The sequence below is a fragment of the Pseudomonas brassicacearum genome (assembly GCF_918698105.1).
In the GTDB taxonomy this organism is placed as follows: domain Bacteria; phylum Pseudomonadota; class Gammaproteobacteria; order Pseudomonadales; family Pseudomonadaceae; genus Aquipseudomonas; species Aquipseudomonas brassicacearum_F.
Genome location: NZ_CAKKMI010000057.1, coordinates 1 through 44,906, shown reverse-complemented (window position 1 = coordinate 44,906; position 44,906 = coordinate 1). Strand labels below are relative to the sequence as shown.

General features: G+C 63.5%; 46 protein-coding genes. 24 read left to right on the top strand and 22 right to left on the bottom strand.

Annotated elements, in window-relative coordinates; genetic code table 11:
• Nucleotides 1-84: 84 nt before the first annotated feature.
• Entirely contained in the window at nt 85-807 is a 723-nt protein-coding gene (gene mtgA / locus LQ215_RS20805; protein ID WP_230152376.1) for a monofunctional biosynthetic peptidoglycan transglycosylase, read from the bottom strand.
• Nucleotides 808-880: 73 nt separating this feature from the next.
• Between mtgA and LQ215_RS20800 the strand changes: the two genes are divergently transcribed.
• Nucleotides 881-1,252 carry a DUF423 domain-containing protein gene (locus tag LQ215_RS20800; protein ID WP_230152375.1) on the top strand — a complete coding sequence of 124 codons (372 nt, stop codon included), beginning with the start codon at nt 881-883 and terminating at the stop codon, nt 1,250-1,252.
• Nucleotides 1,253-1,261: 9 nt separating this feature from the next.
• Here the strand turns inward: LQ215_RS20800 and LQ215_RS20795 are convergent, their stop codons facing one another.
• On the bottom strand, nt 1,262-3,253 hold the full coding sequence (locus LQ215_RS20795) for an acyltransferase family protein (protein ID WP_230152374.1): 1,992 nt from the start codon (nt 3,251-3,253) through the stop codon (nt 1,262-1,264).
• Between the two features lie 218 nt (nt 3,254-3,471).
• Here LQ215_RS20795 and thiS point away from each other — a divergent pair, with 218 nt between their 5' ends.
• From thiS to trmB, 3 genes are read left to right on the top strand one after another with little or no spacing between them, the layout of a single operon-like run.
• Entirely contained in the window at nt 3,472-3,672 is a 201-nt protein-coding gene (gene thiS, locus LQ215_RS20790) for a sulfur carrier protein ThiS (protein WP_018609493.1), read from the top strand.
• 54 nt (nt 3,673-3,726) lie between these two features.
• Complete coding sequence (locus tag LQ215_RS20785) at nt 3,727-4,521, top strand: thiazole synthase (protein ID WP_003177480.1); 795 nt, start codon at nt 3,727-3,729, stop codon at nt 4,519-4,521.
• Between the two features lie 9 nt (nt 4,522-4,530).
• Nucleotides 4,531-5,256: a tRNA (guanosine(46)-N7)-methyltransferase TrmB gene (gene trmB / locus LQ215_RS20780; RefSeq protein WP_230152373.1), complete on the top strand. Its 726-nt coding sequence runs from the start codon at nt 4,531-4,533 to the stop codon at nt 5,254-5,256.
• A 132-nt stretch (nt 5,257-5,388) separates the two neighbouring features.
• Here trmB and LQ215_RS20775 read toward each other — a convergent pair whose 3' ends face one another.
• From LQ215_RS20775 to LQ215_RS20735, 9 genes are all read right to left on the bottom strand, one after another.
• Nucleotides 5,389-5,712: a DUF3392 domain-containing protein gene (locus LQ215_RS20775; protein WP_003177482.1), complete on the bottom strand. Its 324-nt coding sequence runs from the start codon at nt 5,710-5,712 to the stop codon at nt 5,389-5,391.
• 18 nt (nt 5,713-5,730) lie between these two features.
• Nucleotides 5,731-6,930 carry a radical SAM family heme chaperone HemW gene (gene hemW / locus LQ215_RS20770; protein ID WP_230152372.1) on the bottom strand — a complete coding sequence of 400 codons (1,200 nt, stop codon included), beginning with the start codon at nt 6,928-6,930 and terminating at the stop codon, nt 5,731-5,733.
• The gene (gene rdgB, locus LQ215_RS20765; RefSeq protein WP_230152371.1) at nt 6,927-7,523 is read right to left on the bottom strand and encodes an RdgB/HAM1 family non-canonical purine NTP pyrophosphatase; all 597 of its coding nucleotides are present in this window, start codon (nt 7,521-7,523) and stop codon (nt 6,927-6,929) included. Before rdgB ends, hemW begins: the two co-directional genes overlap by 4 nt.
• Nucleotides 7,520-7,954, bottom strand: a complete 435-nt coding sequence (locus LQ215_RS20760) for a DUF4426 domain-containing protein (protein ID WP_230152370.1) — start codon at nt 7,952-7,954, stop codon at nt 7,520-7,522. Before LQ215_RS20760 ends, rdgB begins: the two co-directional genes overlap by 4 nt.
• Nucleotides 7,955-7,980: 26 nt before the next feature.
• Complete coding sequence (metW, locus tag LQ215_RS20755; RefSeq protein WP_230152369.1) at nt 7,981-8,601, bottom strand: methionine biosynthesis protein MetW; 621 nt, start codon at nt 8,599-8,601, stop codon at nt 7,981-7,983.
• A 7-nt stretch (nt 8,602-8,608) separates the two neighbouring features.
• Nucleotides 8,609-9,748 carry a homoserine O-succinyltransferase MetX gene (gene metX, locus LQ215_RS20750; RefSeq protein WP_230152368.1) on the bottom strand — a complete coding sequence of 380 codons (1,140 nt, stop codon included), beginning with the start codon at nt 9,746-9,748 and terminating at the stop codon, nt 8,609-8,611.
• A 324-nt stretch (nt 9,749-10,072) separates the two neighbouring features.
• Complete coding sequence (locus tag LQ215_RS20745; RefSeq protein WP_210641784.1) at nt 10,073-10,663, bottom strand: YggT family protein; 591 nt, start codon at nt 10,661-10,663, stop codon at nt 10,073-10,075.
• A 10-nt stretch (nt 10,664-10,673) separates the two neighbouring features.
• On the bottom strand, nt 10,674-11,492 hold the full coding sequence (proC, locus tag LQ215_RS20740) for a pyrroline-5-carboxylate reductase (RefSeq protein ID WP_230152367.1): 819 nt from the start codon (nt 11,490-11,492) through the stop codon (nt 10,674-10,676).
• Nucleotides 11,493-11,527: 35 nt separating this feature from the next.
• A complete protein-coding gene (locus tag LQ215_RS20735; RefSeq protein ID WP_230152366.1) occupies nt 11,528-12,214 on the bottom strand; it encodes a YggS family pyridoxal phosphate-dependent enzyme in 687 nt (228 codons plus the stop codon).
• Between the two features lie 53 nt (nt 12,215-12,267).
• On the opposite strand from LQ215_RS20735, the gene LQ215_RS20730 reads away from it, so the two are divergent.
• Entirely contained in the window at nt 12,268-13,302 is a 1,035-nt protein-coding gene (locus tag LQ215_RS20730; protein ID WP_230152365.1) for a type IV pilus twitching motility protein PilT, read from the top strand.
• A 128-nt stretch (nt 13,303-13,430) separates the two neighbouring features.
• Here LQ215_RS20730 and LQ215_RS20725 read toward each other — a convergent pair whose 3' ends face one another.
• Nucleotides 13,431-14,042 carry a C40 family peptidase gene (locus LQ215_RS20725; RefSeq protein WP_230152364.1) on the bottom strand — a complete coding sequence of 204 codons (612 nt, stop codon included), beginning with the start codon at nt 14,040-14,042 and terminating at the stop codon, nt 13,431-13,433.
• 249 nt (nt 14,043-14,291) lie between these two features.
• On the opposite strand from LQ215_RS20725, the gene LQ215_RS20720 reads away from it, so the two are divergent.
• Nucleotides 14,292-14,720, top strand: a complete 429-nt coding sequence (locus LQ215_RS20720; RefSeq protein ID WP_003206477.1) for an NINE protein — start codon at nt 14,292-14,294, stop codon at nt 14,718-14,720.
• Between the two features lie 123 nt (nt 14,721-14,843).
• Here LQ215_RS20720 and LQ215_RS20715 read toward each other — a convergent pair whose 3' ends face one another.
• The 7 genes from LQ215_RS20715 to gshB form a co-directional block, all read right to left on the bottom strand.
• Nucleotides 14,844-16,115 carry a dihydroorotase gene (locus tag LQ215_RS20715; protein ID WP_230152363.1) on the bottom strand — a complete coding sequence of 424 codons (1,272 nt, stop codon included), beginning with the start codon at nt 16,113-16,115 and terminating at the stop codon, nt 14,844-14,846.
• Nucleotides 16,112-17,116, bottom strand: coding sequence for an aspartate carbamoyltransferase catalytic subunit (locus tag LQ215_RS20710; RefSeq protein WP_003177495.1), 1,005 nt, complete (start codon nt 17,114-17,116; stop codon nt 16,112-16,114). Before LQ215_RS20710 ends, LQ215_RS20715 begins: the two co-directional genes overlap by 4 nt.
• 24 nt (nt 17,117-17,140) lie before the next feature.
• Nucleotides 17,141-17,647, bottom strand: a complete 507-nt coding sequence (gene pyrR, locus LQ215_RS20705; RefSeq protein ID WP_058545933.1) for a bifunctional pyr operon transcriptional regulator/uracil phosphoribosyltransferase PyrR — start codon at nt 17,645-17,647, stop codon at nt 17,141-17,143.
• Between the two features lie 85 nt (nt 17,648-17,732).
• Nucleotides 17,733-18,170 (bottom strand): Holliday junction resolvase RuvX, encoded by a 438-nt coding sequence (gene ruvX, locus LQ215_RS20700; RefSeq protein ID WP_003177497.1) that lies wholly within the window; start codon nt 18,168-18,170, stop codon nt 17,733-17,735.
• Nucleotides 18,170-18,739 (bottom strand): YqgE/AlgH family protein, encoded by a 570-nt coding sequence (locus LQ215_RS20695; RefSeq protein WP_230152362.1) that lies wholly within the window; start codon nt 18,737-18,739, stop codon nt 18,170-18,172. The genes ruvX and LQ215_RS20695 overlap by 1 nt, the downstream gene beginning before the upstream one ends.
• Before the next feature lie 227 nt (nt 18,740-18,966).
• Nucleotides 18,967-19,863 (bottom strand): energy transducer TonB, encoded by an 897-nt coding sequence (locus tag LQ215_RS20690; protein ID WP_230152361.1) that lies wholly within the window; start codon nt 19,861-19,863, stop codon nt 18,967-18,969.
• A gap of 76 nt (nt 19,864-19,939) precedes the next feature.
• Nucleotides 19,940-20,893 carry a glutathione synthase gene (gshB, locus tag LQ215_RS20685; protein ID WP_230152360.1) on the bottom strand — a complete coding sequence of 318 codons (954 nt, stop codon included), beginning with the start codon at nt 20,891-20,893 and terminating at the stop codon, nt 19,940-19,942.
• Nucleotides 20,894-21,117: 224 nt separating this feature from the next.
• Between gshB and LQ215_RS20680 the strand changes: the two genes are divergently transcribed.
• From LQ215_RS20680 to LQ215_RS20655, 6 genes are all read left to right on the top strand, one after another.
• Entirely contained in the window at nt 21,118-21,546 is a 429-nt protein-coding gene (locus LQ215_RS20680) for a response regulator (protein WP_003206467.1), read from the top strand.
• A 48-nt stretch (nt 21,547-21,594) separates the two neighbouring features.
• Complete coding sequence (gene pilH / locus LQ215_RS20675) at nt 21,595-21,960, top strand: twitching motility response regulator PilH (protein WP_018609535.1); 366 nt, start codon at nt 21,595-21,597, stop codon at nt 21,958-21,960.
• A gap of 10 nt (nt 21,961-21,970) precedes the next feature.
• Nucleotides 21,971-22,510 carry a chemotaxis protein CheW gene (locus LQ215_RS20670; protein WP_003206464.1) on the top strand — a complete coding sequence of 180 codons (540 nt, stop codon included), beginning with the start codon at nt 21,971-21,973 and terminating at the stop codon, nt 22,508-22,510.
• 158 nt (nt 22,511-22,668) lie between these two features.
• Entirely contained in the window at nt 22,669-24,729 is a 2,061-nt protein-coding gene (locus LQ215_RS20665) for a methyl-accepting chemotaxis protein (protein WP_230152359.1), read from the top strand.
• A gap of 182 nt (nt 24,730-24,911) precedes the next feature.
• Nucleotides 24,912-30,839 (top strand): Hpt domain-containing protein, encoded by a 5,928-nt coding sequence (locus LQ215_RS20660; protein WP_230152358.1) that lies wholly within the window; start codon nt 24,912-24,914, stop codon nt 30,837-30,839.
• A complete protein-coding gene (locus LQ215_RS20655) occupies nt 30,832-31,305 on the top strand; it encodes a chemotaxis protein CheW (protein ID WP_230152357.1) in 474 nt (157 codons plus the stop codon). Before LQ215_RS20660 ends, LQ215_RS20655 begins: the two co-directional genes overlap by 8 nt.
• Nucleotides 31,306-31,509: 204 nt before the next feature.
• Here the strand turns inward: LQ215_RS20655 and LQ215_RS20650 are convergent, their stop codons facing one another.
• Complete coding sequence (locus tag LQ215_RS20650; RefSeq protein ID WP_230152356.1) at nt 31,510-32,025, bottom strand: hypothetical protein; 516 nt, start codon at nt 32,023-32,025, stop codon at nt 31,510-31,512.
• Nucleotides 32,026-32,418: 393 nt separating this feature from the next.
• Here LQ215_RS20650 and mdcA point away from each other — a divergent pair, with 393 nt between their 5' ends.
• From mdcA to madM, 9 genes are all read left to right on the top strand, one after another.
• Nucleotides 32,419-34,089, top strand: coding sequence for a malonate decarboxylase subunit alpha (gene mdcA / locus LQ215_RS20645; protein WP_230152355.1), 1,671 nt, complete (start codon nt 32,419-32,421; stop codon nt 34,087-34,089).
• The gene (locus tag LQ215_RS20640; RefSeq protein WP_230152354.1) at nt 34,090-34,965 is read left to right on the top strand and encodes a triphosphoribosyl-dephospho-CoA synthase; all 876 of its coding nucleotides are present in this window, start codon (nt 34,090-34,092) and stop codon (nt 34,963-34,965) included.
• The gene (locus tag LQ215_RS20635; protein ID WP_003206454.1) at nt 34,965-35,264 is read left to right on the top strand and encodes a malonate decarboxylase subunit delta; all 300 of its coding nucleotides are present in this window, start codon (nt 34,965-34,967) and stop codon (nt 35,262-35,264) included. Before LQ215_RS20640 ends, LQ215_RS20635 begins: the two co-directional genes overlap by 1 nt.
• Complete coding sequence (locus tag LQ215_RS20630; RefSeq protein WP_230152353.1) at nt 35,257-36,108, top strand: biotin-independent malonate decarboxylase subunit beta; 852 nt, start codon at nt 35,257-35,259, stop codon at nt 36,106-36,108. Before LQ215_RS20635 ends, LQ215_RS20630 begins: the two co-directional genes overlap by 8 nt.
• Complete coding sequence (gene mdcE / locus LQ215_RS20625; RefSeq protein ID WP_230152352.1) at nt 36,105-36,908, top strand: biotin-independent malonate decarboxylase subunit gamma; 804 nt, start codon at nt 36,105-36,107, stop codon at nt 36,906-36,908. Before LQ215_RS20630 ends, mdcE begins: the two co-directional genes overlap by 4 nt.
• On the top strand, nt 36,902-37,525 hold the full coding sequence (locus LQ215_RS20620) for a malonate decarboxylase holo-ACP synthase (protein WP_290369154.1): 624 nt from the start codon (nt 36,902-36,904) through the stop codon (nt 37,523-37,525). The genes mdcE and LQ215_RS20620 overlap by 7 nt, the downstream gene beginning before the upstream one ends.
• Nucleotides 37,522-38,442, top strand: a complete 921-nt coding sequence (mdcH, locus tag LQ215_RS20615; RefSeq protein ID WP_230152350.1) for a malonate decarboxylase subunit epsilon — start codon at nt 37,522-37,524, stop codon at nt 38,440-38,442. The genes LQ215_RS20620 and mdcH overlap by 4 nt, the downstream gene beginning before the upstream one ends.
• Before the next feature lie 67 nt (nt 38,443-38,509).
• Entirely contained in the window at nt 38,510-38,902 is a 393-nt protein-coding gene (gene madL / locus LQ215_RS20610) for a malonate transporter subunit MadL (RefSeq protein WP_230152349.1), read from the top strand.
• 5 nt (nt 38,903-38,907) lie between these two features.
• Complete coding sequence (madM, locus tag LQ215_RS20605) at nt 38,908-39,672, top strand: malonate transporter subunit MadM (RefSeq protein ID WP_230152348.1); 765 nt, start codon at nt 38,908-38,910, stop codon at nt 39,670-39,672.
• Between the two features lie 119 nt (nt 39,673-39,791).
• Here madM and LQ215_RS20600 read toward each other — a convergent pair whose 3' ends face one another.
• Entirely contained in the window at nt 39,792-40,706 is a 915-nt protein-coding gene (locus LQ215_RS20600; protein ID WP_230152347.1) for a LysR family transcriptional regulator, read from the bottom strand.
• 300 nt (nt 40,707-41,006) lie between these two features.
• Here LQ215_RS20600 and trhA point away from each other — a divergent pair, with 300 nt between their 5' ends.
• Complete coding sequence (gene trhA, locus LQ215_RS20595; RefSeq protein WP_230152346.1) at nt 41,007-41,624, top strand: PAQR family membrane homeostasis protein TrhA; 618 nt, start codon at nt 41,007-41,009, stop codon at nt 41,622-41,624.
• On the opposite strand, the gene LQ215_RS20590 is transcribed toward trhA, so the two are convergent.
• On the bottom strand, nt 41,621-42,544 hold the full coding sequence (locus LQ215_RS20590; protein WP_230152345.1) for a LysR family transcriptional regulator: 924 nt from the start codon (nt 42,542-42,544) through the stop codon (nt 41,621-41,623). The genes trhA and LQ215_RS20590 overlap by 4 nt on opposite strands.
• Before the next feature lie 105 nt (nt 42,545-42,649).
• On the opposite strand from LQ215_RS20590, the gene LQ215_RS20585 reads away from it, so the two are divergent.
• On the top strand, nt 42,650-43,891 hold the full coding sequence (locus LQ215_RS20585; protein ID WP_230152344.1) for a D-amino acid dehydrogenase: 1,242 nt from the start codon (nt 42,650-42,652) through the stop codon (nt 43,889-43,891).
• Nucleotides 43,892-43,912: 21 nt separating this feature from the next.
• Nucleotides 43,913-44,815: a transporter substrate-binding domain-containing protein gene (locus LQ215_RS20580; RefSeq protein ID WP_230152343.1), complete on the top strand. Its 903-nt coding sequence runs from the start codon at nt 43,913-43,915 to the stop codon at nt 44,813-44,815.
• Nucleotides 44,816-44,906: the final 91 nt, after the last annotated feature.

Below are 44,906 nucleotides of genomic sequence, written 5' to 3'. Positions count from 1 at the left end.
CGGTAGATCAGCCAACTTCAATGTGGCTGACCCGCCGCTATCGCGAGCAAGCTCGCTCCCACAGGTGGGGCTTCAGTGTTGCAGCTACTGAGCCCAAGGCGCTCGCCGCGAATTATTGAGTTCCAGCAAATAACTGTCGCCCCCCAACTGGCTCATCTGCTGGCGAATCCAGCCCGCCCGCCGCAGCACATAGGGGCTCGGCCGGCCGGCGCTCCATTTGCGCGGGTTGGGCAATACCGCCGCCAGCAGGCTGGCCTGTTGCCGGGACAAGGCGTCGGCGCCTACGCGAAAATGATGTCGTGCGGCCGCTTCGGCCCCGAACACACCGTCATCCCACTCGACGCTGTTGAGGTACACCTCGAGGATCCGCTGCTTGGGCCAGAACACCTCGATCAGTGCGGTGAACCAGGCCTCCAGCCCCTTGCGCAGCCAGCTGCGGCCCGACCACAGGAACAGGTTCTTGGACACTTGCTGGCTGAGGGTGCTGGCGCCGCGAATCGAGCCGCCACGCCCATTGTGGGCGAACGCGGCTTGGATCGCGCCGATGTCGAAACCCCAGTGCTCGGGGAATTTCTGGTCTTCGCCAGCAATCACCGCCACTTTCAGGCTATCGGAGATCTGGTCCCAAGGCTGCCAGGAGCGTTGCAGGTCGATGGGTTCGCCGCCGAACCAGGATTCAACCTTGCGTTCGATCATCAGCGCCGTGAACGGCGGCGGTACCACCCGAAACAACAGCACGAGCACGACGCTGCCAACGGCGAACCAGAGCAGGGCTTTAAGGAATCGTCGAAAAAATAAACGCAGCATAGAGATGGCTTGGCCGAACCCGTCGAGCGGGCCATTATACAGACCCTGTCCACCGAGTCTGACTGGAGTTCCCATGTTGCGTAGCTTTCTGATGCTGGCGGCTTTTTTCGGTTTCACAGGCGTGGCGCTGGGGGCATTCGCCGCCCATGGACTGAAAAATCGCCTGAGCGCCGATTACCTGGCGATTTTCCACACCGGCGTCACCTACCAACTGGTGCACACCCTGGCGTTGCTGGGCGTTGCGCTGCTGGCCACGCATATTCCCGGCCGCATCGTTACCTGGGCCGGGGTTTCATTTGTGGTCGGTATCCTGTTGTTCTCCGGCAGCCTGTACCTGCTGACCCTCACGGGCATCAGCAAGCTGGGCATCATTACGCCGTTGGGTGGCGTGGCCTTCCTGGTCGGCTGGTTGTGCCTGGGCATCGCCGCCTGGCGCCTGGGTTGACGACGGGGATCAGCCAGCGCTCTTCCAGCCACTGAGCAGCGTTTGTGTGAAGGACGGCGCCAGGACACGGTTGCCGTGCCCACTCAGGTGGTCGGCATCGCGGAACAGTGGTTTGTCGTCGTCGTAGGCTGAACAGGTGGCGCCAGGGCACAGCAGGGGCAGCGGGTCCCAGACAAGCAGCATTGGATACTGACTCGTCAAGTGGTCGAGCAGGGCCATTTGCGCTGTGCGCAGTTGCTCGATGTGTTCCCGCGCGATGGTGAATCCGGGGGTGCAGATCGGATTCATCCGGTTGAACCAGTCCGAACAGCGATAGGGCGGCGCCTTGAACAGGGGCATGGGCGCACTGATCAGTACCTGCACCTGGGTGGCCTTCAAGCGTGTCAACACCGCCTCGGCGGCGATCCGCGCGCCTTCAGTCTGTTCGGACGTCAGCTCGGAAAGGGCCTCCCCCAACGCTTGCTCTTCGCTGCGAGCCCAGTCGCGCCCGGCCAGCTCCGGCATTCGCAGCGACGCCAGGAACACAATGTCACCGGGTTGCGCCCGTGCCTCGATGTCACTCAGGGCCTTTTCCCGGGCCCGGGTGCAGGCACCTTGCGGATCGGGCGCCATGAGGCTGACCACCGCGCAGCCGCCGCGCTCATATTCCCGAACCCTGAAGCCGAGTTGCCGTGATGCGAGGCTGAGCATGGTGCGATAGGCCGCCGCGTGCGAATCGCCGATTACGAACAGCTGGCGGCCCTGCAATGACGGGTTCTGGCCGGGTGCATCGACGGAGCGTTGCGGCAGTCGCCGGGAGAACCAGGTGTAGGTATCACGGGTCTGGCTCAGTGAAAGGACCTGGGGATTTTCACTGACCCAGCGTGCGCCGGACCAGCCCAGGCCGATGGCCGCCAGGCAAGAGCCGATCGTGATCCAGGCGCGGCGCTGGAACAGCGAGTGGCCCTCGCGCAAAGGTTTCTCCACCCAATGGTAGGACGCCGCGGCGAGCGCCACGACGATCAGCGGGTAGGCCAACTGTACCGCCAGTTGCTCCAGGCCCGTGGTCCAGCGCAGGAACACCAGCACCGGCCAGTGCCAGAGATACAGTGAGTAGGACAGTTTGCCGATATAGACGACGGGCGCCGATTGCAGCAGGCGCAGGGGCAGGAAGTGATCGTCGGTTTTGCGGGCCAGGGCGGTGATGATCAGCAAGGTGCCGCAAACCGTTAGCAGGGCCCAAGGGAAGGGAAACTGGTTTTTATCGGCGAAGAACAGTCCGCTGGTGATCAAGGCGAAACCGCTGAGCAGCGCGGCTCGGCTTGCGGCCGTCGAGTGCAGCGTGAAGCGCCCCGTTGCCATCAATTGGAAAAGCATCGCGCCGGCGGCCAGTTCCCAGAATCGACTGGGCAACAGGTAGAACGCCTCAAGGGGATTTTCCCGTGTCTGCAGGGCGCCGAACGCCAGCGATGCCAGCGCCAGCAGGGGCAGCAAGGCCCAGGCGAGCCGGCTGTATTGCCGGTAGCGCAACCAGATGAAATAGATCAGTGGAAAGACCAGGTAGAACTGCTCTTCCACGGCCAAGGTCCAGGTGTGGGTATAGGGGTTGAGCAGGGTCGACGGGGCGAAGTAGGTGTCGGTGTTCCAGGCCAGCACAAAATTGCTCAGGCCGAAAAAGGCGGCCAGCCCGGTGCGGTCATTCTGCTGGCTGAGCCAGGCTTGGGGCACGAACATCGCCGAAAGCAGGCTGCAAGCCATGAGCATCAGGAGTAGTGCGGGCACGATACGCAGGAACCGGCGGCGATAAAAATCCGTCAGGAAGGCTGGAAAGCTGCGGTGGGCGCGAGTGGACAGCGACTGGCTGATCACGTAGCCGGAAATAACGAAGAAGATATCGACGCCGGTAAACCCACCGGGCAGGGCGTTCAGGAAGTCGGCGTGGAAAACGATCACGCTCAGGACGGCGACGGCGCGCAGGCCGTCGATGGCAGGGATATTCGGCGTTGGATGAAGGCTGGGCACAGGCTCCTCTCATGCGTTATTCGATCAGGTTTAGCGCGAGACAACGAATATAGGAGGCTTGGACGAGGGCTTGAACCCTGGAGTTGTTTCAGGAGTGTTCCGGGCTTGCCGCCCGGCGGCTGGGCTGACCGGGCGGTCCATTTCATGACGAATGGCTTGGGTCACCCAGGCCGATCGGGCTAGAATGCCAGCCCCTAAAAATGATGGCGGCATCCGGCATGCGCATTCAGTTGAACGGCGAACCCCTTGATCTGCCCGACGGTGAAACCGTCGCGGCCCTGCTGACCCGTCTGGAACTCACCGGACGCCGCGTCGCGGTGGAGCTCAATCTGGATATCGTCCCGCGCAGCCAGCACGCCGAAACCACGTTGAACGACGGCGACAGCGTCGAAGTGGTTCATGCCATCGGCGGCGGCTAGTCGCCTCGGTTTCGCGGTATTTCGCAAGAACCTCACCCCAACAGAGGATTTCCCATGAGCATCGTTCGTAGCGACAAGCCCTTCGTCCTGGCCGGTCGTACCTACCAGTCGCGTTTGCTGGTAGGCACCGGCAAATACCGCGACATGGAAGAAACCCGCCTGGCCATCGAGGCCTCGGGCGCCGAAATCGTGACCGTCGCCGTGCGCCGGACCAACATCGGCCAGAACCCGGGCGAACCGAACCTGCTGGATATCCTGCCGCCGGACCGCTACACCATCCTGCCGAACACCGCCGGTTGCTTCGACGCCATCGAGGCTGTGCGCACCTGCCGCCTGGCCCGTGAGCTGCTCGACGGCCACAACCTGGTGAAGCTGGAAGTGCTGGCTGACCAGAAAACCCTGTTCCCCAACGTGATCGAAACCCTCAAGGCCGCTGAAACTCTGGTCAAGGAAGGTTTCGACGTGATGGTCTACACCAGCGATGACCCGATCATCGCCCGTCAATTGGCGGAAATCGGCTGCATCGCGGTCATGCCGCTGGCCGGCCTGATCGGCACCGGCCTGGGGATCTGCAACCCGTACAACCTGCAGATCATCCTGGAAGAAGCCAAGATCCCGGTGTTGGTGGATGCCGGTGTCGGTACCGCTTCCGACGCCACCATCGCCATGGAGCTGGGTTGCGAAGCGGTGCTGATGAACTCGGCCATCGCCCACGCCCAGCAGCCGATCCTCATGGCCGAAGCCATGAAGCACGCCATCGTCGCCGGTCGCCTGGCGTACCTGGCCGGCCGCATGCCGAAAAAACTTTACGCCAGCGCCTCCTCGCCGCTGGATGGTCTGATCAAGTAAGAGCCATTGATGACTGAATCGAACGACACGCCGGTCCTGCCGGAAGAAGGCGAAGAGCGCCAGCACCGCCGCATCAAGAGTTTTGTGATGCGCGCCGGGCGCATGACTGAAGGCCAGCAGCGCGGCCTGGAGCAGGGCGCGCCGCTGTTTGTCCTGCCGCTGGCCGATGCGCCGGTGGATTTTGACCAGGTCTTTGGCCGCTCGGCCCTGCGCTCGCTGGAAATCGGCTTTGGCATGGGCCATTCGTTGCTGGAAATGGCCGCTGCTTCGCCGGAGCAGGATTTCATTGGTGTGGAAGTCCACCGTCCTGGCGTTGGTGCGCTGCTCAACGGCGTGCTGACCCAAGGGCTGACCAACCTGCGGGTCTACGATTGCGACGCCATCGAAGTGCTCAACCGCTGCGTGGCCGACAACAGTCTCGACCGGTTGATGCTGTTCTTCCCCGATCCTTGGCACAAAAGCCGGCACCACAAGCGCCGTATCGTCCAGGCATCGTTCGCTGAACTGGTGCGCAGCAAGTTGAAGGTCGGCGGTGTGCTGCACATGGCCACCGACTGGGAACCCTACGCCGAATACATGCTGGAAGTGATGAATGTCGCCCCGGGCTATCGCAACCTGGCCGAAGACGGCAAGTGCGTGACGCGCCCGGCTGAACGGCCGATCACCAAGTTCGAGCGCCGAGGCGAACGCCTTGGGCATGGGGTGTGGGATTTGAAGTTCGAGAAGGTGGCGTAAGCACCACGCGGTAAAAAACTGTGGGAGCGAGCTTGCTCGCGATGGCGGCATAACAGTCAACCTTGATGTTGGATGTTATGGCCTCATCGCGAGCAAGCTCGCTCCCACATTTGTTTTGTGGTGTGGGTGGGATCAGCGCCGATCCGCGACTACGCCAATCAACACCAGCACCACCAACAACACCGGCGCCAGGCTGTAGTTGTTGAACTGGCTCAAGCCCCGGACGACCCACGGCGTGGCGTAGATCAGGGCCGCGCCGCTGCCGATCATGCACAGCAGGGCGATCAGCGGGACGCGCAAGGCGCCGGCGATGCTGCCCAGGCGTTGTTCGACCCAGCCCTTGATGTCGGCACCAAACAGCACCAGCAGGCAGCCTACCAATGCCAGGGAGATTTCCGACAGGTTGCTGCGGCTCCAGCGGGACACGGTGGCCAGCAGGTCGAGTACCAGATCCATTCGATTTCCTTGTGTTGATCAGCTCAGAAATGTCTGCAGCAAGTCATTGAGAAACAGCTGTCCGCGCTCGGTGGCCGCCAGACGTGTCGGTTCGACCTGCAACAACCCGCTTTGTTCGGCCTCGCGCCGACCTTCGGCCAGGCTTTGCAGGGGCAGCCCGGTGCGCTCCGGGTACAGCCGCGCTTCTACGCCCGCGGTCAGGCGCAGGGCGTTCATCAGGAACTCGAACGGCAGCTCTTCGTTGGCAAGGGTTTTCTCGCCGGCCTGGAAGCTTTTGGCCGGGTTGAGGTAGTCCTTGGGCAGGCGGGTCTTCCAGGTGCGCACGATGCGCCCGTCCGGATGGCTGAGCTTGCCGTGGGCACCGGCACCGATGCCGATGAAGTCGCCGAAACTCCAGTAATTGAGGTTATGCCGCGCCGCCCGACCGGGCTGGGCGTAAGCCGAGACTTCGTACTGGGCGTAGCCGTGTTCGGCCAGCAAGGCTTGCCCGGCTTCCTGGATGTCCCACAGCGTGTCGTCTTCGGGCAAGGTCGGCGGCTGGTTCCAGAATACCGTGTTCGGCTCCAGCGTCAGCTGGTACCAGGACAAATGCGTCGGCTTCAAGGCGATGGCCTGGCGCAGGTCGCTCAAGGCGTCTTCCAGGGACTGGTCGGGCAACCCGTGCATCAGGTCCAGGTTGAAATTGTCGAAACCGGCCTGACGGGCCATGCCGGCGGCGCGCACCGCCTCGTCGCCGTTGTGGATCCGGCCCAGGGCTTCGAGCTTGGCCTGCTGGAAACTCTGGATCCCGATGGACAGGCGATTGATTCCCAAGGCCCGGTAAGCGACGAACTTTTCTTGCTCGAAGGTGCCGGGGTTGGCTTCCAGGGTGATTTCAATGTCCTGGGCGAACGCTATCCGCGCTTCTACACCCTTGAGCAATCGCCCCAGGGCTTGGGCGCTGAACAGGCTCGGGGTGCCACCACCGAAAAAGATCGAGCTCAACGGGCGACCATGAACCGCGTGCAGATCCTGGTCGAGGTCGGCCAGCAAGGCGTCGACATATTCCTCTTCCGGCAGCTGCGGGCTGGCGGTGTGGGAGTTGAAGTCGCAATACGGGCATTTGCGCACGCACCATGGGATGTGGACGTACAACGCCAGGGGCGGCAGCACCGGCAGGGGCGCCCGAGGTGTTTGTACACCGCCATGGATCAGCGGTGCGGGAGCGTCATCGATCATTGCAGGCCCAGGCGTTGACGCAGCAGGGCCATCGCACGGGCGCGGTGGCTCAGTTGGTTCTTTTCCACCGGCCCCAGCTCGGCGCTGGAGCAATTGCGTTCCGGCACCCAGAACAACGGGTCATAGCCGAAACCGTGCTCGCCGCTGGCTTCGGTGAGAATGCGCCCGTGCCACAGGCCTTCGCAGAGGATCGGCAATGGGTCATCGGCATGGCGGACCAAGGCCAGCACACACACGAACTGCGCGCCGCGCTCGACTTCGGGCACGTCCTTGAGGGCGTCGAGCAGCTTGGCGTTGTTCGCCGCGTCACCTTTGCTGTCGGCGTAGCGGGCCGAGTAAATGCCCGGCGCACCGCCGAGGAAGTCCACGGCCAGCCCGGAATCGTCGGCCAGCGCTGGCAGGCCCGAGATGCGTGCGGCATTGCGGGCCTTGAGGATGGCATTCTCGACGAACGACAGGCCGGTCTCTTCCGGCTCCACCTGGCTGAACTCGCCAATCGAGCGCAACTGCACCGACCCGCCGAGCATGGCTTGCAGTTCCTTGAGTTTGCCGGCGTTGTGGCTGGCCAGTACGAGTTGGGTGAAATTGATCATTGGCCCGGGAACAGTTCCTGGTTGAAGTTGATGGTGTTGATCTTGTCGCCGGTCTGCACCTTGATCTCGAAGGTCCGGACTTCCTGTTGATCCACCGGATACTGGGCGATGTAGTAGATCGCGCCTGGCTCGGTCACCTGTTTGAATTTCAGCGGGACGCTCTGGCTGGTGAGGTCTTTCACCGTGCCGCTGACCTGGGCCATCAAGGGCTTGCCACCCTTGAGCACCGAGACGTTGATCACGCCCTGTTGCTTGCTGCGGATCAGCTCGGCGGCCTTGGCGATGTCCGGTGTCAGGAATGTGGAATTGAAGGTGTTGTAGTGCACGGTGATATCACCGAACACTTCCTTGCGCTCGCCCTTGATGACGTCGGCGGCCATGGCGCCAACGCTCAGGCAAGCGGTGATGAGAAACAACGCTAGACGGTTCATGTCGTGCTCCTGGGTAAGGCCGGGGCTCAGACCGCGACCTGATGATCGGTAAGGCCTGGGCTGCTGACCCGATAGATGCCTATCTCACCTAACAGATTAGGCCATAGCTTGCTGGCCCACCCGTGGCGGTGCTGCTGATCCACGGCCAGGCGATCGATGACCTTGGCTTGGCGCTCGCGGCACAACGCTTCGAAATCCTCGAAGGTGCAGAAGTGGATGTTCGGCGTGTTGTACCAGGTGTAGGGCAAGAATTCCGAAACCGGCATGCGGCCCTTGCTCGCCAGGTACCAGCGGCAACGCCAGTGGCCGAAGTTGGGGAAAGTGATGATGCACTGGCGTCCGACCCGCAGCATTTCGTCGAGGATCTTGTCCGGGTAGTGCACCGCTTGCAGGGCCTGGGTCATGACCACGATGTCGAAGCTGTTGCTGGCAAAGTTGCCCAGGCCCTTGTCCAGGTCCTGCTCGATGACGTTGATGCCCTTGGCGACGCACTCGGCAATGTTGTCCGGGTCGTTTTCCAGGCCGTAGCCGCTGACTTGCTTGTTGTCCCGCAGCCAGGTCAGCAGCTCGCCGTTGCCGCAGCCCAGGTCGAGCACGCGGCTGCCGGCGGGGATCCACTCCTGGATGATGTCCAGATCGGCTCTCATGGCGTCCTCACAGCGTTATACGGTTCATGTAGTTGCCGAACGCCTGCAGGTAGCGCGGGATCGGGATCAAAAAGGCGTCGTGACCCTGGGGCGCGTCGATTTCCAGATAGCAAACGTCCTTGCGCGCGGCCATCAGCGCGTCCACCAGCTCCCGCGAGCGCGCCGGGGAGAAGCGCCAGTCGGTGGTGAACGACATCACGCAGAACTTGGCGGTGGCATTGGCGAAGGTTTTCGCCAGGTTATCGTCAAAGTTCGCCGCCGGATCGAAGTAGTCCAGTGCCTTGGTCATCAGCAGGTACGTGTTGGCGTCGAAACGCCCGGAGAACTCTTCACCCTGGTAACGCAGGTAGCTCTCGACCTGGAACTCGACGCTGTGGAAGTCGTAGTTGAGCTTTTCGCTCTTGAGGCCGCGGCCGAATTTCTCGCCCATGGAGTCGTCGGACAGGTAGGTGATGTGCCCGACCATCCGCGCCAGCATCAGCCCGCGCTTGGGGATCACGCCGTGTTCCTGGAACGAGCCGCCGTGGAAGTCGGGGTCGGTGAGGATCGCCTGGCGTGCCACTTCGTTGAAGGCGATGTTCTGCGCCGACAGCTTGGGCGCCGAGGCGATTGCCAGGCAATGGCGCACGCGGTCCGGGTAGGTGATGGTCCACTGCAGGGCTTGCATGCCCCCCAGGCTGCCGCCGATCACGGCTGCCCACTGGCCGATACCGAGGCGGTCGGCCAGGCGTGCCTGGCTGTGGACCCAGTCTTCCACGGTCAGCACCGGGAAATCGGCGCCGAAAGGTCTGCCGGTGTCCGGGTTGAGGCTGCTGGGGCCGGTGGAGCCGTTGCAGCCGCCCAGGTTGTTCAGGCTGACCACGAAGAACTTGCTGGTGTCGATGGGCTTGCCCGGGCCGATGCAGCTGTCCCACCAGCCGGGCTTGCGGTCGTCGACGCTGTGGTAGCCGGCGGCGTGGTGATGCCCCGACAAGGCGTGGCAGATCAGCACTGCGTTGCTCGCCGTGGCATTGAGGGTGCCGTAGGTTTCGTAGATCAGGTCATAGGCTGGCAACGAACGGCCGCAGGCCAGGGCCAGGGGCTCGCTGAAATGCGCCATTTGCGGCGTCACCAGACCAACGGAATCGGGGGGAAAGGCAGCTGGCATCGACCCTGCTCGCGTTGAAATGAGGCGTAAGTCTAAAGACCGCTGTGGCGGGCGGCAAGCAAACGGCGGCGCTGATTGTCCGCTGATGAAAACCCTGTGGTGACTGGATCTATCTGTGGCGAGGCAGCTTGCTCCCGCTGGGGCGCGAAGCGGCCCCGTAGGAGCTGTCGAGTGCAACGAGGCTGCGATCTTCCCACTGCCCATTGAGTCGTGAGCGAAAGATCAAGATCAAAAGATCGTCCGAACGCGGCCCGAGCCTTCGCCAGCTCCTACAGAGCCCAGCGGGAGCAAGCTCCCTCGCCATAGCAAAAGCAGCAGTGAGCTTTAGATCAGCAACCGCAGAATCTCCGGCATCATGGTCATCGCCGCCAGGTTGTTGATCACCAGCATGTCGATCAGCTTGAGCACCATGAACGCCAGGATCGGCGAGATATCCAGGCCGCCGAGGTTCGGCACGATGCGGCGGAACGGCGCCAGGGCCGGCTCGCAGATCTGGTTCACCAGTTCGGCGCCCGGGTTATGGCTGCCCGGCGCGACCCACGAGAGGATCACGCTGATGATCAGGGCGAAGAAGAAAATCTTCAGGAACAGCGCGGTCACGCCGATGATCGACCAGATCAGCAGTTGCAGCGGGTTGCCGGTGGTGCCGTAGGTCAGCAGCAGGGTCAGGGCCATCAGCGCCAGTTGCACGAGGATCGCCAGGACCAGCGACGACATGTCCAGGCCAAACAGGCTCGGGATGATCCGACGCAGCGGCTTGAGCAGGGGCTGGGTGGCCTTGACGATGAACTGGCACAGCGGGTTGTAGAAGTTGGCGCGTACCAGTTGCAGCACGAAGCGCAGCAGCACGATCAGCAGGTACAGGCTGCCGAGGGTTTGCAGCACGTAGACCGCTGCAGTGTTCAATCCAATCATGAATGGCTCCTTATTGGCCCAGTTGTTCGGCCATTTCGGCCGAGCGGTGCGCGGCGGCGCCGAGTGCTTTTTCCACCAGGGCTTCGAAGCCCCCGGCCTGGAACGATTTGATGGCCGCTTCGGTGGTGCCGGCCGGCGAGGTCACGCGGCGGCGCAGTTCGGCCGCATCGACGTCGCTGGACACCGCCATGTGCGCGGCGCCCAGCGCGGTCTGCAAGGTCAGCTGGGCGGCGGTTTCCCGCGGCAGGCCGAGTTTCTCGCCGGCGGCGGTCATGGCTTCGATCAGCAGGAAGAAGTACGCCGGGCCCGAGCCGGAGACGGCGGTGACGGCGTCCAGTTGCTGTTCGGTGTCCAGCCACAGTGCCAGGCCGACGGCCGACAGCAGTTCCTCGGCTTGCTGGCGTTGTGCGGCGGACACTTTGGAAGTGGCGAACAGGCCGCTGACGCCCTGGCGCAGCAGCGCCGGAGTGTTGGGCATGCAGCGTACGATCGGCTGCTCGCCGAGCCAGTTGTTCATGCTGGCGCAAGTAATGCCGGCGGCAATCGACACCACCAGTTGATGGGGCTTGAGGCTTGGGCGCAGGGCTTCGCAGACGGTTTTCATCGCCTGCGGCTTGACCGCCAGCACGATGACGTCCGCGCCGTCGATGGCCTGGGCGTTGTCGGCGAAGGTTTCGATGCCGTGTTCGGCGCTCACCCGGGTGCGGGTCTCTTCACCCGGATCGCTGGCGCGGATCAGGGAAGCATCCAGGCCCTTGGCCCGCAGGCCGCCGATCAGGCTGGCGGCCATGTTGCCGGCGCCGATGAAGGCAATACGCGTGTTGCTCATGACAGGTCCTTATAAAGAGATGAGTCGGCCATGTTTCAGGATTGACCGTAGTCGCGGGCACCAAACAGGGCAGTACCGATGCGCACCCAGGTGGCGCCCTGGGCAATGGCCGACTCCAGGTCGTGGCTCATGCCCATGGAAAGGGTGTCCAGCGGCAGCGCCAGGCTGGCTTGCAGGCGTTCAACGGCGGCGAAGGCGGCGTCCTGGGCGGCGCGGTCTTCGGTGGGTTCGGGAATCGCCATCAACCCGCGCAGTTTCAGGCGGGGCAGGGCGCTGATGGCGCTGGCCAGGGCAGGCAGGTCTGCTGGGCTGCAGCCGGATTTGCTGGCTTCGCCGCTGACGTTGACCTGAATGCAGATGTTCAGCGGTGGCAAGTCGGCCGGACGCTGCTCGGACAGGCGCTGTGCAATTTTCAAGCGATCCACGGAATGCACCCAGTCGAAGTGTTCGGCAATAGCGCGCGTCTTGTTCGATTGAATGGGGCCGATGAAGTGCCAGATCAAGGGCAGGTCGGTCAGTTCGAGCTGTTTGCCCAAGGCTTCCTGCAGGTAGTTCTCGCCGAAGTCCCGCAGGCCGGCGGCATAGGCTTCACGCAAGGCCTGGACGGGCTTGGTCTTGCTCACGGCCAGCAGTTTGACACTGTGTTCGGCACGCTGCGCGGCCTGCTCCGCAGCGCGGATACGCGAACTAACCTGAGCGATGTTGTCTGCTATCGTGGACATAAAGAAGCGCCAGCGGTGAGGTTCGCGGCATTCTACTGGAATTGAGGAGCGCTATGGATATCACTGAGTTACTGGCGTTCAGCGCCAAGCAGGGCGCGTCGGACCTGCACCTGTCCGCCGGGCTGCCACCGATGATCCGCGTCGATGGCGATGTCAGGCGCATCAACCTGCCGGCACTGGACCACAAGCAGGTTCATGAACTGATCTACGACATCATGAACGACCGGCAACGCGTAGATTACGAAAAGTTTCTGGAGACTGACTTTTCTTTCGAGGTACCGGGCGTGGCGCGGTTCCGGGTCAACGCCTTCAACCAGAATCGCGGTGCGGGGGCGGTGTTTCGGACCATTCCGTCGAAAGTCCTGACCATGGAAGACCTGGGAATGGGCGAGGTGTTTCGCAAGGTGACCGAGGCGCCGCGCGGGCTGGTGTTGGTGACCGGGCCAACCGGTTCAGGCAAGTCCACCACCCTGGCGGCCATGATCGACTACTTGAACAGCCACAAGCACCATCACATCCTCACCATCGAAGACCCTATCGAATTCGTTCACGAACCGCGCAAATGCCTGATCAACCAGCGCGAGGTGCACCGCGACACCCAGGGTTTCTCCACGGCCCTGCGTTCAGCCTTGCGGGAAGACCCGGACGTGATCCTGGTGGGGGAGATGCGCGACCTGGAGACCATTCGCCTGGCGCTGACCGCCGCGGAAACCGGGCACCTGGTCTTCGGCACCCTGCACACCACGTCGGCGGCCAAGACCATTGACCGGGTGGTGGATGTGTTCCCCGGTGACGAGAAGTCCATGGTTCGCTCGATGTTGTCGGAGTCGTTGCAGGCAGTGATCTCCCAGACGCTGGTCAAGAAGATCGGCGGCGGTCGGGTCGCGGCGCATGAAATCATGCTGGGCACCGCGGCCATTCGGAACCTGATTCGCGAAGACAAGGTGGCGCAGATGTACTCGGCCATCCAGACCGGCGGTTCGCTGGGGATGCAGACGCTGGACATGTGCCTGAAGGACTTGGTGAACAAGGGGCTGATCAGCCGCGAGCATGCGCGGGAGCGGGCGCGTACGCCGGATAACTTCTAGAGGAGTGGTGCTTTTGCAGGCCTCATCGCGAGCAAGCTCGCTCCCACAGGACTTTCAGCGAATGGAAATCCAGTGTGGGAGCGAGCTTGCTCGCGATGAGGTCATCAGCTACAGCAAAAGTGCCGGAATCAGCGCTGAACCACGCGCATCGCACCCGGCTCTTTCGGCAGCACGCGCTTGGCCACCACGTAGTGGGTGTCCCAGTACGGCTTGTTCAAGGTATCGATGCTCACCGACTTGCCACGGCGCGGGGCGTGGATGAAGCGGTCGTTGCCCAGGTAGATGGCCACATGGTTGACCCGGCGGCTCTTGAGCTTGAAGAAGATCAGGTCGCCGGGCTTGAGATCCTTGCGATCGACTTTCTCGCCATGACCGGCGGCCATGGCGTTTGAGGTGCGCGGCAGGTCGAAGGTGGCGTCGTTGAAGGCGTATTTCACCAGCCCGCTGCAATCGAAACCTTTACTTGGGCTACTGCCGCCCCAACGATAAGGTGTGCCGAGTACATTCACGGCGCGACTCAACACATTGCTGCTCGCTTTGGTCGCCATTGGCGGGACCAGCTTGCTGTTGGCCGTGCTCACGCGCTGGGCGCTTGGCTTGTTCTTGCTCAAGGAAGCAGAAACATGGGATTTCGGGGTATAGCCGTTGACGTTGGGAAGACGTTGCTCACGATTGGTGGCGTGGGCGGCCAGTGGCAATAATAGGCAAATGGTTAGCCATGTCTTGAAAAATGGACGCATTAGGCAGGGCTCTTAAAGGTTAGCGCGCAACTTTATAACAGCTTTTTTTGCGTTTCCGAGGCCGTTTGTCGATTCGAAACGCCGCGCAAAACCCAGCAAAATGCGTCAAATTGACCTGATTGTCCGACAGGACCCCTATACCACGGGGCTTTCGTCGGTCCGAGGCGCCGAGGACCGCTTGTCGGCCAGACACGAAAAAGTCACAAAAGCTCCGAAAAAATTTATCTATCGAGGCAAAAGAGGCCATTCATGAACAGCTATCAGCAGGACGCAATCCGCGATACTCACAGCAAGGTCATTGGGTATCTGCTGTGGATTTTCGGGTTCACAGGGGCCCATCGCTTCTATTACGGCAAGCCGGTCACGGGCACGATCTGGTTCTTCACCTTCGGCCTGCTGGGCATTGGCTGGCTGATCGACCTGTTCCTGATTCCGGCCATGGATCGCGAAGCGGACCTGCGTTTCACCCCGGGGCCTATCGAATACAGTGTGGCGTGGATTCTGCTGACGTTTCTCGGGGTGCTGGGCGTACACCGCATGTACCAGGGCAAATGGCTCAGCGGGATTCTCTACCTGCTGACCGGCGGGGTGTTTTTCCTGGGGGTGCTGTATGACTTCTGGACGCTGAATGATCAGGTGTCGATTCGTAATGCGCAGAAGCGTGGGGCTTTCCAGTAAGACCGGGTCGCCTGCATCGCGAGCAAGCTCGCTCCCACACTGGATCGAGGTGTTCACAAATCATGTGTTCACCAAAGATCCACCTGTGGGAGCGAGCTTGCTCGCGATAGGCGCGGTGCGGTATCAGGCCTGGTGAGTAATCCGCCCATCCATCAAGGTGTAACGCACCACCCCCGGCAGGCTATGGCCGAGGAACGGGCAGTTGTCGCCCTTGGAACGCCAGGCTTCGCCGGCCACGGTGGACGCGGCGGGGTCGAACAGCACCAGGTCCGCCGCGGCGCCCACCGCGAGTTTTCCCGCTGGCAATTGCAGCGCCTGGGCCGGGCCGGCGCTCAGGCGTGCCAGCAGGGTCGGCAGGTCCAGCAAACCGTCTTCCACCAGCGTCAAGGCCAGCGGCAGCAGCAATTCGACGCTGCTGATGCCCGGCTCGGTGGCGCCGAACGGTGCCAGCTTGGCATCGCGCTCATGGGGTTGGTGATGGCTGGAGATGGCCGAGATCACCCCGGATTTCACCGCTTCACGCAGGCCATCGCGGTCGGCGCGGGTGCGCAGCGGCGGCTGGACGTGGTAGACGCTGTTGAAATCGATCAGCGCTTCGTCGGTCAGGATCAACTGGTACAGCGCCACATCGGCGGTCACCGGCAGGCCCCGGGCCTGGGCCTGGGCGATCAGCGCCGCGCCGCGGGCGCTGGTCAGTTGGCTGAAGTGGGCGCGCACGCCGCTTTGCTCGACCAACAGCAGGTCCCGGACCAAGGCCACGGTCTCGGCGGTTTCCGGAATGCCCGGCAGGCCGAGGAAACTGGCGGTCGGGCCTTCGTGGGCCAAGCCACCTTCGGCCAGGTCGTGGTCCTGGGAGTTGAAAATCACCGTCAGGCCGAAAGTCGCCGCGTATTCCAGGGCGCGGCACAGGGTACGGGTGTTGCGGAAACTGTTCAGGCCGTTGCCGAACGCCACGCAACCGGCGTCACGCAGGGCGATGAGCTCAGCCAGTTGCTCACCGTCCAGGCCTTTGCTCAGTGCGCCAATCGGGAAGACCTTGGTATTGCCGGCCTCGCGGGCACGGTCGAGGATCAGTTCGGCCACGGCCGAGGTGTCCAGCACCGGTTTGGTCTGTGGCGGGCAGCACAGGCTGGTCACGCCACCGGCAGCGGCGGCCCGGGTTTCGCTGACGATGCTGCCTTTGCGGCTGTAGCCCGGTTCGCGCAGGGCGACGTTCAGGTCCACCAGGCCGGGGGCGGCCACCAGGCCTTGGGCGTCGAGGGTCTCCACCGCGACGAAACCGGCCGGCGCCGCGCCAAGGGCGACGATCTTGCAGGCATCGATATGGATATCAGTCACTTGATCCAGGCCACTGGCTGGATCGATCACGCGTGCGCCGAGAATGCTGAGCTTCACTGGGCGTTCTCCTGGTCGAATTGGCGCTGGGCGGTTTGCCCGCTCATGGCCATGGACAGCACGGCCATGCGGATGGCGATGCCGTAGGTCACCTGGTTGAGAATCACCGAGTGCGGCCCGTCGGCCACCGCCGACTCGATCTCCACGCCGCGGTTGATCGGCCCCGGGTGCATGACGATGGCGTCCGGCTTGGCTCCGGCCAGGCGCGCCGTGGTCAGGCCGAACAGGCGGTAGAACTCGCCTTCGCTGGGCAGCAGGCCGCCGGTCATGCGCTCGCGTTGCAGGCGCAGCATGATCACCACGTCCACATCCTTGAGGCCTTCGGTCATGTCGGTGTAGACCTTCACGCCGTATTGCTCGACGCCGATGGGCAGCAGGGTCTTCGGCGCGATCACGCGGATGTCCGGGCAGCCGAGGGTCTTGAGGGCCAGCATGTTCGAGCGGGCCACTCGCGAGTGCAGGATGTCGCCGACGATGGCCACCGACAGGTTCTCGAAGCTGCCCTTGTGCCGACGGATGGTCAGCATGTCGAGCATGCCCTGGGTCGGGTGGGCGTGACGGCCGTCGCCGCCGTTGATGATCGCCACTTGCGGGCACACGTGCTCGGCGATGAAGTGCGCTGCGCCGGAGTCGCCGTGGCGCACGACGAACATGTCGGCGGCCATGGCTTCGAGGTTGCGCAGGGTGTCGAGCAGGGTTTCACCCTTGCTCGCCGAGGACGTGGACACGTTGAGGGTGATCACGTCCGCCGACAGCCGCTGGGCCGCCAGTTCGAAGGTGGTGCGGGTGCGGGTGGAGTTTTCGAAGAACACGTTGCACACGGTCTTGCCGCGCAGCAACGGGACTTTCTTCACCGCCCGGGCACCGACTTCGAGGAACGAGTCGGCAGTGTCGAGGATTTCCGTCAGCAGCTCGCGGCGCAGGCCGTCGAGGGACAGGAAGTGTCGCAGCTGGCCCTGATCGTTGAGCTGCAGCGGGCGCTTGGTTTCGAGAGGCGTCATCGCGATGGACTCTTACAAGGGCAGTTAAAGGGCAAGGTCTTGCAGTTCGAGTTGCAGCGGCGACGGCCCGGAGAGCTTGACCCGCTCATGGGCGGCCAGCGTCAGCGTCGCACCGACCACGTTCGGCCGGATCGGCAGCTCGGCGGCGTCCAGGTCCAGCAGGCACACCAGTGTCACGCTGGCCGGGCGGCCGTAGTCGAACAGTTCGTTCAGGGCGGCGCGGATGGTCCGGCCGCTCATCAGCACGTCGTCGATCAGCACCAGGTGCTGGCCTTCGATCTCGAACGGCAGGGCCGAGGGGCGCACTTGTGGGTGCAGGCCGTTCTGGCTGAAGTCGTCGCGGTAGAAGGACACGTCCAGGGTGCCCAATGGCGATTGGCTGCCCAGTGCTTCGAGCAAGGCCTGGGCGACCCAGACGCCACCGGTGCGAATACCGATGTAGCGCGGGTCGCTGATGCCGCGGTGTTCCAGGTGTGCCTTGAGACGAATCGCCATCTGGCTGATCAGTTCGGCAGGATTGGGCAGGCTCATGCTGGCTCCTTCAGGTTCCCGGGCCGGTGGTGGGTGGCGCGGTCTATCGCTAAGAGAAAGCGCCTTGGCGGCGCTTTCAAAAAAATCAGGTTTCGAACAGGGCGGCGTTGGCGTCGAGCCAGCCTTGCAGCAGCAGGGCGGCGGCGATGGCGTCCACCGGGTTGTCGCGGTAACTGCCTTTCTGCCCGCCGCGCACCAGGCGCTCGCCCTTGGCCTCGAAGGTGGTCAGGCGCTCGTCATGGGTATAGAAGGGCAGGTTGTAGCGGCCATTGAGCCGGCGGGCGAACTTTTCGGCGCGCAGGCACATGTCGCTGGGCGTGCCGTCCATGTTCAGCGGCAGGCCGACCACCACGGCATCGGGTTTCCATTCCTTGATCAGCGCTTCGACCTGGTTCCAGTCCGGCACGCCATTCTGCGCCTTCAAGGTGCACAACTCGCGGGCCTGGCCGGTAATGACCTGGCCGACCGCTACGCCGATCTGTTTGGTGCCGTAATCGAAGCCCAGCAGCAAGCGCAGGGCCATCAGGCGTGTCCTGCCTGGCTGGTGAGCAGGCTGAGGTTGACCCCCAGCCGGCTGGCCGCTGCTTCCAGGCGCAATTCGCTGCTGGTGTTGAACAGGATGTCGGCGTCGAACGGGCAGGTCAGCCAGGCGTTGTCGGCCAGTTCGGCTTCCAGTTGTCCGGGCTCCCAACCGGCATAGCCGAGGGCAATCAGGCTCTTTTGCGGGCCGACGCCGTCGGCGATGGCGAACAGCACGTCCTGGGAGGTGGACAATGACACCCCGTCCAGGTCCACGGTGGCCTGGAATTTGGGCCCCGACGGATGGAGCACGAAACCGCGGTCGGTCTGCACCGGGCCGCCGATGAAAATCGGCACGTGCTGGCACAAGAGTGGCGGTTCCACTTCGGGGCGCAACTGCTCCAGGATGTCCGCCAGGTTCAGCTCCTGCGGGCGATTGACCACCAGCCCCATGGCCCCATTGGCCGTGTGCTCGACGATGTAGGTCAAGGTGTGGGCAAAATTCGGATCGGCCATGTGCGGCATGGCAATCAGGAAGTGATGCTTGAGGTAGGTGGGGCTGACGTTTTTCATAGGCGCTAGTGTGGCGGGGCAGGGCCGAACTGACAAGCTGGGGATGTGCAGGAAATGCCTGGGATTGACCCAGATCCCCCCTGTGGGAGTGAGCACAAATGGCAGTCCACCACAAAACCCTGTGGGAGCGAGCTTGCTCGCGATGGCCATAGATCATCCACATAGATGTCGACTGACAGTCCGCTATCGCGAGCAAGCTCGCTCCCACAAGGGGATTGGGTGGTTAATCAGTTACTGGAAAGCTTGTCGCCCCGGGCGAACTTCCAGGTGCGGATGATTTCCAGCCGGTCGATGTCCGACAGGTCCCCGGTAAACGGTGCGAACGGTGCCGCCAGGCGCACGATCCGTTGGGCGGCCTGGTCCAGCAGCGGCTGGCCGGAGGACTCCAGCACCAGCACTTCGTACAGCGAGCCGTCACGGTTGATCGAGACCATTAGCCGCAGGTTGCCGTAGATCTGTTTGCGCCGCGCTTCGTCGGGGTAGTTGAGGTTGCCGATGCGCTCGACCTTCTTGCGCCACTCGTCCTTGTACCAGGCGCCCTTGTCGCGCATGGTCGAGGCGGCGCTCAGGCGGTGGATGCGCGGGCGCTTGGCGTAGAGCTGTTGCTCCTGGGCCAGTTCGGCTTCCAGGCTGGCGATGTCGCTGGACAACTGTGAGCTGTCGAAGCTGGGTTCGGCGGCCTTGGGCTTGGGATCAGGCTTGACCTCTTCCTTGACCGGGGCCTTTTTCGGCTTCGGCGCCACGGTGGTCACGGCTGCCTTGGGCGCCGTTTCCTGCACTTCTGGCTTGGCGGCGGGCGGCGGGGTGACTTTCTGCACCTGGGTGTCCTGGAACGGCGCGATCTCGGTGGTCTTGGGCGTCGCCTTTTTTTCCAGGGTGCCGCTGCCTTGCTGGTTTTCCTGGGCGAGAAAATCAGCCTTCTTGGGCTTGGTCTCGCTCTTGAAGGTGGCCAGGGTGATTTCCAGGGTCTGGCTGATCTGCTTGGGCTCGACCGTGGCAAAACCGACGCCCAGCAGCAGCGCCAGGTGGATCAACGCCGCCAGGAACAGGGTAAAACCGAGGCGATCAGCCGGGCGCACGCGACGATGGGCGAGCTCTTTGGGCAGATCGGACGGGAGTGTCATGACAAGGAAACCAACATCGCGTTTTTTTCAGGCCGGGCATGATAACGCAATGTGGGTTTCCTTCAGCAGATCTGGATCAACGAGCCTTGAGCTTCTGATCGATGGCATCCATCAGCATGCCCCCGATGTCGGTGCCAAAGGCATTGTCGATCTCGCGGATGCAGGTCGGGCTGGTGACGTTGATCTCCGTCAGGTGCTCGCCGATCACGTCCAGGCCCACGAACAACAGGCCTTTTTCGCGCAGGGTCGGGCCGACCTGGGCGGCGATCCAGCGATCCTTGTCGGTCAACGGACGCGCCTCGCCACGCCCGCCAGCCGCCAGGTTGCCGCGGGTTTCGCCGGCTGCCGGGATGCGCGCCAGGCAATAGTCCACCGGTTCGCCGTCGATCATCAGGATGCGCTTGTCGCCATCGACGATGGCCGGCAGGTAACCCTGGATCATGATCTGCTGCTTGCCGTGCAAGGTCAGGGTTTCCAGGATCACCGAGAGGTTCGGGTGGCCGGCGGTGTGGCGGAAGATCGAGGAGCCGCCCATGCCGTCCAGGGGCTTGAGGATCACGTCGCCGTGATGGTCGGCAAATTCGCGCAACACGTCCGGGCGACGGCTGACGATGGTCGGTGGCGTGCACTGCGGGAACAGCGTGGCGAACAGCTTTTCGTTGCAGTCGCGCAGGCTCTGGGGCTTGTTGACCACCAGCACGCCGGCGTTTTCGGCCTGTTCCAGCAGGTAGGTGGAGTACACGAACTCCATGTCGAACGGCGGATCCTTGCGCATCAGGATCACGTCCAGGTCGCTCAGCAGGGCGTCGCTTTCGGCGCCCAGCTCAAACCACTTCTCGGGGTTGGCGAAGACTTTCAGCGGCTTCATCCGCGCCCGCGCCTGGCCTTCGGCCTGGTAGAGATCGCGCTGCTCCATGTAGAACAGCTCCCAGCCGCGCTTCTGTGCGGCCAGCAGCATGGCCAGCGAGCTATCCTTTTTATAGGAAATGCGGGCGATAGGGTCCATGACAATGCCGACGCGTACGCTCATGGCTTGGTTCCTCGAAATGTGATGGGCACATATTGGCGTGAAAAAGTGGCGTCAGAGTGGCGCCCGGAAGATTGGCGGTCAAGGAAAAACCACCGTGCCGAGCGGCCGATAGATCGGCGATGGAGACTGTGCTAAAAAGGCTGCCATGTGACGTGCGGGCCTTGAACATCAAGGGTTTGCGCTGTCGATCACACTTACGCGTTAAAAACCGGTTCGCAGTGGCAATGGCAGAGCATCTCACGCAGCAGCAACCCAGCGCCTTGAAGGTCATGGTCATCGACGACTCGAAGACCATCCGCCGCACCGCCGAAACCTTGCTGCGCAACGTGGGCTGCGAGGTGATCACGGCCGTCGATGGCTTCGATGCCCTGGCCAAGATCGCCGACCATCATCCGGGCATCATTTTTGTCGACATCATGATGCCGCGCCTCGATGGCTACCAGACCTGTGCCCTGATCAAGAACAACAGCGCGTTCAAGGCTACGCCGGTGATCATGCTGTCGTCCCGCGACGGGTTGTTCGACAAGGCCAAGGGACGCATCGTCGGTTCCGATCAGTTTTTGACCAAGCCGTTCAGCAAGGAAGAACTGCTGGGCGCGATACAGGCCCATGTCCCGGGCTTTGCCGCTGTCCAGCCGCACCAGGCACATTAATGACACTTGGCCAACGGGCCTGGGGTCAACAAGAAAATGGGGAACACCATGGCACGAGTTCTGATCGTCGATGATTCGCCGACTGAAATGTACAAACTGACCGGCATGCTGGAAAAGCACGGCCACGAGGTCCTGAAGGCCGAGAATGGCGCCGATGGCGTGGCCCTGGCCCGCCAGGAAAAACCCGATGCGGTGCTGATGGACATCGTCATGCCCGGCCTCAACGGTTTCCAGGCCACGCGCCAGTTGACCAAGGATCCGGACACCGGCCATATCCCCGTGATCATCATCACCACCAAGGACCAGGACACCGACAAGGTCTGGGGGACGCGCCAAGGGGCGAAGGACTACCTGACCAAACCGGTGGACGAAGAAACCCTGATCGCGACCCTGAACAAAGTGCTGGCGGGTTGACGGCGCGGCCATGAGCCAATCCCTGACCGCGTTCGAACTGCTGCTGCAGATCGACCGGCGCTGCCGGTTGCTGGGGGCGGACCTGCCCTCCCAACCGACCCACCGCGCCGGTTGGAGCGGCATCGGCTTTCGCCTGGGCGAGCACTGGTACGTGGCGCCGATGGGTGAAGTCAGCGAAGTGCTGCACGAACCACGTCACACGCATTTGCCCGGGGTCAAGCCGTGGGTGCGTGGAGTGGCTAACCTGCGCGGGCGCTTGTTGCCGTTGATGGACTTGTGCGGGTTCTTTGGCCACGAACTGTCGACCGTGCGCAAGCAGCGGCGCGTATTGGTGGTGGATCACGACGAGGTGTTCGCCGGGTTGCTGGTGGACGAGGTCCTTGGGCTGCAGCATTTTGCCCAGGACAGCCTGGAACCGACGCTGGTGGACGACCTCGACGGCCCGGAAGCGGCCTTCGTCAAGGGCCGGTTTGGCGGCGAGCGCGAGTGGCAAGTGTTCAGCCCGTTTGCCCTGGCGCGTTCGCCGGGGTTCATGGATGTGGCGATTTAACGAGATGCAGCGCAGGCCCCTTGTGGGAGCGAGCTTGCTCGCGATTGCGGTGGGTCAGCTAAATCAAGGCTGACTGATCCAATGCTATCGCGAGCGAGCTCGCTCCCACATTGGTTCGGCGGTGACTGGGTTGGATTGGGCAGTACAGGCGAGAACCGATGATCAAAGCAAAAACAGGCAAGCCACTGGAAGCGTCGCGCAGTCGTTCGCAGATCATCGTGCTGTTCGTCGCGCTGATCGTCTTCATCATGCTGCTGTTCGCCAACTTCGCTTACCTCAACACCCAATCGACCTATGACAAACAGTACATCGGCCATGCCGGTGAGTTGCGGGTGCTGTCCCAGCGCATCGCCAAGAACGCCACCGAGGCCGCCGCCGGCAAACCTGCGGCGTTCAAGCTGCTGAGCGATGCGCGCAATGACTTCGCCCAGCGCTGGGGTTCGCTGAAACAGGGCGACCCGGTCACCGGCCTGCCCCCTGCGCCGGCCACCCTGCGTCCGCAGATGCGCGCCGTGCAGCTGGATTGGGAGCGCCTGCTCAAGAACACCGATGCCATTCTCTCCAGCGAACAGACCGTGCTGTCGCTGCACCAGGTGGCGGCGACCCTGGCCGAAACCGTGCCGCAGTTGCAGGTCGAGTACGAAAAAGTCGTCGAGATCCTGCTGCAACGCGGTGCGCCGGCCGCTCAGGTGGCCATGGCCCAGCGCCAGTCGCTGCTGGCCGAACGGATTCTCGGCGCGGTGAATACCGTGCTGGCGGGGGACGAAAACGCCAGCCAGGCCGCCGACACCTTCGGTCGCGACGCCGCGCGTTTTGGCCAGGTGCTCAATGGCATGTTGCAAGGTGACCCGGCCCTGAAGATATCCCAGGTCCAGGACCGCGATGCCCGGGCACGCCTGACTGAAATCAGCGAGCTCTTCGAGTTCGTCTCCGGCTCGGTGGACGAAATCCTCGAGACCTCTCCGGAGCTGTTCAAGGTCCGCGAGTCGGCCGGCAACATCTTCAACCTGTCGCAGACCCTGCTCGACGAGGCTTCACACCTGGCCACGGCCTTCGAAAACCTCGCCGGCGGGCGTTCCGTCAATACCATCGGCGGCTATGTGCTGGGCCTGTTGGCGCTGATGTCGATCATCCTGATTGGCCTGGTGATGGTCCGCGAGACCAACCGTCAGTTGCACGAGACCGCACAAAAGAACGAGCGCAACCAGAACGCGATCATGCGGTTGCTGGATGAAATCGAAGACTTGGCCGATGGCGACCTGACCGTCACCGCTTCGGTCACCGAGGACTTCACCGGCACCATCGCCGACTCCATCAATTACTCGGTGGACCAACTGCGCGACCTGGTGGCGACCATCAACCTCACTGCCGGCCAGGTCGCCGCCGCCGTGCAGGAAACCCAGGCCACGGCGATGCACCTGGCCCAGGCCTCCGAGCACCAGGCCCAGCAAATCTCCGAGGCTTCGACTTCAATTAATGAAATGGCCCAGTCCATCGACCAGGTGTCGGCCAATGCCGCCGAGTCGTCGGCGGTGGCCGAGCGTTCGGTGGAGATTGCCAACAAGGGTAATGAGGTGGTGCACAACACCATTCATGGCATGGACAACATTCGCGAGCAGATCCAGGACACCGCCAAGCGCATCAAGCGCCTGGGTGAGTCATCCCAGGAGATTGGCGACATTGTCAGCCTGATCGACGACATCGCCGACCAGACCAACATCCTGGCCCTCAACGCCGCCATCCAGGCGTCCATGGCCGGTGATGCCGGGCGCGGGTTCGCGGTGGTGGCCGATGAAGTGCAGCGTTTGGCCGAGCGCTCTTCGGCGGCGACCCGGCAAATCGAGACCCTGGTGCGGGCGATCCAGGCCGATACCAATGAGGCGGTGATTTCCATGGAGCAGACCACCACCGAAGTGGTGCGCGGTGCGCGACTGGCCCAGGACGCCGGCGTCGCCCTGGAAGAAATCGAAGGCGTGTCCAAGACCCTGGCGGCGCTGATCCAGAGCATCTCCAACGCGGCGCAGCAACAGACCACCTCGGCGGGGCAGATTTCCTTGACCATGAACGTGATCCAGCAGATCACTTCGCAGACTTCATCCGGTTCCACCGCCACTGCCGAGAGCATTGGCAACCTGGCGAAAATGGCCAGCCAACTGCGTCGTTCGGTGTCGGGGTTCACGTTGCCGGCGGCAGCGGCTGTCGGTGAGGAAAAGGGGTGAGTGACCTGCTGGGAGAGGATGTACCTGTGGCAAGGGCGCTTTTGTGGCGAGGGAGCTTGCTCCCGCTGGGCTGCGCAGCGGCCCCAGGTTTTTATGAGCGCTGCGCGCTCAAGCGGGAGCAAGCTCCCTCGCCACAAAGGCTGATGTGCTCCTGCTGCGTATGACTTTGATTTGGAGTGGTTATGGGTGATCGGCACGACTATGTGGCCCTGGAATGGGTCAAGGGCGAGATTGCCGAAACGCTGAAGCAGGCTCATCTGGCCCTCAACCGCCTGGTGGACGATCCGCAGGCGTCGGACGCCCTCGGGCAATGCCTGGCCTGCATCCACCAGGTCCACGGCGGCCTGCAGATGGTCGAGTTCTACGGTGCGGCGCTGCTGGCCGAGGAGATGGAGCAACTGTGCGCCGCCCTGCAGGACAACCGCGTCACCCATCGCGACGAAGCCATCAGCCTGTTGAGCCAGGCCCTGGGGCAGTTGCCGATCTACCTGGACCGCGTACAAGGTGCCCGCCGCGACCTGCCGCTGGTGGTGCTGCCCTTGATCAACGACCTGCGCAGTGCCCGGGGCGAGAGCCTGTTGTCGGAAACCAGCCTGTTCAGCCCCGAGTTGCCCGATATTGCGCCGCTCAGCGACGAGGCCTTGCAGCGCCTCGAACCCGCCGACCTGCCAAACACCTTGCGTAAATTGCGTCAGACCCTGCAAATGGCCCTGGTGGGCCTGCTGCGCGAACAGGATGACGCGACCCACCTCGGTTACCTGGCCAAGGTCTTCCATCGCCTGGAAACCTTGTGTACTGGGGCGCCGCTCAATGCGTTATGGCAGGTGGCCTCGGCGCTGGTCGAAGGCATGCGTGACGGACGTATCGCCAACAGCCCGGCGCTGCGCAGCCTGTTCAAGGAAGCCGACAAGGAACTCAAGCGCCTGCTGGACCAAGGCATGCCAGGCATCAATCAGCCGGCACCGCCCCACCTGCTCAAGAGCTTGTTGTTCTATATTGCCAAGGCCGAACATCCCAGCGGGCAGATGCAGATCATGAAAGAACGCTACTCACTGGACGACGCGCTGCCCGACAGCGCCATGGTCGACGAAGAACGCGCGCGCCTGGCCGGGCCCGACCGCGATGCCATGCGCTCGGTGCTTGCCGCGCTGTGCGAGGAGTTGGTCCGGGTCAAGGAACGCCTGGACCTGTTCGTGCGCAGCGATCGCCAGCACGCCTCGGAGCTGGACAGCCTGTTGGCGCCGCTGCGGCAGATCGCCGATACCCTGGCGGTGCTGGGTTTCGGTCAGCCGCGCAAGGTCATCATCGATCAACTGGCGGTGGTCCTGAGCCTCGCCCAGGGCCAGCGCAAGCCGGATGACGCGACCCTCATGGACGTCGCCGGGGCCTTGCTCTACGTCGAGGCGACCCTGGCCGGCATGGTCGGCACCGTCGAGCCGGAGAGCCGCGAAGACACCCACCTGCCCACCACCGACCTGACCCAGATCCACCAGATCGTCATCAAGGAAGCCCACACCTGCCTGCAACAGGCCAAGGACATGATCGTCGACTACATCGACGCGGACTGGAACAGCGAGCAACTGCAGCCCTTGCCGGCGCTGCTGACCCAGGTGCGCGGCGCGCTGGCGATGATTCCCCTGAGTCGTGCCGCCAGCCTGGTGGAGGCTTGCAACGGTTTCATCCGCGAGCATCTGCTGCTGGACCAAGCCCAGCCGGGTTGGGAAGAACTCGACCACCTGGCTGACGTGATCACCGGCCTCGAATACTACCTGGAGCGCTTGAGCGAGGACCCGGAAACCCCCGGCGAGCCCTTGTTGGATGCGGTCGAACGAAGCCTGGCCGCGCTCGGTTATTTCCCTGACGAAGCGCGAGTGCCGGTGCTCGACGATGTATTGAGCCCCAACGAAGCCCAGGTCATGCAGGACTTGCAGGAACTGGATGACCCGCAGACGGTGCAATCCTTGGCCCAGGTGCTGGCCAGCCCGGTCTCGGCGGTCAATCCGCCGGCCAGGAGCACCCCGGGCAGCCTGTTGCCGCCACCGTCGGATGAAAGTCCGGTGGACGACGAGTTGCGCGAGGTCTTCCTTGAGGAAACCGCCGAGGTGCTCGACGTCCTGCGTGAGTACCTGCCGCGCTGGAGTGCGCATCCCGACGACCACGGTGCCCTGAGCGAACTGCGCCGGGCCTTCCATACCCTCAAGGGCAGTGGCCGGATGGTCCGGGCGCTGGTGCTGGGTGAACTGGCCTGGGCCGTGGAAAACCTGCTCAACCGGGTCCTGGAGCGCAGCGTCGAGCCGCAGGCCGCGGTCCGCCAGTTGATCGAAGACACGGTGCAGTTGTTGCCGGCCCTGGTGGCCGAATTCGCCGCCAATCACCAGCGCCAGCGCGATGACGTCGACCGCTTGGCCGCCCGTGCCCATGTCCTGGCCAAGGGCGGCGATGAGGCGGATGAAGACGAGCAGGACGTGGCCGCCCTCGATCCGCTGCTGTTGAAGATCTTCGACAACGAAGCCCAGGGCCACCTCGCCAGCCTCAATCGTTTTCTCGACCAGTCGGCCGACCACCTGCCCTTGCAGGCCAGTGATGAATTGCAGCGGGCCTTGCATACGCTCAAGGGCAGCGCGTCGATGGCCGGTGTGCTGCCGATCGCCGAGCTGGCCGGGGCGATGGATGAGCTGGCCCGGGAATACCGGGCGCACCTGATTGCCCTCGACCTGGATGAGGTCGAATTGCTGCTGGAGGCCGAAGGCCTGCTGCGCCGTGGCTTGCGCCAGTTGCACAGCGAGCCGCTGGCCGCGATCCCCGGCGCCGAGGATCTGATCCAGCGCGCCCAGGCCCTGCTGGCCGAGCGCTTGCACGCCGCCAACAGCGCGCCGGACAAAGCACTGCGGACCAAGCGCGACCCACAACTGATCAACAACTTCCTCGCCCAGGGCATGGACATCCTGCTGGACGCCGAAAGCCTCTTGCAGCGCTGGCAGCAGCATCCCGGCGAAGGCCAGGAACTGAGCGCGCTGCTCGATGAGCTGACCACCCTCGGCGAAGGCGCGCACCTGGCCGACCTGCACCCGGTGGACGAACTCTGCGAAGCCTTGCTCGACCTCTACGGTGCGGTGGAAGAAAGCAGCCTGGCGGTCAGCGATGAGTTTTTCCAGCAGGCCCAGCGCGCCCATGAAGCGCTGATCGACATGCTCGATGAACTGGCGGCCGGGCAGCATGTGCATCCGCAGCCCGAACGGGTACAGGCCCTGCGGCGCCTGCTGCAGGAGAGCCTCGATCCATCGGCCACCGGCCTGATCCGCAGCGACGGCAGCCGCACCCTGAGCATCCGCGAACTGGGCCACGCGACGGCGCAAATGGAGCGTGACGCCCCCGTCGATACCTCGATGGACGATGACCTCGCGGCGATTTTCCTCGAAGAAGCCCAGGATATCCTCGAAAGCGCCGCCCAGGCCTTGCAACGCTGGTTGGCCGATCCGGATAACGGCGCGCCGCTGTCCTCGCTGCAACGTGACTTGCACACCCTCAAGGGCGGTGCGCGAATGGCCGACATCCGGCCGGTGAGTGACCTGGCCCAGGAGTTGGAAAACCTTTACGAAGGGCTGGTGGACCGGCGCTACAGCTACAGCGAGGAACTGGCGCAACTGCTCGCCAGCAGCCACGAACGCCTCGACCTGTTGCTCGGGCAGTTGCAACAGGGCCAGCCATTGGGCGATCCCGTTGCGCTGATCGACTCTATCCGCAGGTTCCGCCAGGACAAGCCGAACGCCATCGAGACGAGCGCAGCGGCCCAGGCCGACGGCGCCGGCCATGATCCCGAGCTGCTGGAAATCTTCCTTGAGGAAGGCTTCGACATCCTCGACAGCTCGGGCGCGGCGCTGCTGCGCTGGCAGGAAGAACCCTCGAATCGCCAGGCCGTGGAGACCTTGCTGCGGGATTTGCACACCCTCAAGGGCGGTGCGCGCATGGTGGAAATCGGACCCATCGGCGACCTGGCCCACGAGTTGGAAAATCTCTACGAAGGCCTGTCGGCGGGCCTGCTTCAGCCGACCCCGGCGCTGTTCACCTTGTTGCAGAGCAGCCATGACCGACTGGCGCAGATGCTCGACGCCGTGCGCGCCGGCCACCCGTGCCCGCTGGCGGACCGACTGATCGTCCAGATCCAGGCGGTGAATCATCCCCAGGAGAACGCTGCGCCGCAGGCTGAATCGGCGCCGGAACCGATGCCCGTCGTGGCACCGCCAACGGCGCCCGCAAGGCCCGATCCCAGTGCACCGGGCGACGGCGCGGACATGGTCAAGGTTTCCGCCGAACTGCTCGACGACCTGGTGAACCTGGCGGGCGAAACGTCGATCTTCCGTGGGCGTATCGAACAGCAGGTCAACGACGGGCGCGTGGCCCTGGGCGAAATGGAAACCACCATCGAGCGCATGCGTGACCAGTTGCGACGCCTGGATACCGAAACCCAGGGGCGGATTCTCAGCCGCCAGCAGGTTGAGGCCGAGCGCCTGGGCTACGAAGAGTTCGACCCGCTGGAGATGGACCGCCACTCCCAATTGCAGCAGTTGTCCCGGGCACTGTTCGAATCCGCCTCGGACTTGCTCGAACTCAAGGAAACCCTTGATCGCAGCAATCACGATGCCGAAGTCCTGCTGCAACAGCAGGGGCGGATCAACACCGAGCTCCAGGAAGGCCTGATGCGTACGCGCATGGTGCCGTTCGAGCGCATGCTGCCACGGCTCAAGCGCATCGTCCGGCAAGTGGCGCAGGAACTGGGCAAGGACGTCGAGTTCCTGGTCGGCAATGCCGAGGGCGAGATGGACCGTAACGTGCTGGAGCGCATGGCCGCGCCTCTTGAACATATGCTGCGCAACGCCGTCGACCACGGCCTGGAGCCGGCCGACGTGCGCATCGCCGCTGGCAAGCCGGCACGCGGGCGTATCAGCCTCGACCTGTCCCGGGAAGGCGGCGACATCATTTTCGACGTCCGCGACGACGGTGCCGGCGTGCCGCTGGAGGCGGTACGGAACAAGGCGATCAAGCGTGGCTTGCTGGCGCCGGACAGCGACATCAGCGAACGCGACGTGCTGCAGTTCATCTTGCAGCCAGGGTTTTCCACGGCCGAGAAAATCACCCAGATCTCCGGGCGCGGCGTCGGCATGGACGTGGTCCACGAAGAGGTCCGGCAACTGGGCGGCAGCATGGTCATCGACTCCACGCCGGGGCAGGGCGTGCATTTTCGCATTCGCCTGCCATTTACCGTGGCGGTGAACCGGGCGTTGATGGTGCACTGTCACGAGGACCAGTACGCGATCCCGCTGAACACCATCGAGAGCATTGTCCGGGTGTTGCCCGCCGAGCTGGACGGTTATTACCAGCTCGATCCGCCGACCTACACCTACGCCGGGCAGCGTTACGAGTTGTGCTACCTCGGTGAGCTATTGAAAACCGGCGCCCGGCCGAAACTGCTGGGCCAGAGCCAACCCTTGCCGGTGCTGCTGGTGCAGTGCAACGAGCGGCATGTCGCCGTGCAGGTGGACGCCACAGCCGGGACCCGGGAGATCGTGGTCAAGAGCCTCGGTCCGCAGTTTTCGGCGGTGCAGGGCCTGTCCGGGGCGACGATCCTGGGGGACGGCCGGGTGGTGTTGATTCTCGACCTGCTCGCGCCGATCCGCGCCTTGCCCCACCAGGTCCCGCGCCGCCAGGTGCCGGCTGAAGGCGAGGGCGAGCCGCAACGGCCGTTGCTGGTGCTGGTGGTGGACGACTCGGTGACCGTGCGCAAGGTCACCAGCCGCCTGCTGGAACGCCACGGCATGCACGTTTTGACCGCCAAGGATGGCGTGGACGCCATGGCGTTGTTGGCCGAACACGCCCCGGACCTGATGCTGCTGGACATCGAGATGCCGCGCATGGACGGCTTCGAAGTGGCCACCCAAGTGCGCAACGACCCGCGCCTGGCGCACCTGCCGATCATCATGATCACCTCCCGCACCGGCCAGAAACACCGCGACCGCGCCATGGCCATCGGCGTCAACGACTACCTGGGCAAGCCGTACCAGGAATCGGTGCTGCTCGACAGCATCGCGTACTGGAGCAAAACCCATGCATGACCTGCATCTTCACTCGCGCACCAGCCCCCTCACCGGTCTGCTGTTGCCGTTGACCGACCGGCACCTGGTGTTGCCCAACGTGGCCGTGGCCGAACTGATCGACTATCAGGACAGCACCTTCGATATGGACACCCCGCCGTGGTTCCTGGGCTGGGTGAGCTGGCGCGAACGGCAAATCCCGTTGCTGAGCTTCGAGTCGGCCTGCGGCCAGAAGACCGTGATTGGCGAGCGAGCACGCATCGTCGTGCTCAACGCCCTCGGCGGTCGCCCAGAGCTGCGTTTCATTGCCCTGCTGGTGCAAGGCATCCCACGCTCCTACAAGCTCGACAGCCAATTGAGCTACGTCGACGTGCCGCTGTGCGGGTTGGAACAGGCGGCGGTGCAAGTTGGGGAACACGTGGCGAAAGTGCCGGATCTGTTGGCGTTGGAGGAGTTGGTGGTTGCAGCGGGGCTGGTCAGTCACTAGGCCTGACACCGTACTGTGGGAGCGGGCTTGCTCGCGAATGCGGTATATCCGTCAACATTGAAGTGGCTGACACTCCGCATTCGCGAGCAAACCCGCTCCCACAAGATAACTCTCTCAACTTGATACATCGGGTTAAAAACCGCTGCGAGGGAACGGGTTCCGCTGGGTAAAAACCTCCAAAGCCAGGCGACCTGTCGTGAATGTCTATTTATCGGGAACCCGCTCAACCTTGATGTCATCGATGTCCAGCTTACGGGACACACCGGGCTCCCCATAATCCGCACCGATCAGGACATGGGCCCTGGTACCCGAGTAGCGAACCCCAATTGGATCACTTTGGAGCCACGTACCGGTTGGAGCGCCCGGGGCTATCCAAAAGGCGCTAAAGCCCAGCGATACGTTCCCAGTCACTACGACTCTGATCGTTGTCGCTTCCCCCTCCTCCAGTGGGTGAAGGCGGTATTTGAAGGATGTGAAAAGAGAGCCTCTCTCCTGCTTTGGGCCCGGCAAGGTAAACATCTTGGCGAGAGACGGCTGAAACGTGTGTGGGGGGCGGTATTCCAGCTTCTTACATTCCAGCTTACCGGACCAGAACGTATTCTTGCGGCCTCCGTCCTCCTCCGACTTGAGTATCCCATCCGGGGAGCCAACGTCATTTTCCCAGCCGTTCCTTTTTCCATCTTGAAAGTCGTGCCCATACTTGTCTTGGTCGTGCTTCATGTTGTTCTCCAGTCACAGCGCCTTTGTCCCTGCCCGAGGGAACCGGACATTGAAGTTCGCGGCGAAGCATATTCGGCCCTGATATGGGTGGATTGGCTACTGTCAGGCTTGACAGGTTGAAGCCGCAATCCGACTGACGGTTGCGCACTGGGGGAACAGACCAGAGGATTGCTTCGAGAATTTCGGAGGCACCCATGGCCCCTTGCTCGCGATGGCGGCAGAACAGTCAGCATTGATGTTGCCTGACACTCCGCTATCGCGATAAAGCTCGCTCCCACAAGGATGGCGGTCAACCGTTACTCCAACCGTAACGATCCGCCGTCGAGCTTGATTGATGCCCCCGCCACAACACTCCTAATGTGACCCCCACGACAGCGAACCCGTGGAGTGGTCATGACAACAACAATATCCCCCGACTCGCGCTGGACGCGGCGGCGCAGCGAAAAGCAGCGGCGTCTCGGGCTGGTGAAGGGGCTTGCCGACGGTGTGGTGCTGCCCACCGACAAGATCGTCGCGGCGCTGGAGGCGTTGATCCTGCCCGGCGACCGTGTGGTGCTGGAGGGTAATAACCAGAAGCAGGCGGATTTTCTCTCGCGCTCCCTGGCGAAAGTCGACCCTTCGAAGTTGCACGATGTGCACATGATCATGCCCAGCGTCGGGCGGTCCGAGCACCTGGACCTGTTCGAGCGCGGCATCGCCCGCAAGCTCGATTTCTCCTTCGCCGGCACCCAGAGCCTGCGCATCAGCCAGTTGCTGGAAGATGGCCTGTTGGAAATCGGCGCGATCCACACCTACATCGAACTCTATGCCCGGCTGGTGGTGGACCTGATTCCCAATGTGGTGCTCTCGGCCGGTTTCATGGCCGACCGTGCCGGCAATATCTACACCGGCCCCAGCACCGAAGACACGCCGGCGTTGATCGAGCCGGCGGCCTTCAGTGACGGCATCGTCATTGTCCAGGTCAACCAGTTGGTGGATGACGTCAGCGACCTGCCGCGAGTCGACATCCCGGCGTCCTGGGTGGATTTCGTGGTGGTGGCCGACAAGCCGTTCTACATCGAACCGCTGTTCACCCGCGACCCGCGCCACATCAAGCCCGTGCATGTGCTGATGGCGATGATGGCGATCCGTGGGATTTACGAAAAGCACAACGTCCAGTCCCTCAATCACGGCATCGGTTTCAACACCGCCGCCATCGAGTTGATCCTGCCGACCTACGGCGAATCCCTCGGCCTGAAGGGCAAGATCTGCCGCAATTGGACCCTCAATCCGCACCCGACCCTGATCCCAGCCATCGAAAGCGGCTGGGTGGAAAGCGTGCATTGCTTTGGCACCGAGCTGGGCATGGAAAACTACATCGCCGCCCGGCCGGACGTGTTCTTCACCGGCCACGACGGCTCGCTGCGCTCCAACCGCATGGTCTGCCAACTGGCTGGCCAGTACGCGGTGGACCTGTTCATCGGCGCCACCCTGCAAGTGGACGGCGACGGCCATTCCTCCACCGTGACCCGTGGCCGCTTGGCCGGCTTCGGCGGTGCGCCGAACATGGGCCACGACCCGCGCGGTCGTCGTCACGGTACGCCGGCCTGGCTCGATATGCGCCACGGTGATGTCGAGGCGCCGTTGCTCGAACGCGGCAAGAAGCTGGTGGTGCAGATGGTCGAGACGTTCCAGGAGGGCGGTAAACCGACCTTCGTCGAAACCCTTGATGCGGTGGACGTGGCGAAGAAAGCCGGCATGCCCCTGGCGCCGATCATGATCTACGGCGACGACGTCACCCATTTGCTGACCGAAGAGGGCATCGCCTACCTGTACAAGGCCCGCTCCCTGGAAGAGCGCCAGGCGATGATCGCGGCCGTGGCCGGCGTCACGGCCATTGGCCTGCGTCACAATCCGAAAGACACCGCGCGCATGCGCCGCGAAGGGCTGATCGCCTTGCCCGAAGACCTCGGTATCCGCCGCACCGACGCCACCCGCGAGTTGCTCGCGGCCAAGAGCGTGGCCGACCTGGTGGAGTGGTCCGGTGGCCTCTACAACCCGCCCGCCAAGTTCAGGAGCTGGTAAATGCACGCCTTCAACCTGCAACCGAAAAAACTGTCCGTGGCCGAGCGCCTGGCGGATATGGCGGTGGATGCGCTGATCGACGAAGCCGACCTGTCACCTAAACCGGCCTTGGTGGACCGGCGTGGCAATGGCGCCCATACCGACCTGCACCTGGGCCTGATGCATGCTTCGGCGCTGTCGCTGTGGCCGGCATTCAAGGAAATGGCCGAAGCCGCCCTCGACTGTGGCGAGATCGGCTTGCCACTGCGCGAAGCCCTCGGGCGCATCGGCCGTGAAGGCGAAGCCGCGATGCTCGCCACCACCGGCGGGGTGAATACCCATCGCGGGGCGATCTGGGCCTTGGGCCTGTTGGTCGCTGCAACGGCGCTGGAACCTGAATCCAGTGCCGCCAGCGCCGTCGCTCTACGCGCTGCCCGCCTGGCCTTGCTCAACGACCGTTATGCGCCCCAACCCTTGAGCCACGGTGCCCAGGTAGCCCAACGCTACGGCGTACGCGGCGCCCGGGAGGAAGCGCAACTGGCGTTTCCCGCAGTGACTGGCCTGGGCCTGCCGCAGCTCAAGCACAGTCGCGCGGCGGGCGCTGGAGAGCAGAACGCCCGGCTCGATGCCTTGCTGGCGATCATGACTACCCTGGCCGACACCTGCGTGCTCTATCGCGCCGGCGAGCCGGGTTTGCAGGCCATGCAACAGGGCGCCAAGGCGGTGCTCGATGCCGGTGGCAGTGCGAGCCTGGGCGGTCGTCGCCAATTGCACGCGCTGGACCAACAACTGATTGCCTTGAACGCCTCGCCCGGCGGCGCTGCCGATCTGCTCGCCGCCTGCCTGTTCCTCGACCGCATCGAACGCGGCGATGGCCTCTTCCCTGGAGTGTGCTGATGGAAACCTTATCCTTTGAATTCCCCGCCGGGCAGCCGCCACGGGGGCGGGCGCTGGTGGGCTGTGTCGGCTCGGGCGACCTGGAAGTACTGATCGAACCGGGTCTGGCGGGCAAGCTGACCATCCAGGTGCAGACTTCGGTCAACGGCAGTGAACAACGCTGGCAGCACCTGTTCGCCCGCATGTTCGACGGCCAGACGCCGCCGGCCTTGTCTATCGACATCCACGATTTCGGCGCTACCCCCGGCGTGGTGCGTTTGCGCCTGGAGCAAGGCTTCGAGGAGATCGGCCATGACTGACAGTGCAGCGTTGCTCAACAAGCACAGCTTCGTCGAACTCAGTGCCCGGCAGCGGGCCAAGGCCTTGCTCGATGACGGCACTTTCCGCGAACTGCTCGACCCGTTCCAGCGGGTCATGTCGCCGTGGCTGTTGCGCCAGGGCGTGGTGCCGCAAAGCGACGACGGCGTGGTGATCGCCAAGGGCACGCTCGATGGCCTGCCCGTGGTGATCGCCGCCATCGAAGGCGCCTTTCAGGGCGGCAGCCTCGGCGAAGTCGGTGGGGCGAAGATTGCCGGTGCGCTGGAACTGGCCGCCGAGGACAACCGCAACGGCATCCCGACCCGCGCCGTGTTGCTGCTGGAAACCGGCGGCGTGCGGTTGCAGGAGGCCAACCTCGGGCTCGCGGCGATTGCCGAGATTCATTCGGCGATTGTCGATCTGCGCCAATACCAACCGGTGGTCGGCGTGGTGGCCGGCAGCGTCGGCTGTTTTGGTGGCATGTCCATCGCCGCTGGGCTGTGCAGTTATCTGCTGGTCACCCAGGAAGCGCGGCTGGGCCTGAACGGCCCGCAAGTGATTGAACAGGAGGCCGGGATCGACGAATACGACTCCCGCGACCGGCCGTTCATCTGGAGCCTGACCGGCGGCGAGCAACGGTTCGCCAGTGGGTTGGTGGACCGTTACGTCGCCGATGATGTGGCGCAGATCCGTCAACAGGTCGGCCAGTTGCTGCACCTGGGCGTTCCCGCGCAACACCGCAGCGGCCAGGCCGAGCTGTTCCTGCAACGCCTGGCCCGATTGGACACAAAAGTGCAAATCGAACCGGCCACGGTTCGCCAGCTGTATCAGGGAGAACGCCCATGAGTGCCTATTCATTGAGAGGTTTGCGCTGGTTCGAAGCCTTGGCTGGTGCCGCCAAACCGCTGGAAGGCCTGCCGGCTTCGTTGAAAGTCGCTGACGCCAGGCTGGGCGAGCAAACCGTGCGCCTGCTGGCGGTGGTGGCGGATCCCGACAGTCGTTTTCCCCGTGCTCGCAATGGCGAAGTCGGTTTGCTCGAAGGCTGGGGTTTGGCCAAGGCGGTGGATGATGCCATCGACGCCGACCGCGATGCCGTCAACAAGCGTCCGCTGATCGCCATTGTCGATGTACCGAGCCAGGCCTACGGCCGGCGCGAAGAAGCCCTGGGCATTCATCAGGCCCTGGCCGGTGCGGCGGACAGCTATGCCCGTGCGCGACTGGCCGGGCATCCGGTGATCGGTTTGCTGGTGGGCAAGGCTATGTCGGGGGCGTTCCTGGCCCACGGTTACCAGGCCAATCGCCTGATTGCCTTGCGCGACCCGGGGGTGATGGTCCACGCCATGGGCAAGGCTTCGGCGGCGCGGGTGACTTTGCGCAGTGTCGAAGAGCTTGAGGCCTTGGCCGCCAGCGTGCCACCGATGGCCTATGACATCGACAGCTTTGCCAGCCTGGGTCTGCTGTGGGAAACCTTGTCGGTGGAGCAGGTCGAGCAACCGACGGCGGCGGATCTGGACCGGGTGACGGATTGCCTGCAACAGGCGATCAACGATGTGGCCGCTGCGCCTCGCGATTTGAGCAGTCGCCTCGGTGCGACCCATCGCGCGGCTTCCAGCACCGTGCGCCAACTGCTGAGAGCGCAGTGGTGAATAGGTATCTGGCCCATGACCTGCTCTGGGGGATGACCCCGGAACAGGTGCCTGCGGGTGCGCCGGCATGGGTGGTCGAATCGATTGCCGCCGGTCAACCGGTGGTGGTTCGGCGCGCGCTGACGGCGCCGGGTCAAATCGCGGTCGGCGTGCGCGGGCGCTCGCGCGAGCAGCGTTATGCAACGTCGATGGCGGTCGCGGCGATCTCCCGTCGCGTCAGGCCAGAAGAGCTTTGCCACGTTGCGTCGACTCGCGACTTGCCAGCCCTGCAAGCGCTGTCCCGCTTGCGCCCGCTGCTCGATGCCAGTGGCTGGGCCTGGGGCGTCAGCGGCAGCGCCGGGTTCGAGCTCGCCACCGGTGTCGAGGCGCTGCATGAACGCAGCGACCTGGACTTGATTCTGCGGGCGCCGCATTTTCTCGATCGTCTCCAGGCCAGGGAATTGCTGGCGCAACTGGATGCCTCGGTGTGCGCCGTGGACCTGCAATTGCAAACACCTTGCGGCGCCGTCGCCTTGCGCGAGTGGGCGGGTTCGTCGCGGCGGGTGTTGCTCAAGGATGATGTCCAGGCACGGCTGGTGAGCGACCCTTGGCAGCCTTCATTGGAGCAAGTCGCGTGAGCAGTCTTTTTGTCTTTCCCGGCCAGGGTGCGCAGCGCGCGGGCATGCTCCACGGCCTGGCGCCGCAAGTCCTCGACGAGGCGGGTGAGGTGCTTGGTGAGGACGTCTTACAGTTGGACAGCGCTGAGGCCTTGCAATCGACCCGCGCGGTTCAACTGTGTTTGTTGATCGCCGGCGTGGCGGCGTCCCGTCAACTGCTGGAACAGGCGCCTGCGCCGGACTACGTGGCGGGGCTGTCCATCGGTGCTTATCCAGCGGCGGTGGTGGCTGGGGCGCTGGGGTTCGAGGATGCTTTGCGGCTGGTCAGCCTGCGGGGCGAATTGATGCAGCGGGCGTATCCGCAAGGCTATGGCATGACCGCGATCATCGGCCTGGACCTCGCGGCAGTGGAAGCATTGCTGGCGCAGGTGCACAGCGACCGCACCCCGGTCTACCTGGCCAACATCAACGCGGATAACCAGGTGGTCATCGCCGGCAGCAACGAGGGCATGAACATCGTTGCCCGGCAAGCGCGAAGCCTGGGCGCCGGGAAGGCCTGTCGGCTGGCGGTGAGCGTGCCGTCCCATTGCCCGTTGCTGCAAGCACCGGCCCGGGCATTGGCCCAGGCATTTGCCGACGTGCCGTTGAAAGCACCGGCCTTGGGTTATCTCAGCGGTAGCCGCGCGCGACTGGTGATCAACGCCGAGGCCTTGCGCGACGACCTGGCGCTCAACATGTGCCGCGTGGTGGATTGGCGCGGCACCGTGCAAAGCGCTTACGAGCGCGGCGTGCGACTACAGATCGAACTACCGCCCGGTGCGGTGCTGACCGCCCTGGCGCGCCGGGTATTCGAGCAGGGCACTGTCATGGCTTTCGACGGTGCCCGGCTCGACACCTTGCAGGCGCTGTTGCGTGAGGAGGGAAACCGCCAACCCTAAACCACCGACTCAAGCTGGCGAAGCACAAAAACAACAACTTCGACGATGCACTTTGAGGACTACAACAATGATTATCTACGGTGTGGCATTTCTGGCCTTTTGTACCCTGGCGGGTATTTTTATCGGTGAGCTGCTGGGCAAGTTGATCGGCGTGCCGGCCAACGTCGGCGGCGTCGGCATTGCGATGTTGCTGTTGATCGGGCTGGGCAGTTACCTGAGCAAGCGCGGCCTGTTCAAGGGCAAATCCGAGGCGGGCGTGGAATTCTGGAGTGCGATCTACATCCCCATCGTGGTCGCGATGGCGGCGCAGCAAAACGTCTACGGCGCGCTCAAGGGCGGGCCGATGGCGATCCTGGCCGGAACCCTGGCGGTGGTGATTGCCTTTGCGTTGGTGCCGGTGCTGGTGCGCATTGGCAACAAAGGGCCTCAGGCCGATGTTTCCGTCAAGACGGTCGGGTGATTGCCATGTACGAATCCATGATGAAAGTCATCACCGGCTACGGCCTGATCAGCGGTTTTGCCATTGTCGGCATCACCATGTGGGTGTCCTACTGGATCAGCGACACGTTCACCAGAGGTCGGCTGCATGGCTCGGCCATCGCCATTCTCCTGGGGCTGGTGCTCTCCTACATTGGCGGTGCAATGACCGGCGGGCAGAAGGGTGTAGTGGACATTCCGCTGCTGTCCGGGATCGGCTTGCTCGGCGGTGCGATGCTGCGTGACTTTGCCATTGTCGCCACGGCGTTTGGCGTGAGTGTCGAAGAACTCAAGCGCGCCGGTTTCGTCGGGGTGCTGGCGCTGTTTGTCGGAGTCGGTACGTCGTTCATTGCCGGCGTGGGCGTGGCGATGGCTTTCGGTTACACCGATGCGGTGAGCCTGACCACCATTGGCGCCGGGGCGGTGACCTACATCGTCGGGCCGGTGACCGGGGCGGCGATTGGCGCCAGTTCCGAAGTGATGGCGCTGTCCATTGCCGCCGGGTTGATCAAGGCGATCCTGGTGATGGTGGCGACGCCGTTCGTGGCACCGATGATCGGCCTGAATAATCCACGCAGTGCGGTGATTTTCGGTGGCTTGATGGGTACTTCCAGCGGTGTGGCCGGCGGGCTGGCGGCCACCGATCCGAAGCTGGTGCCGTATGGCTGCCTGACGGCGGCGTTCTATACGGCGCTGGGGTGCTTGCTGGGGCCTTCGTTGTTGTTTCTGATCATGCGCGGGTTGATGGGCTAGGGCTTTGAATTTGCGCTGAACGGGCTGTCCTCATCGCGAGCAGGCTCGCTCCCACAGGGGATTTGTGAACACCGATCCAATGTGGGAGCGAGCCTGCTCGCGAAGGGGGCGACTCGGTCTCAAGCCTGCCGATTGGCATACATCCGACACTCAGCCAACAGCGCCAGCAAATTCGGATCACGCTCCTTGGCCTTCAGGAACACCACGCCGATGCGCTGCTGCAACCGGTACTTTTCCTGCAACGGGATCAGTTTCACCCGGTTTTCATACACCGCCGCAATTCGTCCTGGCAGCAACGCATAGCCCACCCCGGAGCTGACCATGCTCAGCAGGGTGAAGATGTCGTTGACCTGCATCGCCACCTTCGGCTCGAACCCCGCCTGCTTGAACACCCGGATACCGTCCTGATGGGTGGCAAAACCCTGGGTCAGGGTAATGAACGTCTCGTCGCGCACCTCGGCCAGATCGACCTCGGTGCGTTGGGCAAAGGGAGAATCGGCCGGCGTGGCGAGGAAGATGTCGTCGCAAAACAGCTCGATATGCTCGCAGTCCGGGTCGTTCACGCTGTCGTCCAGGGAGATCAGGATCGCGTCCACCTCCATGTTCTTGAGCTTGTACAACAGGTCGATGTTCGAACCCAGGATCAGGTCGATATTGAGCTCGCTGCGGCGGATCTTCAGGCCCATGATCAACTGCGGCACGGTCTTGACCGTCAACGAATACAGCGAGCCGAGCTTGAAGCGCTCGGCGGAGAAGCCGGCGGCTTCGCGGGTCAGGCGTACGCTTTCGACCACGTCCTGGATCAACTTCTGCGCCCGCTCTTCCAGCACATAAGCGCTTTCCAGCGGCGTGAGATTGCGGCCTTCGTGCTTGAACAACGGGCAACGCAGGGCACTCTCCAGCGAGTGAATGGCCCGGTGCACGCTGACATTGCTGGTCTGCAACTCGGCGGCCGCCCGCGCCAGGTTGCCGGTGCGCATGAAGGCCAGGAACACCTCGAGCTTCTTCAGGGTCAATTCTTCGTCGATCAGCATGGGGCGGGCTCTTATTCGTATTGCCCGATTGTGCCCCATGTCTTCCCAGCGACGCGATTTATGTCGCTTGGGAGCTGTTGTGGCGAGGGAGCTTGCTCCCGCTGGGTGGCGAAGCCGCCCCAAGAATCTTGTGAGCGCTGCGCACTGGAGCGCCAGCCCGGTCAAGCGGGAGCAAGCTCCCTCGCCACAGATAAGACTTTTGCCACAGGTTCGTACTTGGCTGGCTTGAAGCAAAACATTGCACTTTGACGCGCCAAGCCTGAGCCTTGGCGTCTGTTCTGGAATGTGAGGTGGGACTGGATGTATCACGGGGAACGACTCAACGCCTGGACGCACCTGGTCGGGGCGGTCGCGGCTTTTATCGGGGCGGTGTGGTTGCTGGTGATCGCCGGGATGGCGGGCGATCCGTGGAAGATCGTCAGCGTGGCGATCTACGGGTTCACCCTGCTGGTGCTGTACAGCGCTTCGACGGTTTATCACAGCGTGCGCGGGCGCAAGAAAGCGATCATGCAGAAGGTCGATCACTTTTCGATCTACCTGCTGATCGCCGGCAGCTACACGCCGTTCTGCCTGGTGACCCTGCGCGGGCCGTGGGGCTGGACCTTGTTCGGGATCGTCTGGGGGCTGGCGCTGATCGGGATCCTGCAGGAGATCAAGCCGCGCTCCGAAGCGCGGGTCCTGTCGATCGTCATCTACGCGGTGATGGGCTGGATCGTGCTGGTGGCGGTCAAGCCGCTGCTGGCGGCCCTGGGCAGCACCGGGTTCGCCTGGCTGGCCTCGGGCGGCGTGTTGTACACCGTGGGCATTATCTTCTTCGCCCTCGACCATCGGTTGCGCCACGCCCATGGCATCTGGCACCTGTTTGTCATCGCCGGTAGTTTGCTGCACTTCGTGGCGATCCTGTTCTACGTGCTCTAACCACGTTCCGCCACCGCGAACAGGCGATCCAGTTGCGTCTGGGCCTGGCTGGCGAAAATCTCCAGCAACGCGCCGAGGGTGTGCACCGGCGCCTCGTTGGCCCGGGTCACGGCATACAGGGAAATGGGCAGCGGTGGCGACAACGGTCGAATGGCCGTGCGGGTGGTCGAGGCACCGAGGGCCGTGAACGGGTCGATCACCGCCAGCCCGGCACCGGACTCGACCATGGCCCGGGCCAGTGAATACGTCTGTACGGCGATGCTGATGCGCGGCGGCGGTTCGACGGCCTTGAGATAACCGTCCAGCTTGGCCGAGAGCGGGTCGGCGCTGGACAGGCCGATCAACGGTGCACCGGCCAGCGCCTGCAACGGCATCGGCTGGCCCACCTGCGCTTCGGTCCAATGCCCGCTCGGCGCCAGGGCCACCAGCACGCCGCTGGCCAGGGCCTGGGCCTTGAGCCCCGGATGATCGGGCGGTTGCAGGGTCAGGGCGACGTCGATTTCGCGCATCAACAGGTTCTGCACCAGTTCGCGGCTGTGGGCGCTGGACAACTCGCAGGCAATGTCCGGATAACGCTGCGTCCATTGATGAATCGCCGCCGGCAGCAGCGACAGGGCCAGGGCCGGTGTCGCGCCGATCCGCAGGCTGTGGCCCGGCTCGCGCCGCAGGCTCTGGGCAAGGCGCCGGACACCTTGCAGGCTCTCGCTGACCTTATCGACTTCGCGTTCCAGCTCCAGCGCTTCAGGCGTGGCCTGCAACTTGCCGCGTACCCGCAGAAACAACGCAAAGCCCAATTGCTGCTCGGCATGCTGCAGCACTTTGGTCACCGCCGGTTGCGAAACATGCAGCAGTTGGGCCGCACCGCTGATGGAACCGGTCTGGCGGATGGCCTGGAAGATCTCGATATGGCGAAGACGCATGGCGAGCCCATAACCTTTGTTTATAGGAAGCCCATCTTTATTCATTGTTCGAGGCCTGTCACCTGGCCCTAACCTCAAGCCACTGAAAACGGATGTGAGACGGACATGGCTCAGCGGGTTTGCATCATCGGGGGGGGCGTGGTCGGGCTGGCGACGGCTTATGCGCTGGTGCGCGACGGCGTCGACGTGACCTTGGTGGAGGCCCGGGAGGCCTTGGGCAGCGAGACCAGTTTCGCCAACGGTGGCCAATTGTCCTATCGCTACGTCACCCCGCTGGCGGACGCCGGGGTGCCCTGGCAGGCGCTGGGCTGGATGCTGCGCGGTGATTCGCCGCTCAAATTGCGACCGCGCCTGGACCCGGCGCAGTGGCGCTGGATGGCCGCGTTCATCGGCGCCTGCCGGACCTCGGTCAACCGGCGTAACGGCGCCCACCTGTTACGCCTGGCGCTGTTGAGCCAGGCGACTTTGCAGGACTGGCGCGAGCAAGACCGCCTCGACGGTTTCAACTGGCGGCGCAACGGCAAGCTGGTGACATTTCGCGACGCGAGGCATTTGCAGCGTGCGCGGCAGGGGGGGCTCGACAGTGCCCACCAACAGGTGCTTGGCCCCAGCGAGTGCGCGAACCTGGAACCAGCCCTGGCCGGCGTGCCATACGTGGGCGGGATTTACACGCCGGGTGAAGAGGTCGCCGATTGCCATGCCTTCTGCCAGCAATTGGCGGCACGTTTGCGGGCTTCGGGGCGCTGCGAGTTCCTGTTGGGGCACCCGGTCAGCAGCATCGAACACGCCGACGGTGCAGTGCAGGCCATTGTGCTGGACGGGCAGAGGCTGCCGGTGGAGCAACTGGTGATCGCCGCCGGCCACCGCAGCGCGGCGCTTGCATTACCCGGCGTGGGGATGCCGCTGTATCCGCTCAAGGGCTACAGCTTGACCGTGCCCATTGGCCCACAGCATCGGGCACCGGCGCTGAGCATCACCGACTACGATCGCAAGGTCGTCTACGCGCGCATCGGCGAACAACTGCGCGTGGCGGCGATGGTGGACATCGTCGGCTTCGATCCGACACCGGACCCTAAACGGCTGGCCCTGATCAAGCGCCAGGCCCTGGAAACCTTCCCCCAGGGTGGCGATTACTCGCACGCTGTCGAATGGGCCGGCATGCGCCCGGCGACCCCCAGCGGCGTGCCGCTGATCGGCGCCACCGGCTACCGTAACCTGTGGCTCAACCTTGGCCATGGGGCCTTGGGCTTTACCCTGGCGTGTGGCAGCGCTCGCTTGCTCAGCGAGCTGATCGGCCAGCACACGCCTTCCATCGACTTGCAGGGCCTGACGCCCCGCGCCGCCTGACCCACCCAACGGAGAATAACAATGCAAAAAATCACGTTGATCGGCTGCACCCTGAGCCTGTTGTTAAGCGTCCAGGCCCAAGCCAATGAAGCGCCCCCGACCGGCACACTGGGCAAGATCGCCAGCACCCGCAGCATTACCCTGGGCTATCGCGACGCTTCGGTACCGTTTTCCTACGTCGGTGACAGCAGCGGCCAGCCGATGGGTTACTCGGTGGAACTGGCGGGCAAGATTGTCGAGCGCATCAAGACTCAACTGGCGTTGCCGCAACTGAACGTGAAGTACAACCTGGTCACGTCGCAAACCCGCATTCCACTGGTGCAGAACGGCACCGTGGACCTGGAGTGCGGCTCTACCGGGGTGACGGCCGAGCGGCAGAAGCAAGTGGCGTTTTCCTACGGCTTCATCTACGTGAAGGGCCAGTTGCTGACGGCCAAGGACAGCGGCATCCATAGCTTCGCCGACCTGCGCGGCAAAAACGTGGTGACCACCGCCGGCACCACCAACGAGCGCTTCCTGAAAAGCTACAACCAGGACAACAAGGCCGAGATGTTCATCATCAGCGCCAAGGACCACGGCGAATCCTTCCAGATGCTCGAGACCGGCCGGGCGGCGGCGTTCTACATGGACGATGCACTGCTCTATGGCGAACGGGCCAAGGCCCGCGACCCGCACAAATGGGTGGTGGTGGGGCAAGAGCAATCGCGGGAAATCTACAGCTGCATGGTACGCAAGGACGACCCTCAATTCCTGGCGCTGGTCAACGCGACCCTGGCTGATTTGTACAAATCGGGGGAAATCAACGACATTTACGACCGCTGGTTCCAGAAACCGATCCCACCCAAGGGCCTGAACCTGGAATTCCCGATGACCAGCGAGTTGAAGGCGATCATTGCCAAGCCGACCAGCGAGCCGGTGCAGTGAGCACTGAACACCGATACCCCCTGTGGGAGCGAGCTTGCTCGCGATAGCGCCGGATCAGTCAGCATCGACGTTGACTGACCCTCCGCCATCG

Bases quoted from the DNA above. Each gene is read 5' to 3' on its own strand.
- mdcE (WP_230152352.1), top strand. From the start codon at position 36,105: ATGAGTGCCTATTCATTGAGAGGTTTGCGCTGGTTCGAAGCCTTGGCT.
- LQ215_RS20630 (WP_230152353.1), top strand. From the start codon at position 35,257: ATGACTGACAGTGCAGCGTTGCTCAACAAGCACAGCTTCGTCGAACTC.
- LQ215_RS20730 (WP_230152365.1), top strand. From the start codon at position 12,268: ATGGATATCACTGAGTTACTGGCGTTCAGCGCCAAGCAGGGCGCGTCG.
- mdcA (WP_230152355.1), top strand. From the start codon at position 32,419: ATGACAACAACAATATCCCCCGACTCGCGCTGGACGCGGCGGCGCAGC.
- LQ215_RS20745 (WP_210641784.1), bottom strand. From the start codon at position 10,663: ATGATTGGATTGAACACTGCAGCGGTCTACGTGCTGCAAACCCTCGGC.
- LQ215_RS20585 (WP_230152344.1), top strand. From the start codon at position 42,650: ATGGCTCAGCGGGTTTGCATCATCGGGGGGGGCGTGGTCGGGCTGGCG.
- LQ215_RS20640 (WP_230152354.1), top strand. From the start codon at position 34,090: ATGCACGCCTTCAACCTGCAACCGAAAAAACTGTCCGTGGCCGAGCGC.
- LQ215_RS20670 (WP_003206464.1), top strand. From the start codon at position 21,971: ATGAGCCAATCCCTGACCGCGTTCGAACTGCTGCTGCAGATCGACCGG.
- mtgA (WP_230152376.1), bottom strand. From the start codon at position 807: ATGCTGCGTTTATTTTTTCGACGATTCCTTAAAGCCCTGCTCTGGTTC.
- LQ215_RS20600 (WP_230152347.1), bottom strand. From the start codon at position 40,706: ATGCTGATCGACGAAGAATTGACCCTGAAGAAGCTCGAGGTGTTCCTG.
- hemW (WP_230152372.1), bottom strand. From the start codon at position 6,930: ATGATCGATGACGCTCCCGCACCGCTGATCCATGGCGGTGTACAAACA.
- pilH (WP_018609535.1), top strand. From the start codon at position 21,595: ATGGCACGAGTTCTGATCGTCGATGATTCGCCGACTGAAATGTACAAA.
- LQ215_RS20725 (WP_230152364.1), bottom strand. From the start codon at position 14,042: ATGCGTCCATTTTTCAAGACATGGCTAACCATTTGCCTATTATTGCCA.
- LQ215_RS20695 (WP_230152362.1), bottom strand. From the start codon at position 18,739: ATGAAAAACGTCAGCCCCACCTACCTCAAGCATCACTTCCTGATTGCC.
- LQ215_RS20655 (WP_230152357.1), top strand. From the start codon at position 30,832: ATGCATGACCTGCATCTTCACTCGCGCACCAGCCCCCTCACCGGTCTG.
- trhA (WP_230152346.1), top strand. From the start codon at position 41,007: ATGTATCACGGGGAACGACTCAACGCCTGGACGCACCTGGTCGGGGCG.
- LQ215_RS20690 (WP_230152361.1), bottom strand. From the start codon at position 19,863: ATGACACTCCCGTCCGATCTGCCCAAAGAGCTCGCCCATCGTCGCGTG.
- LQ215_RS20590 (WP_230152345.1), bottom strand. From the start codon at position 42,544: ATGCGTCTTCGCCATATCGAGATCTTCCAGGCCATCCGCCAGACCGGT.
- LQ215_RS20775 (WP_003177482.1), bottom strand. From the start codon at position 5,712: ATGGATCTGGTACTCGACCTGCTGGCCACCGTGTCCCGCTGGAGCCGC.
- metW (WP_230152369.1), bottom strand. From the start codon at position 8,601: ATGAGAGCCGATCTGGACATCATCCAGGAGTGGATCCCCGCCGGCAGC.
- LQ215_RS20650 (WP_230152356.1), bottom strand. From the start codon at position 32,025: ATGAAGCACGACCAAGACAAGTATGGGCACGACTTTCAAGATGGAAAA.
- LQ215_RS20660 (WP_230152358.1), top strand. From the start codon at position 24,912: ATGGGTGATCGGCACGACTATGTGGCCCTGGAATGGGTCAAGGGCGAG.
- LQ215_RS20760 (WP_230152370.1), bottom strand. From the start codon at position 7,954: ATGAACCGTCTAGCGTTGTTTCTCATCACCGCTTGCCTGAGCGTTGGC.
- thiS (WP_018609493.1), top strand. From the start codon at position 3,472: ATGCGCATTCAGTTGAACGGCGAACCCCTTGATCTGCCCGACGGTGAA.
- proC (WP_230152367.1), bottom strand. From the start codon at position 11,492: ATGAGCAACACGCGTATTGCCTTCATCGGCGCCGGCAACATGGCCGCC.
- metX (WP_230152368.1), bottom strand. From the start codon at position 9,748: ATGCCAGCTGCCTTTCCCCCCGATTCCGTTGGTCTGGTGACGCCGCAA.
- LQ215_RS20680 (WP_003206467.1), top strand. From the start codon at position 21,118: ATGGCAGAGCATCTCACGCAGCAGCAACCCAGCGCCTTGAAGGTCATG.
- LQ215_RS20720 (WP_003206477.1), top strand. From the start codon at position 14,292: ATGAACAGCTATCAGCAGGACGCAATCCGCGATACTCACAGCAAGGTC.
- rdgB (WP_230152371.1), bottom strand. From the start codon at position 7,523: ATGATCAATTTCACCCAACTCGTACTGGCCAGCCACAACGCCGGCAAA.
- LQ215_RS20665 (WP_230152359.1), top strand. From the start codon at position 22,669: ATGATCAAAGCAAAAACAGGCAAGCCACTGGAAGCGTCGCGCAGTCGT.
- trmB (WP_230152373.1), top strand. From the start codon at position 4,531: ATGACTGAATCGAACGACACGCCGGTCCTGCCGGAAGAAGGCGAAGAG.
- LQ215_RS20710 (WP_003177495.1), bottom strand. From the start codon at position 17,116: ATGACGCCTCTCGAAACCAAGCGCCCGCTGCAGCTCAACGATCAGGGC.
- LQ215_RS20800 (WP_230152375.1), top strand. From the start codon at position 881: ATGTTGCGTAGCTTTCTGATGCTGGCGGCTTTTTTCGGTTTCACAGGC.
- LQ215_RS20635 (WP_003206454.1), top strand. From the start codon at position 34,965: ATGGAAACCTTATCCTTTGAATTCCCCGCCGGGCAGCCGCCACGGGGG.
- madL (WP_230152349.1), top strand. From the start codon at position 38,510: ATGATTATCTACGGTGTGGCATTTCTGGCCTTTTGTACCCTGGCGGGT.
- LQ215_RS20785 (WP_003177480.1), top strand. From the start codon at position 3,727: ATGAGCATCGTTCGTAGCGACAAGCCCTTCGTCCTGGCCGGTCGTACC.
- LQ215_RS20735 (WP_230152366.1), bottom strand. From the start codon at position 12,214: ATGTCCACGATAGCAGACAACATCGCTCAGGTTAGTTCGCGTATCCGC.
- gshB (WP_230152360.1), bottom strand. From the start codon at position 20,893: ATGAGCGTACGCGTCGGCATTGTCATGGACCCTATCGCCCGCATTTCC.
- madM (WP_230152348.1), top strand. From the start codon at position 38,908: ATGTACGAATCCATGATGAAAGTCATCACCGGCTACGGCCTGATCAGC.
- pyrR (WP_058545933.1), bottom strand. From the start codon at position 17,647: ATGAGCCTGCCCAATCCTGCCGAACTGATCAGCCAGATGGCGATTCGT.
- ruvX (WP_003177497.1), bottom strand. From the start codon at position 18,170: ATGGCCCTGCGCTTGCTGCTGGGCTTCGATTACGGCACCAAACAGATC.
- LQ215_RS20580 (WP_230152343.1), top strand. From the start codon at position 43,913: ATGCAAAAAATCACGTTGATCGGCTGCACCCTGAGCCTGTTGTTAAGC.